Source organism: Ruegeria sp. CJ9, assembly GCF_056536625.1.
The window spans coordinates 1-57671 of the sequence record NZ_JBQFPY010000011.1 but is presented as its reverse complement, the minus strand read 5'-3'; the positions used below and the strand labels follow the sequence as shown (position 1 = coordinate 57671).

The window sequence follows — 57671 nt, the reverse complement described above, 5'->3', positions numbered from 1 at the left end:
AACAGCGCAGCGCGGGCGCCCGCCTTGTCCACCTGATACTCGCGCGCAAGAAAGTCGGCAACATAGGCTTTCTTGGTCTCGGGCCAACCGGCATAGGTGTTGTAAAACAGTTCTTTGTGGCAGATGAACATTTGGCGCGGGTCCAGCGGGGCCAGCTCAGCCAGCAGCATGTTCACCAGATCACGGTTCGGCGTATCGGTGGCCCGCAACGTGTAGAAATAGGCCGGATGGTCCGAGGTGATGCGCGGCCACGGACCACCATCCTTCGCCCAGCGCAGTAATTGGCCCAAACCGTGATAAGCCTCGGGCAGGCGGTCTGCGTGATTACGGGCCAGCCGCCGCATGTCGCCACGATCCAGCCCCGTCAGGTCAACGCCCGCATCCGCCGCCGCGTCGACGGTCAGGAAATCCATCTTTTGCTGCAGGATCGCGGTAGCATCCACGCCCCGCGCTTTGACGATTGGTTCGACCAAGTCGTTATAGTCAAGAAACTTGGCGATCTGATTTCGCTGCGACGGCTCGAACGTGTATTTGATCTTCAGATCCTCGGGCTTTTTGCCCATACAGATCGCCGCCGGGTGGTCCAGATCAGGAAACAGATAGAGCCCGCCGAAATGCGCCGTCCAGAAGTTGCGTTGCTCAAACGCGGTGTGGCGCAGGCGAACGGGGTTGCGGGTGACATCACCGGTTTCCTTGGCGGTTTCAATCATCCTGGCGATCAGAACGTCATCGAACCATGCATCCTCTTCGGTTTTGAACTGTTCGACCATGCCCGCCAGCTGCTGCGCCTTGCGCAGGGTGCCGCCTGCAGTGTCGGCCTCGATCTCGATCTTTTTGATGTTCAGTAGGTCACGCGGCGAGGTGAGCTTGATGACCGAGTTCACCATCTCCCCGGCCACCGCATCGGTGGCGGTCAGGGCGAACAGCTGCGCCTCGTTCATCTCGATAAATTCGCGCAGAATATCGCGCGAGGTTGAGAATTTGACATTCAGCAGCGGCGCGCGTTTCTGTTCGGTCGTCAGCAGGATGAACTGCCGGTTGACGCCGTTGGGGTTGAGGTAGAGCTCATCCTCCAGCTCAATCCCCACCTCGGGCGAATAGCCCGAGATATCGACATGGAAATCCGTCAGCGCCGTGGTCCTGCCCGCCAGATGCTGCAGCGCGCGGTTATACCGCTCGACCAGAGCCGGGCTGGAAATGTGGACGAGGTTGCCGAACATCAGGCCTTTTTTGATGAGGCGGATCATTGCTCGTCCTCATTTCCGTCCAATACAAGCGAAATCACTTCCTTCAGCAGCAGTGCCGAGTGCTCTACTTTTAAGTCACTACGATACATTTTTCCTGCAAGTGAGATTTTATCGTAGTTTTCAAGAAGGCCATCGAAGTACCAAACTACTTCAAGCAACTGTGTTTTTTGGCTGCCAAAGCCGTTGTCTATGCTGGTCCTTAAATCTACTCGCCCATCTCTAAAAAACCGTACTGCCTTTTCAAGGCATGAATTCAGTGCCCAGTAGTACTCAGCTAATTCATTTATTTCTTCACGTGGCACCAAACCAAACTGGGTTAGCGTATGAGGTGGTTTTTTGTGACGCACAAAATAGCTGATCGTTTCTCTGTGAAGAGCGTCAAAACGACGTTTCACCCCCAATAAAACTGCTTCTTGGTTTTTATCCTCTTGTTGACTAGAGATCAGTTTAAATTGATCAATTTGAGCATCTGCCATTTTTTGCGTGGCAATGCGTTGCTCTTCCAATTCTTGCCTTTGCTCCGATAATTCCTGCGACTGTAACCAAACAGTAGTAATCAACCAAACAAAGGCCAATGCCCCGGCAAACCCAGCAAGAGTGTCTCCAACTTCGTTAGGAGGAGAGTTTAAGAAACTTGCCCACTTTCCGTTTTGGCAGGTTTGGCCAACCCAAAAATTTGGCTGGCAAACTGGCTGAAGAAACACAAACGAGCCCAGCGCAACCACTAATATAGTTGCGATAACTCCCCACATGACTGGGTTAGCGCTTCGCCAGAAACGTTCGGTTGTCTTACTATTCACCCCTTCTCCTCCAGATACCGCCGCTTGGCCTCTTCCATCCGGCCCATCTCACGCACCGCGTTCTCGATGGCGACCTCGTCGCTCTTGTCGGCATAGCGGAATTCGCTGTCGGCGTAGCGGTTGATCTCTTGTATCACCATCTCGACCGTGATCGGCTGGCGTAGGTCCTCAATCATCGCCTTCTTGGTGTCGTAGTCGCGGAACAGGAACAGGTCGGGGTTTTCCATCCATTCGTCGGGCAGTTCGAAATCCATCGCGCGGACCTTGACCGCATCGGTGATGTTCTTGATCGCGCGACCGGTGAAACGCTCATCCGCCTGCTGGATCGCCTTGAGGTAGGTGCCCAGCTTGGCGATCGTGTCCATCTGGCCGATATCGCTGGACACCCGGTCATAGACCTGCAGCAAGGCGGCCTCATGCGGGCGAGAGTGGCTTTCGAAACTGGCGGCGACGGCCTTTTTGATCTCCTGCGCGGCATAGGCTTCGTGTTCGCCCAGCGGGATGTCGTGGTTGCGGCCCATCAGCAGGTGCAGGATGTCGATGTAATCCTCGCGCGTCTGCGGCCCGTCCACCAGAAACCGCGCGCCCGCACGCTGGCGCAGGGCGTCGTCTACATTCTCGGGGTAGTTCGAGAACATGCCGAAAGTGCAGTTACCGCGTACAACGGTGTTGGCGCCGGCAAAGCTCTCCATCAATACGGCGGTAATTTCCAGTTGCCCAGCTGACGACTGCCGGTCACCGCGCTTGCCCGCCAGTTGGTCGATATCGTCGATGGTGCCAAACCCAATGACTGAGGGGTCGATGATCGTGTTGATAAACGCCTTGGCGTTCTGACCGGATTTGCCCTGATAGCTGTCGATATTGTCGGTGCTCAGGTTCTGATAGCGGAACGGATAGCCTGCGTTCTGACAGTAGTCATTGATCAGCCCGGCCATCATCTGGATCAGAGTGGTCTTGCCGGTGCCCGGTTTGCCGTCGCCCATGAAAGTAAAGATGAACCCACCCAGTTCGGCAAACGGGTTCAGGCGGCGGTCGAAGTCATAGGCCATCACCATCTTGGCCAGCTTCATCGCCTGATACTTGGCGATGTGGTTGCCAACCACTTCGTTCGGTTTCTTGAACGTCATGGTCAGGGTGGTGGATTTGGCCTTCGAGGCGGGTTCAAACCCTCGGATCGTCAGATCATCGGCCTCGATATGCCAGACGGCGTTGTGGAAGGGGGCCAGATGACCAGCAGATTGCGCGCGCAGGGCGGCTTTTTCCATTAGCTGTTCGGCATAGGCGCTGGTGGCCGCGATCAGATAGGCATCGTCAGGGGCATGTTTGGCCAGCATCTGGTCCAGTTCCCACAATGCGCCATGCAAGGCGAGTTGACCGTTGTCGGTCAAGACCTCTTCGATCTCACCAATATCAGCAGTGGTTTCGCCAAGATGCGAGGACATCAGATAGGCTAAGGCATTGCCGAAAGTATGCGAGGTGATCAGCGCCTCAGCTGTCAGCAATTCCGAAAACTCGGTCTTGCGCGCGGCGGGCAAATCGCCCGCAAGGTTCGCGCGTTTCAGGTCTGCCAGCGGTGTCTGTTCGGCATAGGCTTCAGCCACCGCCAGCGCAATGGCAACCGCACGGCGGATTGCCTGCTGCGTAGTGGCCTGCGGCGGCGAGACCAGCGCATCGCCATCATCCGAAGCTTCGATCCGTTCAACCAGATGCACCCCGTCGGCCCGCACAGTACGCCTTGTCACTAGACCAGGGGTCGTGGACCGAAACCGCCGCCCCGTGGACACACCCGGTGAACGCTCGACCGTCGCATCAACCGCCTTCGCAATCCGCGGCGCGTGTTCAAACCCATTCAGCAAGGCGGTCGCCGCCGGATAATGTTTGCGTATATCCGCTTCACGCAATTCCATCTGATCAGACGTCAAATTCATCTCAACACCGCCCTTGCTTCATCTTTTCAAAAATACTCTCGCCGAAGGCGAAATCCTCAATATCTCAACACCTGCCCGGTCTTGCTAACGACGAACTTGCGCACGTCGGCAAATCCCGGCGGGTTGCGCTCGGCCAGCACCTGGAACGGGCGCTGGGGCAGGATGATGGATCGCTGCGTGCTTGTGGCACCGGTCTCGGCCCCCTGCCCGCCGAACGGGTCCAAAGCGAACACCTCACGTTCGACGGTGGAAAACCACCCGGCGCGTTCTTCGATCACGTCTTCGCTCTCCAATTCTTCAGTGGTCCAGGCCAGCGCCCAGTCCTGACCTTCGGGCGCCTGCGCGTCTTCCAGCACCTGCCGCAGTGGCCCGGATTGCTCCGTATAGGCCGAGGAATACATCGGGCCCACGTGGATGCGGCGCAGGTGTTTGGGGTGCAGGTCATCAAAATCCTGATCGAAGCCCTTGGCGATGGTCACCAGCTTTAACCCGCCCAGAGATTGTGCCATCAGATGCGCCTGAACTTCGGGCCAGCGACGCTGATCCTTCGGCAGGGCGGTTTTGCCACTGTCCTCCAACTGCATTAGATAGATAACCGGCAGGTTGATCTGGCTGTCATAGACCGCCCAGTGGATCATGAACTTGCGCCGCTCGCCTTCATTCCCGATCCAGTGGCATTCAGGATCGTTGCGGGACCAGAACAGCTGACCTTTCAGCAATTCCTCGTAATAGAGCCTTTGGGACAGTGCGAATTGCAGCTTGGTGGGGATTTCCTGTTCGCTGATGATGGTGCGCACCATGTCGGTTTTCAGGTCGTCCTCTGAGGGCATATTTGCCAGATGTACTTGCGCCTGCTGCGCGTCGTTGGCCATGGTCAGCAACTCCGCCGCCACGGGAAACCCGCTGTCGCGCTTGTCCATCGCAAGGCTGCCAAAAAAACGCCCCGTATCGCGCCCGACCAGCAGGTACTTCATGCTGAGCGCACGGAACGTGTAGAGCAGCCCCGAGAGGTAGCGCGACACGATCCGCACCTCTTGCTTGCTGATCGCGCCCTCGGCCTCCATCGTCGCAGCCACACGAAGGAGATGGACGGTGATTACCTCAAATTTGCGGAAATAGCGGCGCGAGGCGAAGGTGTCGGTCAGGCCGACATGGTCTTGGGTGGGGTTAGTCATTATCCACGCGCTCTTTTCTTTGTCGGCGGCCGAACAACTTCTGATCAAGCTGTTCAAGTTTGATCAGACCGTTGGCAAACAGAACGCAAAAGCAGAATGTCATCAATAGAACACCCGCTATCAATATAAGTTTAGCTATCAAAGAATCCGGGGTCCAATCAGCTGTCAGAAGAAGCAAAGTTAGGAACCCACCAAAGACAACAAAGAGAATCCCTATCCTGAACCTGTAGCGTATTCCTTTTGGCTTGCCTTTGGAACGGAACGTCACTGAAGCGCCTCACCCCCCATACAAGTTCTTATCATGCTTCTCGACAATCGACGCGAACCGACGGGCAAAGCGTTCATCCGCCTTGGCCTTTTTCTCCAGCACGTCGCGGGCAAAGACCATGTGGTCCTCATGCGCCTCAAGCATGTCGGCCATCTTCTGGTTGGTCGCGGTGCCGATGGCGGCCATGGCGGTTTGCGCCTCTTGGTCGGTCTGCACGCCGATCTCGTTGATGCGGTGGGCCACGTCCTGCTGCTGCGCGGTTTTCAGCGATTTGGTCAGGGCGTCATACAGCACCACGCGCTGTTGCGTGTCTGTTTGCAGCTTGTTGATCAGCACCATCTGCGTCGCCGCCTGGTTCTGCAGGGAATCGACCCAGGTCTTGCCCTTTTCGATATAGCGCTCAAGCGTCTGGGACTTGGCCAGCTTGACCTGCTCTTCCTGAACCTTGGCGTTGTATTGCTTGTTCATCTCAGCCAGTTCGGTTTCCAGCTGGGTCCGCGCGGCGGCGTCCTGTTCGACGCTGATCTTGTTTTCCAGCGTGATGATGGCCGGGTCCATGCCCTGAATTTCAGCGCGCAAGGCTTCCAGTTCGGCCACGGTCGCCTCGCGGTCGTCCAGAGTGACGGTCAGGTTGTCCTCAACCTTTACCCGCTGCTCCTCCAACACCGACAACTGCCCTTCCAGCAGCTTGACGATCACGTCGGATTTGGCGATCAGGTCCTGCAGCTTGTCGTCGATATTGGCGGTGCGCATGCGCTCCTGCCGCATCGACTCGGATTTGGCTTTGGCAAAGATGCCGACAAACGATTCCCACCCGGTTTTCGATCGCATCTCGTCGAAATCCTTGGAAAACGCGTTGGTCACATCGTCCAGACCCATGATCAGCTCGGCGATATTGGCGTTCATCACCTCAGTATGGGCGTGCACATCCTCAAGCGTGGCATTTTCGATGTCGATATCCGCCTCGGTGGTGCCGATCTTGGCGCGGGCGGCCTCAATCCGCGATGTCAGCCCTTCGATCTGTGATTGGCTTTCACGGACTTTCGCCTGAGTCTCTTCGATCAAGGCATCAAATTGATGGTTCGACATCTCTGCTATCCCTTTTTTCTTTATTTACCCAATAAGATAGGGAATGTTACGGGTGTTTACATCCCCTTGGGTCCAAATTTCCTCCAGACTTTTACAAACTCAGCCTGAAAAAGATAGGCGTGATGCACGGCCTTGAACTGAAGGTTATTTGATCAAATCTGGATTGACCCGCTGGCGATAGTGGACATAGACATTCCCGACCCCACCTGATTGGGTGCGTTGAACCAATTTTCTGCCGGAGGCTGACCCATGCTGGACGCGACAACCGATCTGAAATCCCTTCTGAAAAACCCTGACCTGCTGGTGACCAAAGCCTATATTGGCGGTCAGTGGGTGGATGGCGACAATGGCACCCTTGCGGTGACCAACCCGGCCCGCGGGGATGTGGTGGCCGAGGTTGCCGATGTCAGCCGGGCGCAGGTGGCAGGCGCCATCGCTCAGGCCGAGGCTGCGCAAAAAGAATGGGCCAAGCTGACCGGCAAAGAACGCGCTGCAATCCTGCGCCGCTGGTTCGACCTGATGATGGAAAACGCCGAGGATCTGGGCAAGATCCTGACCGCCGAACAGGGCAAGCCGCTGGCTGAAGCCGTGGGTGAAATTGCCTATGGTGCCTCGTTCATCGAATTCTTCGGCGAAGAGGCCAAGCGTGTGTATGGCGAGACCATCCCCGGCCATCAGCGCGACAAGCGGATCACCGTGCTGAAACAGCCCATCGGTGTGGCGGCTTCGATCACTCCGTGGAATTTCCCTAACGCAATGATCACACGCAAGGCGGCCCCGGCGCTGGCCGCAGGTTGCGCCTTTGTGGCCCGTCCGGCGACGGAAACGCCGTTGTCAGCGCTGGTGCTGGCGCTGCTGGCGGAACAGGCGGGCGTACCTGCCGGCGTGTTCAACGTTGTGCCCTCGTCTCAGGCCAGCGAGATCGGCAAAGAGTTCTGCGAAAACCCCGGCGTGCGCAAGCTGACCTTTACAGGCTCGACCGAGGTGGGGCGCATCCTGCTGCGTCAGGCCGCCGATCAGGTCATGAAATGTTCGATGGAGCTGGGCGGCAATGCACCTTTCATTGTATTCGACGACGCCGATCTGGATGCGGCCGTCGAAGGCGCGATGATGTGCAAGTTCCGCAACAACGGCCAGACCTGTGTCTGCGCCAACCGCATCTATGTGCAGGCCGGTGTATACGACGAATTCGCGGCCAAGCTGAAAGCCGCAACCGAGGCCCTGCACGTCGGCGACGGCCTGAACCAGGGTATCACCACCGGCCCGCTGATCAGTGACGAGGCCGTCGCCAAGGTGCGCGAACACATCGCCGATGCCACGGAAAAAGGCGGCGTTATCCTGACCGGCGGCCTGCCGCATGATCTGGGCGGTACCTTCTTTCAGCCCACCATCGTCACCGGCGTGACGCAGGACATGAAGGTCGCGCAAGAGGAGACCTTTGGCCCGCTGGCCCCTCTGTTCAAGTTCGAGGACGAGGATGATGTCATCGCCATGGCCAATGACACGATCTTTGGTCTGGCTTCCTATTTCTATGCCAAGGACCTGAGCCGCGTCTACAAAGTGGCCGAGGCGCTGGAATACGGCATCGTGGGCGTGAACACCGGCATCATCTCAACCGAGCTGGGCCCGTTCGGCGGCGTCAAACAATCCGGCCTGGGTCGCGAAGGCAGCCATCACGGCATGGAAGACTATCTTGAGATGAAATACATCTGCATGTCGGTCTGATCCGTCGATATCCCATATTTGGATGCGCTTGCCACAAAAAAAGCGCATCCAAAGCATCACCATACTTCAGTGGGCGGTGCCGCCCGCGCCTCAGCAATACTCTGTTCTGGTCGATTGGGTCGGTGACCGAAGGAACCAACTTTCGACCCCTGCTTGGGGTCGGTTCCGCGAAATTATTTGTGGGACTTTTCTATTAATGTCTGTTTTGAGCCCTTATATACCTCGCTTCATTAAATAGATTTGAGAATTTCAGGAGGGTTCGAAGTTACGACATCAATCGTATGGTCAAGCGTGTTGATCTGATAGTGTATCAAATCTCCGGGAAATTCTGATGTCGCCCAAGTACTTCGTTCCACAAACTCCAAGTAAAATGATTTCGAGAAAACTCGAAGCCAACCCCCGACCGAAATTTCTTGATCGCCTTGTTGAGCAAGCATTTCAGCAGTCACCGAATACGCAACGAAGTCATAAAAGCTTAAGCGCAACTCATCGCTTTCGGGCTTGATTTTAAGGGGATATACGCCGTCAATTCCGCCAACGCTTTCTGGTTCAGAGGCCTTTGTTGCGGCAGCTATGTCCACGACCAACAAGCTTTGATTGATGGTCTGAATCCGCTTGGTTTGCCAATTCTCGCTGCCGTTAGCCCAAACAACAGTCGGATGATCGTTAGTCTTCCAAAGGTCAGTCATTAAGTATCTCAACTACAGCGACTAAGAGACAGCCTATTTCACCCTAGTTGGCGGGAACCGAAACTAGCAACAGCAGTTTTGTCCGCATAGCGGCCACTAGCGAGCTTACAAACAACGCCCCGCGTCTGGAGGAACGCGGGGCGCATGGTGCGGCGGCCCAGAGAGGAGGAGACCGCCGCGGCGTGTGGGTCTACCGCCTTAGTTCACGGCTTTGGCGTCGACCACATCCTTTTCAATGGCATTGGCCGATGCGATCTCGATTCGGCGCGGTTTCAGGGCCTCGGGCACCTCGCGCTTCAGGTCGATGTTCAGCATGCCGTTTTCGTGGTTCGCGCCAGTAACACGCACGTGGTCGGCCAGTGCAAAGCGGCGCTCGAACGCGCGGGTGGCGATGCCACGGTGCAGATAGCTGCGCTCTTGGTCTTCGGCGGCTTTCTTACCGGCGACGATCAGCGCGTTTTCCTTCACTTCGACCGACAGGTCATTTTCCGAAAAACCGGCGACAGCGACCGAAATGCGATAGGTGTCGGCATCGGTTTTTTCGATGTTGTAAGGCGGATAGCTGGGCTGAGCCACGTCATTGGTCAGAACGCGGTCCATCATGTCTGCGATCTGGTCGAAACCAATGGTTGCGCGGTGCAGCGGTGCAAAATCAAAAGTACGCATGTGTCATATCCTCATATCTGAGCGATCTACGATTTGCCCTCCGTTCGGACGGGCGATTGAGTATGCCAGGCCCCGTTCACGGCGACCCGGTACAATTCACATGGGGAGCATTTCGAACGAGTTCAAGACCCGTCGGATGAGATGAATTTGGCACCGGAACTGGACTTGTCCGACCCCACCTGCAACCGGCGGATCTTGGCCTTGGGCTGGGGTGCATCTCGGCGCAGGTCAGCTTTCAAATCAGAAACGATCCCAGACAGTTCCATGCCATACCCGACCTTGCGCCGACCATCAAAACCACCCGCGGATACAACCGACAGAATCTGCCAGCGCGGTCCCTTTTTTGCCAGAATGGCCGACCCCGAAGACCCAAAGGTTACGTCACAGTCAAAGCTGATCAGCCCGCGACCGCGTTGAAGGATGCTGCACGAACGCTGGCGAGTAATCGCCTCGGATCGGCCTTGCCCGTAGGATGCAACGCTGATCTCGTTGTCGTTGATCCGCCCCTCGTACAACGCAAACGGATCGGCGACGCCGTGCGGGACCGGGGCATCCAGACGCATCAGCGCCACATCGATGCGAACTCGCGGTGCCGAGACCGGCGCATTGGCCACAAAATCCGGATGGGTGGCGATCTGGATGACTTTGCGGTCGGCTAGAGAGTTACCGTTGCTCAATCCAGCACGAAACGTCACTTCTCCGGGTTTATAGGGCCGGCCGGTGGCCTTATCCAACGCACAATGAGCCGCCGTCAGAACCAGATCCCGTGCAATCAGCGTGCCGGTGCAAAAGCCCTTATTGCCGATATCCAGGCGGCCCACCGCCTCCCAGCCATAAAGGTCGTCACGATCCGTCAGCTTGCGTTTTGCGGTTTGCGCATGGGATGCGGTCGACAAGACAGACAAGCATAACAATGTGCCCAGCAGAATTCGTATCATGGCTTGATGAACCTCGCGCCAATGTTTCTTTTGGATGTACCCTCAGGGGGCGCAGCCAGAAACCCGCGCCCAGCCGACAGTTCAGCTTGCAACAGGCGCAGCGACCCTTCGACCGGGGTACCGACGGCAACGCGCTGGCCGTTCAACTCGGCCTTGGCAGCCACCACGGACACGATGCGCGGGCGGTCACCCTCAAAGGAAAAAACCGGCGCGCCCGAAGAGCCGAACTCGACATCGCAGGACATCACCAGAACTTCTGACCGGCGGGTCATGACCGAGCAGACCTCTTGCAGCGCCGGGGCTTCGGCCCTGTCCTGCCCGTACGAGACAACGCCCACCTCTTCCCCACGACGGGGGCGATCGCCGGTTTCGAACGGGATCACAGTGGTGTTGCGAATGGGTTGCCACAGCTCGATCAGTGCAATGTCATTGCGCAACCGTGCCGTCGAAGTTTCGTTGTCATAGCGATAGTCCGGATGCACCACCGCCTGCCGCGCCGCACGATAGGCGGACGCGCGGCCCAGACGCCACGCGGCCAAAAACTCGACCCCGGACAGATCGATCCGCTGACCGGTTGTTTTGTCGTACAGGCAATGCGCGGCGGTCAGCACCAAAGTAGGTGAGATCAGCGTACCCGTGCAAAACCCCGATCCGTTTATATCCAGACGGCCAACGGCCATCCACGCCCGCCCGGCATCGGTGGTATCCAGGCTTTTTAGCCCACTATCCTGCGCCGCGGCCGCTATCGGCATCAATGCCAGCGCTAAAGCCCTGATCCAGTTTTGCAAGCGGTTCTCCGGCGTTGCTGTTGGATCACCTTCCTACGGTCGTGGTGGGGCAAAAATAGGGCAGCCGTGCCGGGTTTGGTTTCGTCCGAAAACTGATGCGCCGCTGCATCAACCGGGCTTATCTGAGGATCGGAATCTTTGCCCCATCACCCGGTTGCAAGGCCCGTGGTTTGGGGCCACCGGTGGCCCAGTCCAACAATTCAACCGTGTGCAAAACCGGAATATCTGTGCCCGAGCCGATTTGCATCATGCAACCAATATTGCCAGCCGCGATCATGTCCGGTCTCTTCGCCTCAAGCGTTTTCACTTTGCGCTGCTTCAACTGGCCCGAGATTTCCGGCTGCATCAGGTTATACGTACCAGCGCTGCCACAGCACAAATGGCTGTCAGCAGGCTCTAATACGGTGAATCCAGCCTTTTTCAACAAAGTCTTGGGATGAGTTTTGATCTGTTGCCCATGCTGCAGAGAACATGCCGCGTGATAGGCAACAGTCAAGTTCTGGTTCGTACCTTCGGGAAGGTCCAGAAGCATCAGCAATTCGCTGACATCCATCGCGATATCCGCCACCCGCGCGGCGCCTTCCGCCAGCGGATCGTTTCGGAACATGTGCCCGTAATCCTTGACCGTCGTGCCGCAACCCGAGGTGTTGATAACAATGGCGTCCAACCCACCGCCATCCATCTCGGCCGTCCAGGCCTTTATATTGGCTTGGGCCGCTTTGTGACTGTCGCCGGTCTTGCCCATGTGATGGGTCAGCGCGCCACAGCACCCGGCTCCTTTGGCAACCACAACCTCACACCCCAACCGGGTCAGCAGGCGAATGGTTGCGTCGTTGATATCGGTGTTCAGCGCCTTTTGCGCACAGCCCGTCATCAAAGCCACGCGTTTCTTGCGCGGTCCCTTGGACACAAAGCTTTGCGGGTCGTCATTTCGGCTGACCGGAGGGATATGCTTGGGCGCCATATCTAACATCGCCCGCAGCCGCGCATCCGGCATGAGGAAACGAAGCGGGCGACCCAGTTTCGCCCCTAGTAGCGCCCAGCGGAATCGTGTCGGGTAGGGCAGAATTTGCGCCAGTATCCAGCGCAGCGCACGATCACTGAAGGGGCGATTGTAATTCTGTTCGATATAGTCCCGCGCGTGATCAACCAGATGCATGTAATGCACGCCGGACGGACAAGTTGTCATACAGGCCAGGCAGGACAGACAACGATCGATGTGTCGTACCGTTTTTTCATCCGGCACACGCTCATTCTCAAGCATGTCCTTGATCAGATAGATACGTCCGCGCGGGCTGTCGAGTTCGTCGCCCAGTACCTGATAGGTGGGGCAGGTGGCAGTACAGAACCCGCAATGAACACAGCTGCGCAGAATTTCATTCGCGCGCTGGGTCGCCGGGTCCTTTAGCTGTTCTTCGGTAAATGTCGTCTGCATCAATTTATCCCATCAGGCCCGGATTGAAGAGGCCGCATGGATCAAAACGCTGTCTTAATCCCTGTGTTAGAGCCTTAACTTCGACAGGTTCAGGCTGAAATTGACCCAAAGTTTCTATTGTATCTGCTCCAGCCCGTACCAGTGTTGCGTGGCCGTCAAATGCACCCAAACGTGCGCGCAGATCGGTTCCTTGTGAGACCCGCGCCCAGATCAAACCCCCGCCCCAATCGAACAAAAGCTGGTCCGCCGCCAGACTCCTCGAAACTTCGGGCGCGTCGCTTGGCTTGACCGAAATCCGCCAGACGTCGCCGTCTAGACCCTGAAACGGCTTAACATCACGCAGACCTTGCCACAGGTCCGCAGAATCCGGGATTTCTGTGACCTCACCAAATCTGGTCAATACTGATCTCAGCTGGCCAAAGCGATAGGACACCGAATCGGAAAACCCCTCGATCCGCAAATAGGTGCGCCCATCTTGAGGGTCATACGCGGCCCCGTTGACCTCAAATGGAGATTTCAGCGCTGCGGACATGGCTTGCACTGCGTCTTCAGCATCCGCGACCTGTACAGCCAAGGTCGCGGTGGATTCGGGCTTTGGCAGCACTTTCAGCGACACTTCGGTTAATATCCCCAACGTGCCCCAGGACCCTGCCATCAGTTTGACCACATCGTATCCGGTGACGTTTTTCATCACCCGGCCACCGTTCTTGATCACCTGCCCATTGCCATCGACATACCGCACACCCAGCAGGAAATCCCGGCAGGCCCCGGCTTGAATACGCCGTGGGCCCGAGATATTGGCCGCCACGACACCGCCGATGGTGGGCTCTCCGCCCGTGCCCAGCAGACCACGATGATCCATAGGCTCAAACGGCAATTGCTGGCCTTCTGCTTCCAGAGCGGCCTCAATTTCGGCCAAGGGTGTACCGGCCTGCGCCACAAGGGTCAGAGCGCCGGGTTCATACAGGTTTATGCCGCTTAAGCCCACGGTGTGAATGGTTGCGTTTGGCCCGCCAATACCACGGGTGCCACCACCGGCAATACGCACCGGATGGCTCAGTCCGGCCACCATCTCGGCCAGTTCGGTTTCCGTCTTGGGTTTCATCGCATATCTTTTGTGTTAGAGCCTATTATTCCGCAGCCAGACGCACATCGCGCCGGGATGCTGACGCGTCCAGAGGGAACACTTTGGCGGGGTTCAGCAACCATTTCGGATCAAACACATCCTTGATCGACATCTGTGCTTCCAGGTCTTGCGGCGCGTATTGATGTGTCATCAAATCCCTCTTTTCCACGCCTACCCCGTGTTCACCCGTCAGGCAGCCGCCTACATCGACGCATAGCCGCAGAATGTCGGCGCCAAACGCCTCGCATTTCTCAAGATCACCGGGTTTGTTGGCGTCGAACAGGATCAGAGGGTGCATGTTACCATCACCCGCATGAAACACATTACCGACGGGCAGGCCGTAGTCTTGGCTCATCTCGCCGATCCGGCGCAACACTTCGGGCAGGGACGAGACCGGGATCGTACCGTCCAGACACATATAGTCGTTCATCTGCCCCATGGCCCCAAAGGCCGATTTCCGGCCCAGCCAAATCTTGGCGCTTTCCTCAGACGATTGGCTTTCGCGAATTTCCACCGGGTTATGGCGTTTGGCAATCTCGACGATCTTCGACAGCTGATAGTCGATCTCAGCCTCGGACCCTTCGACCTCGATGATCAGCAGCGCCGTGCAATCGGGATAGCCTGCTTTGGCAAAATTCTCACAAGCCCTGATGCACAGCGTGTCCATAAACTCGATCGCGACGGGCAGAATGCCCGATTTAATAATATCCGAGACACAATGCCCGGCGACTTCGTTGTCGTCGAAACCAATCAAAACCGGCCGGGCGCCCTCGGGTTTGCGCAGTATGCGAAGCGTTGCTTCGGTCACGACACCCAATTGCCCTTCCGAGCCGCAAATCACCCCCAGCAGGTCCAATCCACCTGCATCCAGATGCGCGCCGCCGATTTCAACCACACTGCCGTCCATCAAAACCATGGTCACGCCCAGCAAGTTGTTGGTCGTCACTCCGTATTTCAGGCAATGCGCCCCGCCGGAATTCATCGCTACATTGCCCGCGATGGCGCAGGCCAGTTGTGACGAAGGATCGGGGGCGTAAAAGAAATCCTCTTCCTCAACGGCCCCGGTCACGCTCAGATTGGTGCGGCCGGTCTGAACGCGGATATAGCGATTGTCATAATCGGTCTCCAACACCTCGTTCATGCGGGCGATGCCCAGAATGACGCAATCCGCCGTCGGCAATGCCCCGCCCGCCAGAGACGTGCCCGAACCGCGCGGCACAACCGGCACGCCTTCGGCATGGCAGATGCGCAGCACGTCCGAGACCTGTTGCGTGGTCGCCGGCAGCACCGCCAGCATCGGAGGACATTTATACGCCGTCAGCGCATCGCATTCATACGCGAGGGTTTCAGCAGCATCATGGATCACGGCATCTTGGGGCAAAACCTCCAGCAATTGCTGCAAAACGGCGTCCCTGCGGCGCAGAATATCTGGGTTTGGCGTTGGCATGTCCATGGCGAGCCCTCCGGTTTGGTAAATTAATATTACCAATTTCTACATCTGGCAAGTTCTCTTGGCCGCGCGTAGTGTCGCGACCATGACCTGGATTGAACGCGCCCTGGTGTTTTCACCACTCGACTATGCGGCCATTTTGCTGCTGTTTTGTGCCTGGCAGTGGATCGGCTGGCGGATCGACAACCCTTCACCGCGCAAAAACTCCGTCACGATGATGATGGATGATTTTCGCCGCAACTGGATGCACGAGATGGTAACGCGCCAACCGCGCATGTTTGATGCGCAGATGGTTGGCACCATGCGGCAGGGCAGCACGTTTTTCGCCTCGACCACGATGATTGCCATTGGCGGCGGGCTGGCCTTGCTGGGCAATACCGAACGTCTGGCCGGGGTGGCGCAGGATCTGGCCATAGGCAGCGCCCCGGCGCTGGTCTGGGAGATCAAGATTTTGATTGTACTGGCATTTCTGTCCAACGCGTTTCTGAAATATGTCTGGGCGCACCGCCTGTTCGGCTATTGCGGGGTGCTGATGGCCGCCGTGCCCAATGACCCCGAAGACCCGCAGGCCTACCCCCGCGCCGCGCAAGCCGCCGAGATCTGCGTCACCGCCGCACGCAGCTTTAACCGTGCCCTTCGGGCGACCTATTTTGCGCTGGCCTCGGTGACATGGATATTGGGGCCGGTTGCCCTGATCATCGGCACCACCGTCACCTTTGGCGTGTTATACCGGCGGGAATTTGCCTCGCATTCACGATCGATCCTGATGGACCTGCCACCCAACACAGGTTCGTGATGACGCGGGTGCGTCGCACACCCTATTGTCAGCGCATGCGATACCTGATTCTCAGCGCCTTTCTGGCCAGCCCTGCCCTTGCCGATCCGTCGGTGATCGAGAATGTCTCAGCCCGTCAGAGCGGCGATATATGGCGATTCGACGTGACGATCCGCCATCCCGATACCGGCTGGGATCACTACGCCGATGGCTGGCGCGTGCTGGATATGGACGGCAACGAGCTGGGCATGCGCGTGTTGCACCATCCACATGAGAATGAGCAGCCCTTTACCCGGTCGCTAAGCGGTGTGGCCATTCCCGAAGGTGCCACACAGGTTCAGATTCAGGCACGCTGCAATGTTGATGGTTGGAACGAAGACACTACGGTCGTTGATCTGAACTGAGGCTCAGAACACGCCCAGGGTCAGACCCGCAGCCAAAGCAGCACCGATCTCGCGACATTGGTCCAGTTGGTCGTCTGGAACAGTCTTTTCCGCCAAAATCGCCTCGGGCGTTTGCGCATGGGTGCAGATGATCAGTGGCGGTTGCACCTCTTTCAACCGCCAGCCAGTTGCGATCCGGGCGATTTGGCGCGCGGCGTTCTCGCCATCGGACCCAGCGCACACCATCTGGGCATAGGGACGGCCTTCGATCTTGCCCAGTACGGGATAATAGCTGCGGTCGAAAAACTCTTTCATCAAACCCGAAATCGCGGCCAGATTCTCGGGCGCGCAGAACAGGTAACCATCGGCGCGAAGGAGATCGTCCGGTCCGGCCTGGTCGGCGGGTTTCAGGATGGTTTCGGCCTCATCCTGCGCGGCCTCAGCCGCGGCTTCGGCCATTTGCCGGGCGCCGCCGGTGCGTGAATGGTAGACGATCAATAGCTGCGCCATGTCAGACCCGGTGGTAAGGGCCGCCCGACAGGATGGTTGCAGCCCGGTACAGTTGCTCGGCCAGCATCACACGGACCAGCATATGGGGCCAGACCATTGACCCGAATGAGATGGAAAAATCGGCCTCGTCCCGCAGATTAGGGTCTATTCCGTCCGCCCCGCCAATGATCAGCGCCAAATCCTGACGCCCGGCATCGCGCCATCCGCCCAGTTTCTTGGCAAAATCCGGCGAGGACATCACCCGCCCGCGTTCGTCCAGGGTGCAGATCACAGCCCCCTTGGGCAGTGCCTTGCGCAGCAGCGCACCTTCGGCCCCCATGCCTGCGTTTTTCTTGTCCTCAACCTCGATCACACGTGCAGGACCAAGGCCTAGTGCGCGGCCGGTCCGGTCAAATCGGGTCAGGTAATCGTCAAGCAGGGTCTTCTCCGGTCCGGCACGCAATCGCCCGACCGCACAAATGCTTATACGCATATTTCTCTCGCCGCCGGCCTGTTAATGCAGACCGGGATGGCGCCTCAGTTCGCCGAGGCGCTGCCGCCCTGGGGCAGCCACATCTTTTCCAGCTGATAGAATTCACGCACTTCGGGGCGGAAGATATGGACGATCACGTCGCCCGTATCGATCAACACCCAGTCGCCGGCATCCTTGCCTTCGACCTTCGAGGTGAATCCGAATTCCTGCTTGATTCGATCCGTCAACTTTTCTGCCATGGCCGAGACCTGACGGGTCGACCGACCCGAGGCAATCACCATGTGATCCGCAACCGAGGACTTGCCTTGCAGGTTGATCTGCACGACATCTTCGGCCTTGTCATCGGAAAGTGAGGAAAGGATACGTTCAAGCAGCTTGTCGCTGATTGACTGAGAGTGAGCCATTACATTGGCCCGGTCATCGGCGGGCAAACCCGCCTGGGTATGTAGAGACAGAACATAGTCCTCCTTTGCTGCGCGCCGTAAAACCCCGGCGCCGGGGTACTAATAAGGTAACAAGGGGAATGCAACATTTCAATGAAACGCCGCTATGCGGGGCGCACAGGGGATCACTCTTTGGCGACCTGTTGCGTGGCTGCGCCGGACAACAACCGAACCTCGCGCTGTGGGAAAGGGATGGAAATACCATTGGATTTAAACGCATCCCACAGGGCCAGATAGACATTGCCGCGGATATTGGTCAGGCCCTTGGTCGGGTCACTAATCCAGAACCGCAGGACGTAATCCACGCTGCTGTCACCAAACCCGGTGATGTGGCAGACCGGCTCGTGCTTACCGCCACTTAACACGCGCGTCACGGATTTGACCGCACCGATGGCCGTTGCACGGACATTATGCGGGTCGTCGTCATAGCTGGTGCCGAACTCCAGGTCCAATCGCACGAATTTGTCGGAATGCGACCAGTTCACCACCTGATTGGTGATCAGATCCTCGTTCGGAATCAGGTATTCCCGCCCGTCCCTCGTCACGACCGATACATAACGCGCGCCCAGCGCATTGATCCAGCCGAACGTGTCGCCCAAAGAGATCACGTCGCCCGGCTTGATTGACCGGTCCATCAGGATGATGATCCCGGATATCAGGTTGGACACCACCTTTTGCAGTCCGAACCCGATCCCCACACCAATCGCACCGGACAGCAGCGCAATACCGGTCAGGTCAAACCCAAGCGTGCGGATGGCTGCCAGAAAGACAGCGCCATACAGCAGCACCTGAATGCCCTTGGCCAACAACACCTGCATGGATGGGGTGATGTCGTCATTGTTCATCAGCCCCCGCTCAGCCGCGCGGGTGCCAATACGGGCCAGCGTCAGCAAAATACCGATCAGCAGAACCGCCTTGATGATCCCCAGCGCCGAGATGTGCAGATCGCCGATGGAAATCGCTACGCCGTCCAGAAAATCGGCCACGTCATCGGTCAGATTCAGCGCAATCAGTGTTGCATAGACCCACATGGCCCATTTGAATATCCGCCGTAGGGTCCGGTTGCGCACCAGCCGCGCCACCAGGGCAATGGCCAGCCATGCCAAGGCCAAAGTCGCAAACACACCGATAATGTAACTGCGCGACGGCCAGGTGACTTGCTGCATCAACAGATACAACGCCCAGGACATCACCACGAAATAAACCAGCGTCAGGCGCTGCATTAACTGTACCAATGTACGCAGCCGCCATTTTGGCCAGCCCGAGCGGGACCGGGCCCAGGCCTCCCACCGGCCTTGCGTTGCCAATTTCAAAAGGAGGGCCAACCCCCAAAGAACAACAATGATGACCAACTGGTGCTGTCGCCAACCGGGGGTGACAATCAGTTCGACAAGGTTTTCGAATTGCACGGAAAAGCCCGCGACCATGTTTTCATAAAGGTCCGACAGCGAGCTGGGGATCAGGTCCTGATTCATGGTTCCAGCTTGGACAGCGTTGCACAATGATGCAAGTCTGACACCGGATTGAACCTTGATTGACAGCAAAGCCCGATATATCTGGTGCGCATGAGACTCAATCTGGCCCCTGCACCGACGTTGCAAGACCGCACGCGCCTGCGTGAACGGTTCTTTGGGGCCGCCCGCACGGTTCTGGCCCGCCTATAAGGCGCGTCCAGCCACTCGCCAGCTATTTCTCATTTAAATACGGGAGAGGACCAATGTCCCCCAAAACACTCTATGACAAAATCTGGGATGCCCATGTCGCGCACGAAGCCGATGATGGCACCTGCCTGCTGTATATCGACCGCCACCTGGTCCACGAAGTGACCAGCCCGCAGGCGTTCGAAGGCCTGCGCATGGCGGGCCGCAAGGTGCGCGCCCCGGAAAAAACCATCGCCGTGCCGGATCATAACGTTCCGACTACACCGGACCGCGTGAACGGGATCGAAAACCCGGAATCGCGCATTCAGGTCGAAGCGTTGGACAAGAACGCCAAGGATTTCGGCATTCACTATTACCCAGTGCATGACGTCCGTCAGGGCATCGTGCATATCGTCGGCCCGGAACAGGGCTGGACCCTGCCCGGCATGACCGTTGTCTGCGGCGACAGCCACACTGCCACCCATGGCGCGTTTGGCGCGCTGGCCCACGGTATCGGCACGTCTGAGGTCGAGCATGTTCTGGCCACACAGACTCTGATCCAGAAGAAATCCAAGAACATGAAGGTCGAGATCACCGGCAAATTGCAGCCAGGCGTGACCGCCAAGGACATCACTCTGGCCGTGATTGGTGAGACCGGTACGGCTGGCGGCACCGGCTATGTCATCGAGTATTGTGGCGAAGCGATCCGTGATCTGTCGATGGAAGGTCGCATGACTGTCTGCAACATGGCCATCGAAGGTGGCGCCCGGGCGGGCCTGATTGCGCCGGACGAGACGACGTTTGAATATGTCAAAGGTCGCCCGCACGCACCTAAAGGTGCGCAGTGGGAAGCTGCGATGGACTGGTGGAAGACGCTCTACACTGATGAAGGCGCGCATTTCGACAAAATCGTAACCCTGCGCGGAGAGGACATTGCGCCGGTTGTTACATGGGGCACCAGCCCCGAAGACGTGTTGCCGATCACCGCGACCGTGCCGAACCCCGAGGATTTCGAAGGCGGCAAGGTCGAGGCGGCCCGCCGCTCGATCGAATATATGGGCCTGGAAGCCGGCCAAAAGCTGAGCGATGTGGAAATTGACACCGTCTTTATCGGGTCCTGCACCAATGGCCGGATCGAAGACCTGCGCGCTGCCGCCGAAATTCTGAAGGGCAAAAAGATCAAAGATGGTCTGCGGGCCATGATCGTTCCCGGCTCGGGCCTGGTGCGCGCGCAGGCCGAAGAAGAGGGTCTGGCGGATATCTTCAAAGCTGCAGGCTTTGAATGGCGTCTGGCCGGGTGTTCGATGTGTCTGGCGATGAACCCGGACCAGCTGGCACCGGGGGAACGCTGTGCCGCGACCTCGAACCGCAACTTCGAAGGTCGTCAGGGCCGGGGCGGACGCACCCACCTGCTGAGCCCGGCAATGGCTGCCGCAGCGGCAATCACAGGACGGCTGACAGACGTCCGTGAGTTGATGTAAGGTCCCCTCATATCTAGATATTTGAGGGATTGAACACATGAGTGACTGGATCAAATGGTTCCTGCTGGGGCTGCTGTCGATAGCATTTGGCGTCTTTGCGCTGGGCAATGCGATTGCAGCTTCAGTTGCGGTGACGGTGGTGACCGGGGTGTTGCTGCTGATTGCAGGCGCGTTGCAGGTTGTCGGCGGGTTCACCGTCGAAGGCACCGGCAACAAGATCCTGTCTCTCATCATGGGTGTGGTGATGCTGTTTCTGGGCTGGTCTTTCCTGGATCACCCGCTGCAGGGGACCTTGACCTTGGCGACGGTGATGCTGGTTCTGTTTATGGCAGGCGGCATCGCGCGGGTCATTCTGTCGTTCCAAATGAAAGGAACGCAGTTTTTCTGGCCCACGATGATCTCGGGCATCTTGTCGATCGTCCTCGCCGCTATCATCTGGACGTATGTGGGCAAGGAACCCCAGGCTCTGCTGAGCATTCTGGGGATCTTCCTGGGCATTGAGATGCTGTTCAACGGGTTCGGATTGGTCTTCATGGCGCTCTTCATCAAGAACGCACCCAAAGACGAAACAATAGAAGCGAAACAGGCTTAAACGCGGGGCACGGGCGCAGCCTTCTCCCGCAGGAGTGTGAACATGGAAAAGTTTGACAAAGTCCACGGGGTGGCTGCCCCAATGCCACTGATCAATATCGACACCGATATGATCATTCCGAAAGTGCATCTGAAAACCATTAAACGGTCCGGCCTTGGCGTCGTGCTGTTTGATGAGATGCGCTATCACGATGACGGGCAGGAGAACGAAGAATTCGTCCTGAACCAACCCGCCTATCGTGAAACCGAGATTCTGGTGGCAGGCGACAATTTCGGCTGCGGCTCGTCCCGCGAGCACGCGCCCTGGGCAATCAAGGATTTCGGCATCAAGGTGGTGATCTCGACCAGCTTTGCCGACATCTTCTACAACAACTGCTTCAAGAACGGCATTCTGCCGATCGTGGTCGAAGAAGAACATCACGCGCTGCTGATGGAAGATGCCCATAAGGGTCAGAACGCCCGCATGACCGTGCATCTGGAAGATCAGCAGATCACAACATCGGATGGCGTCGTGATCGAGTTTGACGTCGACCCACACCGCAAACACTGCCTGCTGAACGGTTTGGACGATATTGGCCTCACGATGGAAAAAGACCATCACATCGACAAATTCGAGGATCACGCAGGCCAGGCCCGCCCCTGGGTGTGATTCTGTGGATGAATCTGTGGACACTCAACCTAATGGGGTCGCTTCGGCGGCCCCATTCGCATTCTTGGGGTTAAAAGCTCGAAAACCACAAGATGTAGGTATCAAATTGAGATACACGTCGGATTTGCGTCGAAAATGATGCAATCCCGCACCAGTTGCGCCATCATTTTGCCCGAAAGTACGTGTTTTCTGCACCCTGGCTTGAGCGAAATGTCGCTTATCGTCAATGTTGGCGAGACAGAGGCATCCGTCAAATAATTACGCGGCGGGCACAAGTTGGAACGTAAGTCGGCACAGAATCGGCTACTCCGGTTTGGAAAGGGTTCGGATAGTGATTGCGCGCACAACTGGGGCGGCAATTCGGGGAATAATGGTTGCACTGATGGTGCTAACCCCCGCGTTGTACTTGCCCGTATCGTCAACGAATGGCACCGAGATTGTCGTCTTTCTCGCCATTCTCGCATTCTTTCTGACGTTTGCTGAATATAACTCGGCCTTTCCCAGCTTTATCGAATTCCGCGACGCACCACCTGTGAACCGCCTGCGTTTTGTCGGGTTGATGTCGATGATCACTTTCCTGACGCTGATCTGCAAAAACGCCTATGCGCCCAGCGATCTGACCGGGCTTTTCTATGCGTTGGGGCTGGGCATCGCCAATGTTGTCGATTTCCCTTATTCGCCGGTTCGGCTGGTTGTGCTGGTGCTGCCCGCCGATGCCAACGCGCCGCTGATCGAATTGGTGCGTATCTCAGCCAGTGTGGCTTATGTTGCCGCGCTAGTGACCATTGCCAGCTTTGCCTATGCGGTGAAGATGCGCGGCTGGCCTACCGGCAACGGTGCGTTCAACGTCTGGACCAACCTGCCTCTGTTTGACCCGACCAAGGGCGGGGACGTCGTCACCCGCCTGCAACGGGACGGGCGCCTGAATATCTCGATCGGGGTGCTGCTGCCATTCCTGATTCCAGCGCTGATCAAATTGCTGACTGACTATGCCAACCCGATCTCGCTGAGCAATCCTCAGACCATGATCTGGACCATGAGCGCCTGGGCCTTCCTGCCCGCCTCAATGATCATGCGCGGCATGGCGACATTGCGCATCGCCAATCTGATCGTTGAAAAGCGCCGCGCCTATTCCACGGCTGAGTCCACACAGGCCGCATGATCCGCATTCTTCTTCTGTTGCTGTTGCCGGTAATGGCACAGGCAGAAACGCTGCGCATTGCCACCTTCAACACTGAACTTAACCGCGACGGGCCTGGTCTGTTGCTGCGCGATATCCGGCGCGGCGATCCACAGGTACAGGCGGTGGTCGACGTTCTGGTCGCCGCCCGACCAGATATCGTCAGCTTGCAAGGCATCGACTGGGATATGGACGGGCAGGCTTTGACTGCTTTGGTCGATCTGTTGCGGACCGCTGGACTGGACTATCCCCATCACTTCGCCGCCCAGCCCAATGCAGGGCTTGAGACCGCTTTGGATCTGAACGGAGACGGGCGCACCCATGGCCCGGCAGACGCGCAGGGCTGGGGTCGTTTCACCGGTCAGGGTGGGCTTGCGGTGCTGTCACGGCACCCTATCCGCACCGACACTGTGCAGCAGTTTACGGGTCTGCTGTGGCGCGATCTGCCGGGCGCGCAACTGCCGGTGACAGAAGACGGCCCCTTCCCATCGGAACAGGCCCAGCGCATTCAGCGCCTGTCTGCCGTGGCCCATTGGATCGTACCTGTGGACACACCGACCGGTGCGCTGGATCTGATGACATTTCACGCCGCCCCACCTGTGTTTGACGGCCCCGAGGACCGCAACGGGTTGCGCAACCGCGACGAAATCCGCCTTTGGTCCGCAGTTCTGGACGGAAAATTGGGGCATAGGCCCCAAGGCCCCTTCGTGATCGTCGGAGATGCCAACCTGGACCCGACACGCGGCGATGGGCGGAAAGAGGCAATACAGGCGCTGCTGGCCGATCCGCGCTTGCAGGACCCACACACAGATCAACCATTGGAGTCCCAGACTACTGTAGTCTGGAAGGCGGTGGGTGAAATGCGGGTGGATTACGTGCTGCCCTCGGCCGACCTGCAAGTTACCGCAGCGGGGGTGTTCTGGCCCAAACCGGGCACGCCTCTGCGCATCGCCGCCGAACAGGCCAGCAGACACCGGTTGGTCTGGGTCGACATTGCTGCGCCCAAGCAGCTTTCGCACTGATCCATTCATTTCACTTCTGTTATTGCCGCCAGGATCGGAACGTGTATTCATTTCTGAATGGACAAATCTCTTACTCATGCCGACTGGTCTTTGATCCAAAGCTTTCTGGCCGTGGCTCAGACCGGCTCGCTTTCGGCAGCAGCGCGACAGCTGGACCGAAGCCAACCTACGCTGGGCCGCCAAATACACGCGCTTGAGGATGAGCTGGGCGTGTCCTTGTTCGACCGGCATGCCCGCGGCCTAAAGCTCAGCGATGTTGGCGCGCAACTGCTGCCGATGGCGCAACAGATGCATTCGGCGATGACGTCATTCAGCCTGACGGCGGCGGGTCAGGCACAGCAACTGGAGGGGACGGTGCGCATCACCGCTTCGGTCTTCGCGTCGCATCACTTGCTGCCACCAATTCTGGCACAGATCAGGGCGCAGGAGCCGGCCATTCAACTGGAACTGGTGGCAACGGACACGATCGAAAACCTACTGTATCGCGAGGCCGACATTGCCGTGCGCATGTATCGCCCGGAACAGATGGACCTGATCTCGCGCTATCTTGGGGATGTGCATCTGTGTTTTTGCGCGGCCCGCACTTATCTGGATCGCGCCGGGCGGCCAACACGCCCCGAAGAACTGTTCGACCACGATCTGGTAGGCTTTGACGCCAATGAACAGATCATCACTAAGATGCGCGCGCGAGGGTGGCCCGCCAGCAGGGACAGCTTCGCCACTCGCTGTGACCTGCAAAGCGCCTATTGGCAACTGGTCCGTGCGGGATGCGGAATCGGCTTTACCCAGATCGAAGTGGCAAAGGCTGATCCGGATGTCGAAATAATACCGCTGGATGTTGATGTTCAGACATTGCCAGTCTGGCTGGCCGCACCGCAGGCCATGCGTCAGACCCCGCGCATTCGCAGGGTCTGGGATTTGCTGGCGGACGGGTTGAAGGCCAGCCTTTAAAGCGCGCCGGTATAGGTGCCGCGCGGCGGGTAGTTGTTGCCCAGAGTGAATTTCAGACCGCCAACAATGTCGGACATGGCAGGTCGGGCAAAGGGCGTGGTCTGTTGCCACGCATAATAAAGCATTCGATTCGGGGCGATGAAGAAATGACCTGGTTCGGCGAACAGGTCAGGTTCGGCGCTGCCTTCGCGCGCGGTTGAGATGCTCAGCCCCCAATCATCCCGCGCCGCAGCCATTGGCAGGCTGTGCCCCACACGCAGCCGCGAAACACCGGCTTTCTCGGCCGTTTCCGCGGCGCGCTCGGCCGTGTCTGTGGTGATCATGATCACTTCGATACCAAGCTCGGCAAATTCATCCAACGCCGCTTCGACCTCGGCCATCTGCTTGATACAGATCGGACAGTGCAGGCCGCGATACTGAATCACCAACGTGCCATTTTCGCCCTTGCCCGTATCCAAATCGAAACGTCCATGGCTTATGGTTTCAATTTTCAGCTCAGGAACGGGGTTTCCCGGTATCAACATGTGTTTTCCTCGTGAATTGGCCGGATCGTCTCATTGACCCGATGCGGCGCAGACGCTAGGGCCTTTGCGACGAAACGCAAGGAGATCCTTCATGTCCAACCCCTCGCTCCTCATCCTGCCCGGAGACGGAATTGGCCCCGAAGTCATGGCCGAAGTGCGCAGAGTAATCGATTGGTTCGGCGAAAAGCGCGGCCTTCACTTTGACGTGAGCGAGGATCTGGTGGGCGGTGCGGCCTATGACGCGCACGGCAAGCCACTGTCGGACGAGACCATGGCCAAGGCGCAGGAAGTTGACGCCGTTCTGCTGGGTGCTGTTGGTGGTCCGAAATACGACGATCTGGATTTCAGCCTCAAGCCCGAACGCGGGTTGCTGCGTCTGCGCAAGGAAATGGACCTGTATTCTAACCTGCGCCCTGCACAGTGCTTTGACGCGCTGGCCGATTTCTCGTCGCTGAAAAAAGACATCGTCGCCGGTCTTGATATCATGATCGTGCGCGAGCTGACCTCGGGCGTCTATTTCGGCGAACCCCGCGGAATCTTCGAAGAAGGCAATGAGCGCGTTGGCATCAACACCCAGCGCTATACCGAATCCGAAATCGAACGCGCCGCGCGCTCGGCCTTTGAACTGGCGATGCGCCGGAACAAAAAGGTCTGCTCGATGGAGAAGGCCAACGTGATGGAATCGGGCATCCTGTGGCGCGAGGTCGTGGACCGTGTGGCCAAGGAATACCCCGAGGTCGAGCTGTCGCACATGTATGCCGACAACGGCGCTATGCAGCTGGTGCGCGCACCCAAACAATTTGACGTGATCCTGACCGACAACCTGTTCGGCGATATCCTGTCGGATTGTGCCGCGATGCTGACTGGCTCGCTGGGCATGCTGCCGTCGGCGTCCTTGGGCGCACCGATGGCCAATGGCCGCCCTAAGGCGATGTACGAACCGGTTCACGGCTCGGCCCCCGATATCACGGGTCAGGGCAAAGCCAACCCGATCGCCTGTATCCTCAGCTTCGCCATGGCGCTGCGCTATAGCTTTGATCAGGGTGAAGAGGCGGATCGACTGGAGGCCGCGATCGAGAAGGTTCTGGCAGACGGTGTCCGCACCGGTGACTTGCTGGCCGATGAGGGCGTTCAACCAGTCTCGACCACCGAAATGGGTGACGCGATTCTGGCGGCGCTGGACAGCTGCCTCTGATCCGCTTTCACATCAGACAAATAAAAGGCGGTGCCACGCGCACCGCCTTTTTTATTGGTGCATCAGTTGCCGAAGATATTGTTCAGCAGATTGTTGATGGCATTTTCAAACCCACCCTGCCTGCGGCGTTGTCGCTGCGGCTGTGCCACCTGTTTAGGTGGATCCGGGGCCAGCATCGGCAGCGGTGTGGGTGTCATACCTTCGGTCACGCGCAGCATGGTTTCTTTCCAGATCTCTGCGGGCAGCCCACCCCCGGTCACGCCGGACAGGGGTGTGTTGTCGTCATAACCCATCCAGACACCGGCCACGTAATCCGCTGTAAATCCGATAAACCACGCATCCCGCGCCGCCTGCGTCGTGCCTGTCTTACCGGCCACCTGCCAGCCCGGCAGTTGCGCCCGTGCGCCGGTCCCCTCGGACACCACACGCTGCATCATCCAGGTCAGCTGCTTGGCGGCCTTGTCGTTGATCACCCGCTCACCAATGCCCGAGCTGGTCACCATCACCGGCGTATCATCCTCCAGCAGCTTCAACTCTGACAGGCCATAGGGTTCCACGGCCGAGCCGCCATTGAGGATACCGGCATAGGCACCGGTCATCTCGATCAGCGTGCTTTCCGACGCGCCCAGCGCCAAGGCCGGCCCCTGCGCCAGATCGCTGTCGATACCGAACTCACTGGCGACCGTGCGGACATTGTCCAGACCGGCAACTTCGGCCACTTTCACTGCCGGGATGTTAAGTGAATTCTTCAGTGCATCTGCCAGCGTGACCCGACCATAGAACTTGTGGGTATAGTTCTTGGGACACCACTGACCGGACCCTGGAATGTTGACGCAATAGGGCTCATCCACAACCGTATCCAGCGGTGAATAGCCCAGCTCCAAAGCAGTGGCATAGACAAACGGCTTGAAGGACGATCCGGTCTGGCGCAATGCCTGCGTGGCACGATTGAACGCACCCGAGACCCGCGTTTGGCGCCCGCCGACCATGGCGCGTACGGCGCCGTCTGCCGACATCACCACAATTGCGGCCTGCGCCTTGGACCCTTCGCGAACTTTCTCCTGAAAGATGTATTTCAGCGCTTCTTCTGCCGATTTCTGCAAGCGCTGGTCCAGGGTCGTCTTGATCACCACATCATCCGTAGTGTCGGCGCCAAAATAGCTGGGCAGTTCGGTGATGACCCAATCGGCGAAATACCCACCTGCCCGTGCCGCTGCGGCCTCGGACAATTGCGCCGGGTTGCTGCGGGCACTGCTGGCTTGCGCGGTTGTCAGATAGCCCTGCGCCTCCATCAGCCCCAGCACCAAACGCCCCCGATCCTGCGAGCGTTGCAAGTTGTTCGTGGGCGCATAACGCGTGGGGGCCACCAGCAGACCGGCCAGCATCGCCGCCTGCGCCGGGTTCACCTCGGCTGCAGAGATACCGAAATAGCGCTGACTTGCGGCCTCGAACCCGCGGGCACCGGCACCAAGGAACGCGCGGTTGAGATAGATGGTCAGAATCTCATCCTTGGAATACTTGACCTCCATCGCAATCGCATAGACCGCTTCCTTGGCCTTGCGCCACAGCGACCCCTGACGGCAATCGGATTCATACGCAGCCTCGGACTCCCATTCGCTGGGCACATACGGCACGCCCAAGCAGAGCAGCTTGGCGGTCTGCTGCGTGATGGTTGATCCGCCATGGCCTGACAGCGGCCCGCGCCCTTCGCTCAAGTTGATGCGCACAGCACTGGCCACACCTCGGGGGCTGACGCCGAAATGGCGATAGAACCGCTTATCCTCGGTGGCGACGACAGCGTTTTTGAGGTGCGGTGAAACAGTGCCCGCCGTGATCACCCCGCCGAACTGATCCCCGCGCCAGGCAAAGACCTTGCCGTTGCGGTCCAACAGCGTGACCGACCCCCGCGCCCGACCGTCCAGCAGTTCATTCACATCTGGCAGCGTGGTGTAGACAACTCCAACAGCCAGCGCCAACAGCATCGCAACCACCGCGCCGACGCGCCAGGTTATGCCCCAGATCAACCGCCAGACCCACCGGAAGAAACGGCGGGAAATACCCCCACCACCGCCACCGGATTTCCGGCGCGCTTTCTTACGCGTGGTCTTGCGCGTCGTCGTTTTGCGCGCGGCCGCCTTCTTGCCCGCGGGTTTCGCGGTGCGCTTGGTCGCCGCGGGCTTGCGCCCTTTCGACGGGTACCTTTTATCCGCGACAAGCGGTGCCTTTCGGCGCCTGGACTCAGTCATGCTCAAACTCTGCCCGGTTATCGTTTTGAGGCACAATACAATGCCACGCCGGTGAAGTAGAGGTCTGAAATTCCGGCAATCACCCTCTATAGCGTGCCTATTTATTACTCAATTGTCACTTTTTGTGCAAAAATTGTGCACTTCCCCACGCATTCACACGGCGTCGTCCCTCCTTACCCGTTCCTTACTGCGGTCAGGCACGCTCTTTTTTCTGCAGGTGCAAACAGACCGGACCGTAGAGGGGACCAACGTGAAACTGATTATTGCGACAATCAAGCCGTTCAAGCTTGAAGAGGTGCGCGAGGCACTGACCGACGCAGGCCTGCAAGGCATGATGGTGACCGAGATCAAGGGCTTTGGCTCTCAATCTGGTCACACAGAAATCTATCGCGGCGCTGAATACGCAGTGAATTTCGTGCCCAAAATCAAGTTGGAGATTGTGGTGCCTGCCACGATGGCCGACCAGATCGTCGAAACCATCACCAAAACCGCCCGAACCGGCAAGATCGGCGACGGCAAGATTTTCGTCCTCGATGTTGAGCAGGCCCTGCGCGTGCGGACCGGGGAAATGAACGAAGAGGCGCTTTAAGTGCCCTCCATTCCAAAAATTCGAGGACTGACTATGAACCTGATGAAATCTCTCATCCCTGCCGCCGCGATTGTCGCGCTGCCGCAGATGGGTCTGGCGCAAGAGGCTGCCGTCGAAGGCGAGGCCGCGCTGCACACCCAGTATATCTTTACCACTCTGCTGTTCCTGATGGGCGGCTTCCTCGTTTTCTTCATGGCTGCTGGCTTTGCCATGCTGGAAGGCGGGCTGGTGCGTTCCAAGAACGTGGCCATGCAGATGATCAAGAATGTGGCGTTATTTTCGATTGCCGCGATCATGTACTGGCTGATCGGCTTCAACCTGATGTATCCGGGCGATGGCTGGTCCATCTCCGGCTGGCTGGGTCCGTTCTTCTCAACCACCGTGCTTGATCCCGTTGGCGTCGGCGCCGATGCAGCGGCTCTGGATTATGCCTCAATCGGTTCGGATTTCTTCTTCCAACTGGTCTTCGTTGCCGCAACCGCGTCGATCGTCTCGGGTGCCGTGGCCGAACGTATCAAGCTGTGGCCCTTCCTGGCCTTCGTTGTGGTGCTAACCGGTATCATGTACCCGATCACAGGCTCGTGGCAGTGGGGCGGCGGCTGGTTGTCCGAAGCCGGATTCTCGGACTTCGCTGGCTCGACCGTGGTGCATTCGGTCGGTGGCTGGGCGGCTCTGGCCGGGGCCATCATCCTGGGTCCGCGCATCGGCAAGTACAACAAAGACGGCAAGGTCCACCCGATCCCGGGCTCGAACCTGGCGCTGGCAACCTTGGGAACGTTCATCCTGTGGCTGGGCTGGTTCGGCTTCAACGGTGGTTCGCAACTGGCGATGGGCACCGTTGGGGACGTATCCGACGTGTCGCGCATCTTTGCCAACACCAACATGGCCGCTGCTTCGGGTGCTGTCGCAGCGCTGATCATGACCCAGCTTCTGTACAAAAAGCCGGACCTGACCATGGTGCTGAACGGCGCACTGGCCGGTTTGGTGTCGATCACGGCCGAGCCTCTGGCCCCGACCCTGTTCGGCGCCCTGTGGATCGGTGCCGTGGGCGGTATCATCGTGGTCTTCGCGGTTCCGATGCTGGACAAGTTCAAGATCGACGACGTGGTCGGTGCCATCCCGGTTCACCTGTTCTGCGGTATCTGGGGCACCATCGCCGTCATCTTCTACGGTGAGGCCAACCTGATCACGCAGCTGACAGGCATCATTGCCTACGGTGTCTTCACCTTTGTCGGAGCCCTGATCCTGTGGATGATCCTGAAAGCCACCGTCGGCATCCGCGTAAGCGAAGAGGACGAGATCAACGGCCTCGACATGGCAGAACTGGGTATGGAAGCGTATCCCGAGTTCTCTAAAGGCTAAGGGTTAAACGCTCGCGAAACAAAAAACCCGGGCGTTAGCGCCCGGGTTTTCTTTGACTAAAGCTGGCGAATTTCAAACCCCGACGTCGACAATCGCCTTGGCCAGAATTGGCACCGTCGTTGCATTCAGACCGGCGATGTTCAGACGGCTGTCGCCGACCATGTAGATACCGTGATCGTCGCGCAGTTTCTCGACCAGTTCCGGAGCCGCACCCAGGCGCGAGAACATACCGCGGTGCTGAGCAATGAAACCAAAGCGGTCCGAGCCGCTCAGCCGCTGCAACTCATCCGACAGTTGCTGGCGCAGGCCCAGCATGGACAGGCGAACATCTTCGAGCTCGGCAGCCCAATCGGCGCGCAGGGCGTCGTCATTCAAGATGGTGGTCACCACGCGTGCACCGTGATCGGGCGGGAAGGAATAGTTCTGGCGGTTCAGGAAGGCCAGCGTAGCCTGATTCAAGTCTGTCTGCGCCGCATCATCACTGATCGCCATCAACAGGCCGGTACGTTCGCGGTAGATGCCGAAATTCTTCGAGCACGACGCCGCGATCAGGCAGCGCTTGACCGACGAGGCTACCAGACGGGCCGCCTGCGCGTCCGCCTCCAGACCGTCGCCAAAGCCCTGATAGGCAATGTCGATCATCGCTACCAGACCACGTTCGTTGATCAGGTTCACGACCTCTTGCCACTGCACCATGTTCAGGTTGGCGCCGGTCGGGTTGTGGCAGCAGCCATGCAACAGCACCACGTCACCCGCCTTGGCCGTCTTGAGATCCTCGATCATGCCATCGAAATCGACGCCTCGGGTATCGCCGTCGAAATAGCGATAGGGGACCATCTCCATTCCCAGATAGTTCAGAATCGACAGGTGGTTCGGCCATGTCGGGTTCGACACGAAAACGCGCGCCGATGGGTTGGCCATGCGGATCAATTCGAACGCCTGACGGCAGGCTCCGGTGCCGCCCGGGGTGGCCACGGCAGCGATGTTACCGCGTGGCACAGACGTGCCCAGGATCAGGCCGATCATCGCATCCGCATAAGCCGGGTCACCGGCCAGACCGGTATAGGCTTTGCTTTCCTGCTCTTCCAGAATGCGCTTTTCGGCGGCCTTCACCGCGCGCATCACCGGGGTCACGCCTTCGGCATTCTTGTAGACGCCGACGCCCAGATCGATTTTTTGATCGCGTGGGTCTTCGCGGTACATCTGCACCAACGCCAGAATTTTGTCGGCAGGTTGCGGCTTGAGGTTCTCGAACATCAGTTCTCTCCGGTTGCGACGGGCAGGGTCGGGAAGGCACCCCATTCAGCCCAGGAGCCGTCATAAAGCGAATGATCTTTCTTGCCCAAGCGTTCCAACGCCAGGCTGAGGATGGCGGCGGTCACGCCCGACCCGCAGGATGTGATCGCGGGCTTTGACAGGTCCACACCTGCGGCTTCGAACACAGCGCGGCAATCGTCGGGCGATTTCATCGTGCCGTTCTTGTTCAGCAACAGGTCAAAAGGCACGTTGCGCGACCCCGGAATATGCCCCGACCGCAAACCTTCGCGCGGCTCAGCCGCAGTCCCAGCAAAGCGGGCGGCGGACCGGGCATCGATAATCTCATGATCGGCGAGTTTGGCGGCGGCAGAAACCTGCGTCACATCCCGTACCAAATGGTTTTGCACTCGTACGGTCATGTGGCGATCCCGAATGATCGGTGGCAGGTCTTCGATTTCTCGGCCCTCGGCCTGCCATTTCGGCAAGCCGCCATCTAAAACAGCGATGTTTTCCTGACCCATCAGCCGAAACAGCCACCAGACCCGCGCCGCAGACATCAACCCGGCACCGTCATAGACCACGACTTGATGTCCATCCCCCACACCCATCGCCCGCAAGCGCGACATGAATTTTTCGACCGGTGGTGCCATATGCGGCAAGTCCGAACGCTGATCGGAAATATCATCGATATCGAAGAACCGCGCGCCGGGAATATGGGCGGCGTCATATTCCGCCTTAGCATCCCGCCCCTGTTGCGGCAGATACCACGATCCGTCCAGAATCCGTAAATCAGGATCCTTGATATGGGCGGCAAGCCATTCGGTGGAAACGAGTGTTTTCGGATCGTCCTGCATCAAAGCCTCCCCTAAGCGAGCTTGAGTTTTCCCTATACGCGCACGCATTCGGGTTCAAGACTGGATGGGGCCTAGCCCGCCTAACGCGCGCGCCTGAGACGGAAAAACTGAACGATCCCGATCATACTGATCAGAATCCAGAAGGATTCGATCAACATCGACGCCAGATTGAAATTCTGAAGCAGCGAATAGACGATCAGGGTCGACCCGGCGAGGTTCAGCACCGGAAATGCCAGATCGTCCGAATTCATCATCCGCATCTGAGTGGCGAAATACGCAGCCACCACGACCAAAGCACCCATTGAGCCAATCGCGTCCGCCAGTGTTAGAGTTTCCAGAAAAGCGCCCATATCTTGCCTTTTACTATGTGGGGTCAGGTTCAGCCGATCGCGGGCAGCGCATCCAATTGTGCATAATGGTGCATGTTCAAAAAAACAGCCCCTTGATCACCGGCGCGATAGCCATGCGGCAGGTCCGCCGCAAATCGCAGGCCCTGTCCCGCCTCAAGCGCCACCCACTTCCCATCACGCAAAATCTCAAGCGCGCCGTTCAGGACAAAGACCTCTTCCGTCACGCCAGTCGCGTGGGCGGCGGATTCGTGGCTTTGGTTCGGCGCAAGTTCCACATGAAATGTCTCGGCCCGCAGGGCGGGGTCAAAGGGAAAGACGATCTTAACTTCGATGCTGCCTGGAAAGGTCACCGTGCGAAACACGTCAGGCGTTGTCGTATCGCGCAGTGCCGCCGTGCCGATCAATGCACTGAGGGGCAGTTGAAACCCTTTGGCAATCTTCCACAGCGTCGCGATGGTCGGGCTGGATTCGCCACGCTCGATCTGGCCCAGCATGGCTTTGCTAACGCCGGTCATCTCAGCCACCTTCGACAGACTCAGCCCCGAGGCCGCCCGCACATCCCGCAGTTTCAGTGTAATATCATCCGGTGCCATCTGATCGTCTTTCGAATCCTCTTGTGCGTTATAGCGCACATGTGGTACGTGCGCTATAACGCACACATCCCGCATATCGCAACCGGGGCAAAAGGGAAACAGCATCATGCCAATGTACCGATCCAGAACCTCCACCCATGGCCGCAACATGGCCGGTGCCCGCGGCCTGTGGCGCGCAACTGGTATGCAGGATGACGATTTCGGCAAACCGATCATCGCCATCGTCAACTCGTTCACCCAGTTCGTTCCCGGCCACGTTCACCTGAAGGACTTGGGCCAGATGGTCGCGCGTGAGGTTGAGGCCGCAGGCGGCGTCGCCAAGGAGTTCAACACCATTGCGGTGGATGACGGCATCGCCATGGGCCATGACGGAATGCTGTATTCGCTGCCCTCGCGCGAAGTGATCGCGGATTCGGTCGAATATATGGTCAACGCGCACTGCGCCGATGCGATGGTCTGCATCTCGAACTGTGACAAGATCACCCCCGGCATGCTGATGGCCGCTATGCGCCTGAACATCCCGGCCATCTTCGTCTCGGGCGGTCCGATGGAAGCGGGCAAGATCGACATCGCTGATCTGGACGTCAAAAAGATCGACCTCGTCGACGCGATGGTTGCCGCCGCTGATGACAAATACACTGACGAACAGGTGCAGCATATCGAAGAAAATGCCTGCCCCACCTGCGGGTCATGCTCGGGCATGTTCACCGCCAACTCGATGAACTGCCTGGCCGAAGCGCTGGGTCTGGCGCTGCCGGGCAATGGCTCGACCCTGGCCACCCACGCTGATCGAAAAGATCTGTTCCTTGAAGCCGGTCGCCGCATCGTCGAGATCACAAAACGCCATTATGATCTGAACGAAAAAGGCTTCCTGCCGCGCGAAATCGCAACCTTTGAGGCGTTTGAAAACGCCATGAGCCTCGACATTGCCATGGGCGGATCGACCAACACGGTACTTCACCTGCTGGCCATCGCGCATGAAGGCGAGGTGCATTTCACCATGTCCGACATGGACCGCCTTAGCCGCAAAGTCCCCTGCCTGTGCAAGGTGGCACCAAACACTGAAAACGTACACATGGAAGACGTTCACCGCGCCGGGGGTATCTTCTCGATCCTGGGCGAGCTTGGCCGAGCGGGGCTGCTGCACGAAGATTGCGCCACCGTGCATTCCGCCACGATGGGTGAGGCAATCGCGAATTGGGACATCAAGGTCGCCAACAACCCCAAGGCGCAAGAGCTGTTCAAGGCCGCCCCGGGGGGCGTGCGCACCACCCAAGCCTTCAGCCAATCGAACCGGTACAAGGAACTGGATATCGACCGCGAAGGCGGTGTAATCCGGTCGAAAGAGCATGCCTTCAGCCAGGATGGCGGTCTGGCGGTTCTGTTTGGCAATATCGCTCGGGACGGCTGTATCGTGAAAACTGCAGGCGTTGATCCCGCCAGCCTGACCTTCACCGGATCGGCCTATGTCTGCGAAAGTCAGGATCAGGCGGTCAATGACATTCTGACCGGCAAAGTCGAAGCGGGCGACGTCGTGGTGATCCGCTATGAAGGCCCGCGCGGCGGTCCGGGGATGCAGGAAATGCTGTATCCGACCTCGTATCTGAAATCCAAAGGTCTGGGCAAAGCCTGCGCCCTGCTGACTGATGGTCGGTTCTCGGGCGGTACATCGGGCCTTTCGATTGGCCACGTTTCACCCGAAGCCGCCGAGGGCGGTGAGATCGGACTGGTGCGCCCGGGCGACAAGATCGAGATCGACATCCCCAACCGCAGCATCCATCTGGCCGTGTCTGACGAGGAACTTTCAGCACGGCGCGAAGAGCAGGACGAAAAGGGCTGGGTGCCAGCCGAGCCGCGCAAGCGTAAGGTGTCGACCGCACTGAAGGCCTATGCCAAGCTGACAACCAGCGCGGCGAAAGGAGCCGTGCGTCAGGTCTGAACCGGGTTGCGGTATGTAGATTATAGGCCTCGCTGTATTGCACAGCGGGGCCTTTTCATTTTTGAATGCCAACTTGATCAAAAGGAGCTCTGATGACGATTTGGCGTCCGTATCAAGGCATTCGGGTCAAGGCGATCGGCTTGCTATGGAGAGGTCCCAGTCTCTTGGTCGCCGACGTCCATGACGACAGTGGCAATCTGAAAGGTGTCCGTCCGCTTGGCGGTACAGTTGAGTTCGGCGAAACTTGGCAGGACGCGCTGAAACGCGAATTTCACGAAGAGCTTGGCGTTGACATTCAGATTTCCGGCGCGCCTTTGGTTTTGGAGAACATTTATCGCCACGAAGGCCAACTGGGGCATGAGATAATTTTCGCCACAGAAGTGACTCTATCAAATCCATCTGCCCTACCAAAACATGCGATCACCTTTGCCGAGGACAATGGACTCATGTGCAGAGCCAGTTGGCGCGACCTCAGTGAACTCGATACGGATTGCGGACCAAATTTGTACCCGATCGGTCTGAAACGCGAACTGATCGCTACCTGAATCATCTCAGACAGCCTCCCGCGCCCGACCCGCACCATCGGCTACGCCGATGCTACGTTCGGCCTTGGGCCCGGCGCCGCGCAGTGCGCAGCGCCGGGCCCAACTAGAGGAGATGTCTCGTCAGAGACATTGACGACAGGCGGAAGTGCCTGCCTTATGGCAAGTCAATCGCCTAGTTTGGCGTGAACTTCGTCCAGATCAATCTCACCGATCGGCATCTTATTCGCCGGGTTCTCAAAATCGTATCGGAACAGTTCGAAATCCTGTTTGTAGATTTCGTAGACCAAATGCATGGACAGGTCGTCGAAATAATCCTCGACCGGATGCGCACGTTTGGGGCCATGCCCTTCGGATTCGTTGAACCGTGGAATATCTGAAAGGCTGATCGCGTGAGGTGTGTCCAGATTGTCCAACACCCCCTGCATTCCGTCATTGAATTTCTCGGTCCAGAAAATGCGGTCGTAGCGTCCACCATTTACGATGAAAGTCGAGACATGCCCTGACACGGCCGACCAGTGAATGTCCGGATCCATCGGTCGGCGCCAGCGGATCGTATCCCGCGCAAACAGCAAAAAGCGGCGAAAACTGGCGATCTGGTCGAACTCACCCTTGCCATCATCGCCGCCCACTTCGATTCCGTAATTATAGATCAGCGTCGGGACCAGATTACCCCGATACCGGCTGCCATTGCGCTGAATACCGCAAATCTTGTCGAAGAAGGAGCTGAGTATCCGGGTGTACGGATTGCGCACACAGGTAAAAGAGTATGAGGCGTGTTTACGAATATTGCCGGAAATCCGGGCCTGGCTGTCGGCAAAGGCCCATTTGTGCATACCGTCCTTGGCGTCATGAATATCGCCGTCGAAAAACCGACCGTGGTCCGAGTAGTACATAATCTGCCCGATGGTCGAGCACGCACATTTCGGCACAACACGGTACACCATACTTTCACTCTCGGTCATCCATGTACCGGGAAAACCCATCTGCAATGCCTCCTCAGCGGGTCAAAATAACCACACGCGCCCGCCTAGGCTCATAAAGAACCAAAAATATTCTGTTTATTCAATCGCTCATCCTCAGTATCAGAGAGCAAACAGGCAGAAACGGACGTTACAGACGCAATATGGCAAAAATTGCCTATATTCTATTGTGCCACAAGGACCCTGACGCAATCATCGCGCAGGCCGAGCAACTGACAGCCGCAGGCGACTGCATGGCCATCCATTTTGACGCGCGCGCCAGCGCGGTGGCCTATGACCGTATTCGCAGCGCGTTGAAAGATAATCCAAATGTGGCTTTTGCCGCCAAGCGCATCAAATGCGGCTGGGGCGAGTGGTCTTTGGTGCAGGCGACCCTGAATGCCGTGCAGGCTGCGGTGGATGCGTTTCCACGGGTCACCCATTTCTACATGCTGTCTGGCGATTGCATGGCGATCAAAACCGCCGAGTACATCCATTGGTTTCTGGACGAAAACGACAAGGACTTTGTGGAAAGCCACGATTTCTTTGCCAGCAACTGGATCAAAACCGGTATGAAGGAAGACCGGCTAATTTACCGTCATTTCTTCAACGAACGCACCCAGAGCAAACGGTTCTATGCCGCATACAACCTACAAAAACGCTTTGACCTGACGCGCGATATCCCCGCAGACATCCAAGTTATGATCGGCAGTCAGTGGTGGTGCCTGCGCCGCCGCACGGTCGAGATGATCCTTGAGCTCCTGCAACAGCGCCCGGATGTGGTCCGCTTTTTCTCGACCACCTGGATCCCGGATGAGACATTTTTCCAGACCCTAGTCCGCCATCTGATCCCCAAGGAAGAGATTGAGAACCGCACCCCCACTTTCCTAATGTTCTCGGATTACGGGATGCCGGTGACCTTTTACAACGATCACTACGACATGCTGCTGGGGCAGGATTACATGTTTGCCCGCAAGATCAGCCCCGAGGCGCATGAGTTGAAAGAGAGGCTGGGCCAGCTCTATGCCAGCGAAGGGGTCGAGTTCCAAATCTCGGATGAAGGGCGGAACCTCTATGGGTTTCTAACCGGGCGCGGGCGCGTTGGCCGCCGCTTTGGGCAGCGCTTTTGGGAGGCCGGGAATACCTTGGGTCCCGAACGCGAACTATATCTAATTGCGTGCAAAAAATGGCACGTGGCCAAGCGTCTGGTCGATCAGATCACGTCCGAGACTGACATTCCTTGTGTCGAATACCTGTTCAATGAAGAAGACACCCTGCTGCCTAATCTTGGCGGTATCGAGACGACGCTAACCAAGCGCTCCCGCCACCGGCGCGCGGTCGTGCGGATGTTGTTCGATCATTTCCAGACCGACAAGCTAGTACTGTGTGTGGACCCGGCAAATCTGGATATCATTCAGGATTTCTGCTCGGACCAGGTCAGGACCCGGGTTCTTGAGATCGAATGCGACTATTCTGACGATTACCTGATCGGCCATGCGCGGCGGGTCGGTCTGGCCGGAGAAAACAGCCCATCGGAAACCGTGGCGCGCCTTGTGCCGGCCTTGCGCAATTCGCTGGCCTATGAATCCGAGTTGATCCGGGGTGCGGGGTTCGAAGGATACTTGCGTATCCGCGAGGCCAATACGCGGGCTAAAAACGAAGAGGTAATGGCTGAATTTCTGAATGTCCCAGAAGACAAGGCGCAGGCCGTGATGAGACTGGATTATCTGTTTGCAGACTGATCCGGCGGCACCTGCCGATGCCGCCGGAAGGGTCAATCAGATGTCGAACTTGACGCCTTGGGCCAGCGGCAGTTCGGCTGAGTAGTTCACCGTATTGGTCTGACGCCGCATATAGGCCTTCCAGGCGTCCGAGCCGCTTTCGCGCCCGCCACCGGTTTCCTTCTCGCCGCCAAATGCGCCACCGATCTCGGCACCCGAAGGTCCGATATTTACGTTGGCAATTCCGCAATCCGACCCGGCTGCGGTCAAAAACTGCTCGGCCTCACGCATGTTCAGGGTGAACACGCACGACGACAGACCTTGCGGTACGTCATTCTGAATCTCGATCGCATCGTCAAAATCGTCATAACCCATGACATAGAGGATCGGAGCAAAGGTTTCGGTCTTCACCACATCGCTTTGGCCGGGCATTTCGACGATGGCGGGTGCCATATAGACCCCGGCAGGCACGCCTTCGGTCACACGGTTGCCGCCGAATACGGTGCCGCCTTCGGCTTCTGCAGCTTTCAGGGCTGCGGTCATGGCCGCACCCGAGGCTTCGTCGATCAGCGGGCCAATCAAGGTGCCTTCAGCCAGCGGGTTGCCAATGGGCAAACCAGCGTAGGCCTTTTTCAAACGGCTCACCAATTCTTCACGGATCGAGTTATGCACAATCAGACGGCGCAGTGTGGTACAACGCTGACCTGCGGTGCCCACAGCCGAAAAGACAATCGCCCGCACTGCCATTTCCAAGTCAGCCGACGGACCGACAATCATTGCGTTGTTGCCGCCCAGTTCCAGAATGCACTTGCCAAACCGCTGCGCCACGATGGGGGCCACTGCGCGGCCCATACGGGTTGAACCCGTGGCCGAGATCACCGGCACATCCTCGCTGGCCACCAGCGTCTCGCCCAGCGCGGCGCCGCCGATCAGGGTTTGCAACAAGCCTTCGGGCGCGTCGCCGAACCGGGCCAGTGCACGTTCAAAGATTTTCTGACAGGCCATTGCCGTCAGCGGGGACTTCTCGGACGGCTTCCAGATCACCGGATCGCCACACACCAGCGCAAGCGCTGCGTTCCACGACCAGACTGCGACGGGGAAGTTGAAGGCCGAGATTACGCCCACCGGACCCGCCGGGTGCCATGTCTCCATCATCCGGTGGCCGGGCCGTTCCGAGGCAATGGTCAGACCGTATAGCTGGCGCGACAGGCCAACGGCAAAATCGCAGATGTCGATCATCTCCTGCACTTCGCCCAGACCTTCCGAGGTGATCTTGCCAGCCTCCCAGCTGACCAGCGCGCCCAGATCGCCCTTGGCGGCGCGCAATTCCTCGCCCAGCAGACGGATCAACTCTCCCCGGCGCGGCGCGGGCACGGTGCGCCATGCCTTGAAGGCCATTTTCGAACGGGCAAGGATGGCCTCCATGTCGGAAGCTGGGGTCTCATGCACCTCGGCCAGCAGGCTACCGTCAATCGGCGAGGTCACCTTGAGCGTGCCGCCGGTCAGTTCGGCCTCGGTCAGGTCCAGATTTGCCAGGGTGGTTTGCGCAGTCATCACGATGTCTTTCATATCTCAGGCCGCCTTGTTCTGTTCAGTTACGTCGCCGGCGCGATAGAGTCGGCCAAATTCAGTGTTGAGGAAATCGGACAGGTTCACCTGTTCCTGCCGGATAAATCCTTTTGCGGGCAGTCCCCCGGTGCGCATCAGGTCGACCACGCCCAGAACGCCTGCGGCGGTGGTGACCTGAATGGCGCTCCAGACCTGTCCATTGAGGGTGCGGGCAAAGCTTTTGTTGATCAGGGATTTCTCGCGCAGCGCACCGTCAATCAGGCCCTTGGCAGTGCAATAGACCAGCACCACATCCTGATCGGTGCGCGGCAGCGCGGTCTCGAAGATGTCCTTCAGCAGGTCGCGGCGGCGCTCCAATCCCAGATCCTTGAGCAGCAGCTTCAGGATATCGCAATGGCCGGGATAGCGGATCGAGCGATAGGATACCGCCCGCGCCTTACCCTCAAGCGTTTCGGGCAGCGTGCCCAATCCGCCGGAGGTGTTGAAGCATTCGTATTCCACCCCGTCATGGCCCAGCACTTCGTAATCTTCCAGCGGCGCGGTTTTCACGCGCTCGCCATTCACGATGGCATCGCAGGGGTTGCAGTACTCGTTGATCAGCCCGTCGGTCGACCAGGTCAGATTGTATTTCATTGCGTTGGTCGGATAGAGCGGCAAAGCCCCAACCCGCATGTGCAGGCTGTCCAGCTCATCAAATTCGGCCGCCAGCGACGCGCCAGCAATGCCAACGAAGCCCGGAGCCAGACCGCATTGCGGCATGAAGGCGGTATCGCTGTCTTCGGCCAATTCGCGCACCGCATTGGTGGCTGCAACGTCTTCGGTCAGGTCAAAGTAGTGTGCCCCGGCGGTCTTGGCCGCCTTGGCAATCTTCGGCGTCAAAAAGAACGGAGCAGCTGAGATTACGGCATCAAACCCAGACAGTCCTTGGGTCAGTTGTGCCTCATCCCCCACATCGATCTGCCGGGTCGCAATCCCCTGTTTATTAAGCACCGATAACGCCGCCAGATCGCGGTCGGCAACGGTGACCGAGTAATTCGACGATGCTTGCAGCAGGCTGGCGATCATCTGACCGATCTTACCTGCCCCTATGACACAAATGTTCCAGCTCAAAACGCGCCTCCTCTTTCGTTTAAGAAAAGTATGAGGGGTGGGCTGTTCGATCCGCAGGGGTATTCTTGACGAAAACGCGGAAAGTTACGTCATTACGACGGTAATTTCGACATAATGTCAAAGCCATGACTGACAGGAAGCGGGCGGCAAAAGCTACAATCCGAACTCGTATAGTCAAATCAACAACATCGGTGATTTTTGTGTCCAAATGCGATACGGTACGCGCAATTGGGCCCATTTGTTCGCGCTGAACGTGCGCATTCTGTTGGCCCGGCCAGTGCAGATTAACCGTCGGGCCGGTCCTTTATTTCTGTTTGACCATAAGACGCCTGACACATGCCACAAGACGCAGCACTGGTTCTTTGACGACATTCACGGCTTTAGTTCAGGGGGGAACAGACGTGCCTAAAGACCCGATTGAAAACACTATTTCCTATCATCCAACCGAATCCGAATGGGCGCTGATACAAGAAGTTCTGCCCGCAGATGATCCAACCGTAATCCAACTGCATTTCGAGTGTTTCGAGGTGGCTGAGGATACGATCCTGCCATCGCAGGGCATGTATGTGGTGCTGGGGGGCGAGGTGCATTTGCGACAGGACGAGACGGTTCTGGCAAAGGCCGATGCGGGCGACTATTTCTACGAGGAACATCTTGAGATCTTTGATATTCCCGTCAGCCTCGAAGCCTTGGCCACGCCCGGCACCAAGTTGGCTTATTTGTCCAGCAATCACTGGCTGGAAATTCCGACGGACATCCGCGAAGCCTGCTATGACACCCTGTTCGGTGATCTGGTCAGCGTGCATTTGCAGAACTTTCAGCAACCCATCAATTGCTGCAGCGTTACGGCAGCGGCGCTGAGCATGTCGGCGCTGGGGTTCAGTTGCGAGGTCAACGATATCTTTCGCGAATGTGCCCTGCCTACCTCCTTCGTGGTCAATGATGGTATTTCACTGGGTGAGCTTTACGACGTCGCCTGCACCTTCATCCACACGCAGGGCCTGCGCGACAAGGTGCAGGTTCAGGCCTATTTCATGGACGAGGCCACGACCTCGGTCGAAATTTTGCTGAAGGCGATCGACGAATCCAACCGGCTGGGTGGGGACAACGACATCCTGGTGGCAAATTTTCAGGTCGGTGTCGCCCATGGCAAACCGACCATGCCGGGGGGCCACTTTGCCATCATCGCCAAGTGCAATCCCAGCACCGGGCTGGTGCATATGATGGACGTCCACCCCGAGAAATACGGCAAGCTGTGGGTCACCACCATCGACCGGCTGTGGGCCGGAATGTCGGATCGCGACGGAACCTCGATGCGATCACGGGGCATCCTGCGATTCTCAGCGCGTGAGGCTGTTAAGACCAACCTGCAGACCCTGCAGCAGGACTGCAACTATGTGGACAGCACGTTGTATCTGGCCAAAGACCCCAAGAAACGCCGCAATCTGTTCCGGCGGGCCAGCCCGAATATGAACTCGTTGGGGGTGCTGGCCGAAAGCCTGGCGATCCTTGGGGATGAGCAGGTCGATGAAGACAAGCTGCTGATTGCCACGCAAACCGATTACACCGAAGCCTTGAGCCGTGTCTCCACCGCAAAGGAAATGCACAGCCTTGCGCAGCGGTACCTGAGCCAATCGCCCGATGTGCATCTGGGCAGCACGTTCCACAGTTATGCCTTGCGACCTAACCCCGAGGAGATAACACCCGAAAAATGGTTCCAAGATCATTTGCGCTTGCTCAACAGCGATGATGATCGGCACCTGATGATCAACATCGACTTTAACCGCGTGCTGGGGTTTGAAGTCATCCGTCCGCCCGAGAACGTCTATCGTGAAACGGCCTTGCTTGAGGAATTCTGGTGCCTCTGCATCGCCTATGACGAGGATACCGATCTGGTGACCGTGGTGGATATGAGCCCCGCGACCTCGCAGGTGTGGCAGGCCCCGCGCGGGCATATCTTCCGCGGCCTGCGTGATTTGAAAAACCCAGCGATGCTGGTGATCGAGGAACACGACCCCCCAGAAGACCCCACCGACGTGGCCCGCATTGTCGCGACCAACCCGCTTGTGCTGTTTTACGCCGATGAGGACCCGTGGTCCTATATGCTGCGTAGTATCCTGTCCAATATCGGCATCACCAGCATCAAGCTGATCGACATTGAAGGCCACGGGGCCAATGTGATGAAGATCCGGCGGCAACTGAATGTGCTGACCGGTAAGGAAAAACCGCCTTACCTGTTTTTCCAGAGCGAATGCCTGGGCAGGCGGTCGGACATTGTCGATATGATCCTGAAAGGTCGGTTGCAGGAACGGGTACACAAAGCCGGTCTACCGGTTCTGCTGCGCCATGAATCCCCCAGCCTGGACAAGAACATCTTTGGTTATCCCAAGGGCGGGTTGACCGATGCGCCGACCGAAAAGCGCAACGTATTGCTGTGCGCCTGCGGATCATCGGCAGCCGACAAGGTGCCGGAACTGGTGGAACGGATCACAAAAGCCGGGCACAACGTGAAACTGATCCCCTCGGTCTCGGCCGAGAGGTTCTTTCGCGATTTCGGCGCCGAACGGATCGAGCGATGCATCACCCATAACGACTATTACCGCGACGATGACGAGTGGAACTTTCGCTATATCGAGTTTGGAATGCCCCTGCGCGCCTCGCATCTGGCGCTGTGTGACTGGGCCGATTGCGTAATCGTGGCGCCGGTGACCTGCAACACAATGGGCAAGATCGCCAACGGAATTGCCGACAACCTGCTGACCTCGGTCTTTGTGGCGTGGCAATACCGGAACAAACCGGTGATCCTCTGCCCCGCTTGCAACACCAATATGTGGAACAACGTCACCACCCAGAACAATGTCGAAAAACTGCGCGATCTGGGTATTGATCTGGTCGGGCCGCGCAAGGGGCGGCTGTCCAACGGCATGATGGGCATCGGTATGATGGCGACTCCGGATCAGATCATGGAGGTTCTGGACGAGGCCTTCGAGGAACTGGCCGATCAAGAACACAACATCTGCAAATGGGCGCAAGAGGCCGCCGCCTCGGATGAATTCGCGCAATGGGGCCGTGTATTTCAGGCCATCGACAACGGTATGGCTGGAATTGATATCGTTGATGACAGCAACGGCGACACCCTGTTGCACTACGCGGCAGGCGGCGAAGGCGAGATGAACGAGAGCGGGATGGATCTGGGCAAGCCCGACCTTGAGGCGGCACAGGCGCTGATCGACCGTGGCATCAACGTCAACGCCAGCAATGACCACGGCTTTACCAGCCTGCATGTGGCGGTAATGAACAACTCGGTCGAGATGGTGAAAATCCTGCTGGCAGCTGATGGGATCGACGCCAGTTCGTGCATCCAGTTCCTGCAGAGTCCCAAAAACGCCAGAGACGCCAAAGTCTCGGACGAAATCCAGGCGATGCTGGACGATTGGGCCAATACTCACACTCTGACTGAGCTTGAGGATGAGGACGAAGACGATCTGATAGAAGACCGTGAAAAGACCCATCTCTACTTCACCTACGGATCGTTGAAGAAAGGCTTTCCCAATCACGATGCCCATGCCGAGGTGCTGGATGATTTTGTGGGCGAGGCGATCACCCGGCAACGCATGCCCCTGATCGTGCCGCACGAGCCGTTCTGCGACAATCCGAACTGCGGCTTCCTGCACCGTATGGCCACGCTGGTCGACCAGAAAGGGCGCGGCAAGGCGGTGCGGGGCGAGGTCTATCGCGTCTCATCCACCGGGATGAAAGAGTTGGACAAGCTTGAAGGCTATCACGGCCCCAACTCGCCTGAGAATGTCTATGTCCGCAAACGGATCAACGTGTTGATCAACGGCGTCAAAAAACCCGCCTATACCTATGTGATCGCGCATCCCACCAAGTATCTGGATGAATGGGAACAAGGCACATCCGGGATCGTGGCGGAATACACGCTGGATATGGCCACCGGTACGCCAAAACCGGGGTTTCAACCGACAGCCTAATTGTGGGTTTCGATCACGGCCTCAACCTCGGGTCCGGCCTTGAGGCTGAGGTTGTAGCCCGTGATCGCCACCATGCACAGAAGGACAAAAGGCCAGAAAGCGGCCTTTGGGTACAGGTTGTCCTTGTAATGGATAAGCCGCAGGGACGGCACAGCCTCGGATGCAAACAAGTAGGTGTTCACGGAGACCGCCAGCAACAGAAAATACATCAGGAAAAAGAACGACTCCATGTAGATCACCGGCGATCCGGCAAAGCCTTCACGCAGCTGTACATGGGCCAGCAGGATCACGAAAAACAAGACCGAGCATGTGCCGATCACGCTGGAGGTACTGAAATCATGCCGTTCGACCAATTCGGGGCGGCGGGTCACCGTCATTACCGCACCGAACAGCAGCATCGTCACCACGATCAACGGGATCATGTGGACAATGAAAGCGTTCCCGAAATTGCGCTTGATGACGAAGTTATAGTGCAGTTCCGGCAGATTGGTCTGGAACTCGTTTTCGCCAATTCCCAGCGTTGTATCCAGATCGGACAAGCGATAGTCGAAATAGGTGTTCTCACGCTCCCACGTGCCCATGACGATGCGAGGATCTATGCCAAAAATATCATCCGGCCCGGTGGCGGGATAGGACGAAAAGTCAGGAATTAGAGCCACATTTACATCAAACTCACCGGGCCAAAACCGGACCCAGACGGTTTTATGGTCGAACGGATAGCTGGTGTAGTCAAAGCTCTGCCGCAGGGTCTGTTCAAAATACCAGCCAATCAGGGTCACGCCGTCCTGATCCATCCTATAGGCCTCTTCGATTACGCCATTCGCGGCATCGACGGCCTCGGGCAGGATGAACCCGATCTCTTTTTCGGTTGGCTTGATCGCGTCATGTACGCCGTCTTCGAAATGTTGCCAGACGTAGCCGCTCACGCGCACGTCGCTGGCGCCGGTAAAGCTGAAGGATTTGATGAAGATGCCGGTTTTGACCCGATAGTCGGGCAAATTGTCCAGCTTTTGCAGATACTCATCGACTGAGGCCTCATCTGGCAATTGCGTCGGGTCGCCCTCAAAATGGTTCAGCGCGACCAAAAGTTTGAACAGCACGACGGCCAGAGCAAGCGTCAGGGCACCGGAAATCAGCCAAACCTTCTTTTCGATGCTCATTCAGCCCCTCGCCCGCTCAATTCAACCGCCCGACCAGAGATTGCGTGATGCCCATCTCGGAAAAGCGCGCGCCCAGCGCTTCGAAATCTTCATGTGCTGACATGGGAATGCCCCAGCCCCCGCACGCGGCCAGAACCCTGGTGTGCTGTATCGACAGGTCGACCATTGGCAGGGGTTCCTCGGCGGTGAATTTTGCCAATGCGTCCGCATATTCAGTCGCCCGGTCCCATTCCTGCCGTGCCAGCATGACGGCGCTGGCATCGGGATAAAAATGCAGGTGGCTGTGGCCAACGCAACCCTCGGCAATGATCTGGGCGCCCAGTTTCAGGTGCTGATCCTGTTTATTAGGGTCTGTTTCCGCCATGGCCAGCGCCGACAACGCCTTGGGCCCCACGAAATTCCGACCATGTTCGAGCGCAATATCGACAGCCCGCTGACCGGTTTCCCGAGCATCGTCCATCTGCCCGGCGTAAACCTGTGTGCGGGCCAGATGCTCCAATGCCTGCGCCTCAAGCCGCTTTGCGCCTACGCGGCTGGCAATTTCGGCCGAAACTGCGAAGGTCTCCAGCGCCCGATCCAGCTCACCCAAAAACGTATGCGCAACGCCTAGGCAGGTCTGGGCCACGCATTCCGGCACAAAGGCAAAATACTTCTGGGACACCTCGATGGCCTCTTGTGCATCCAGCTTGCCCTGCGCCACATCGCCGGTATAGCTGCGCGCCACGCTGAGGTTGTGCAGGTTCGCTGCCAGATCACGCACTAACCCCTTTTCTCGTGCCCGTTCCACCGCCTGCGTATAGAACCCCGTGGCGGTCTGCATGGTCGCGTTCATGAAATTCGCATCGCCGAAACCGCTGAGCGCACCGACCTCAAGCCGCGCCGATTCCAGCTTTCTGGCCAGTGTTAGAGCCTTTTCATTGCTTTGCAGGGCGTCCTCGACCCGACCCAGAGGAAAATACACATTGCCACGGACATAGTTGATCTGGGCAATATCGCGTTCCGATCCACACCGCTCTGCAGCTATCTCGGCCGTACCCAGGCTTTGCAATGCGTCTTTGTACAAACTGGCCTGCCGTGCGGCCTGCGCCAACCCGATATGGGCGCGGGCGGTCTGTTCATCCGTTTCAGCCAGATCGGCCGCTTCTTTGAATTCGCGCAAGGCGTCATCCGACAGGCCCTGCAAACGGTGGGTTTCACCGCGCGCGCAAAACAGATCGAACCGTACCCCGGATGGCGCGGGCAATTCCAAGGCCCGTTCGATCAGCGGGCTGGCATCATCAAACTGGAACGCCTGAATCAATTTCTCGGCAGCTTCCAGATACGCTTGTGCCGCATTGGTGGCACCTGCCCGATCCAGATGTTGCGCCCGCAGGGTGGCATCGCGATCCTCGAACCATTTCGCGGCCTGACGATGCAGCCGCGCGCGTTCGGATTTCACCAGCGTCGCATAAGACCCGTCGCGGATCAGCGCGTGGGCAAACATCAGATCGGTTCCCGCCTCACGGATCAGGGCGGACCGGATCAGGGTCGAAGTGTCCAGATGCCCTTCACCCAAGACATAGTTCAGCACCTCGGGCGAGAACCTCTGACCCAACACCGAGGCCGCCTGAATCGCGGCCCGACTGCGCCGGTCCAGCGCATCCAGCCGCGACTGCACGATTCCCTGAATGCTGCCCGGCACGGATTCGCGTTTCAGCACATCGATATTGCGCAAGAGCTGTTCCAGAAACAGCGGGTTGCCCCCGGCGCGCTTTACGCAGGCATCCAGCAGTTCGGGGTCCACGCCGGTGAACTCCTGAACCAGCTGTCGGGCCTGCTCATCCGCCATCGGCGCCAGTTCCAGCTTCGAGATCAGCGCGCCTTCGGTGCCCATTTGCCATTCACGGTTGATCGGATCGCCCTCGACCCGGCTGGTCATCAACAGTACACAAGGCAAATCGCGCGTGGTCGCGGCAATATGGGCGCAGGCGGTCAGAATTTCGGGGGCGGCCCAGTGGATATCCTCGATCTGGATGAGCATCGGCGCGTCACGACTGCGTGCCGCGATCAGCTCGTCGATCACTTGCCGCCTTCCGCGTTGGCGGGTGGTGTTATCCATCACAGCATAAACTTCGGCCAGGCCAGGGTCCTGCTCCAGTTCCAAAAGCGCGTTCAGATGTGCCACGTTAGACGGCGACACCCAGCCCTTGGTCACCGCATCCTGCGCCATTGCAGCACCGGTGGCAGCGTCATCCGTCGGTTGCAGCCCCAGAATGCTGCGGGCAACGGACTGGATGGCCGAATGCCCCTCACGCGCGCCGAAATCCATGACCACGCCGTTGTGGATCGAGTATCCGAGCTCCGCAGCCATTTCGGCAACCTGTTCGGACAGATGAGTCTTGCCGATGCCCGGCTCGCCCAGAACGATATGCACCTCACCTTTGCCGTGCTGCTGGCAGCGATCGAACGTGGCCGAGAACAGCGACATCTCGCGCTCGCGACCGACAAATCGGTGCCGGCGTGACCGGATGTTGCGCGCCATTCGATCCAGCCGCCACAGTTCGACCGGTTCGCTCAGCCCCTTGATCGGCTTTTCACCCAGCGACTCGCCGACAAAAAGCGGCCCTAACGCGCGCTGAATGTCATGGGACACCAAAGTATCACCCGGCGTCGCCATATCGGTGATGCGCGACGCCAGATTAACGCCGTCGCCCGTCACCGTGTATTCTGTATGCGCCTGACTGCCGGTTGTGCTGGCGATCACCTGACCCGACGCGATGCCGATGTGACACGACAGAGGCGGGTTCAAAGCGGGCAGCACTGCATGGATTTCCAGCGCCGCCCGCGCGGCCCGCTCGGTATCGTTGGTGTGCGATATCGGCGCTCCAAACACCGCCATCACCGCGTCCCCGATATGCTTGTCGATCCGACCACCGAATTTTTCGACCACATGATCCACCTTGGCAAAAAACGCGTTCAGCAGTTCATGCATGTCCTCGGCGTCCAACTCGCTGGTCAGGCGGGTAAAGCCGGTTAGGTCGGCGAACATGACTGTGACTTGCCGCCTGGCGGGCTCCAGCGGGGTTTCGGGCTCATAGGGTTGAACGGTTTCGACAGTCTCAAGCTCAGCAATCGCGCGCAGCAGCCTGCGGCGGTCTCCGACAGCGGTCACTCCGATTTCGATCAGGTCTTCGCCCGTCAGATCGGGCAAAATTGCGAAATCAATTTTGTTATCCAAAAAGGCTTGCGCATAGTCAGATAGTCCAAGTGCGCTTAGCCAGTCCCTAAGGTCCTGAGACATGTCGCCCCTCTGAAGCCCCCAACTTCAGTCACAGACCTAGCACAGCAGACCCGTCTGAGTCTGCAATGGTTAACGAATTTAATGTTTATGTACGCCCATATGCACGAAACAGGAGCATCTGACCGCAGAGATTCAGGATGAGCTTATCGAGATTTGCCGCGTTCAAACCTGTAACACCGTGTGGCCTTGTCAGATTTCAGCTTATGAATGGCACGCGTGCCTCATCCAGAGATGTCTGCCCGCTGGGCAAGGTCAGATCATGGATCACCGGATTCGACCGGGCGATAACCCGGCCTTTGCGCACCACGGTCAGACGATGGGCGCGCAGGCGGATCGCCTCGATCTTGTCGCTGGCCTGCAGCAGAACGAAATTCGCGTCGCAACCCTTGGCCACGCCGTACCCCTGCAACCCCATGATCCGGGCCGAGTTTTCGGTCACCGCATCAAAACACCATGCCATATCAGCCCGGCTGGACAGCTGGCCCACATGCAGCCCCATAAAGGCCACGTCCAACATGTCGGCCTTACCCAGCGAATACCACGGGTCCATCATGCAATCCGATCCGAACCCCACGGTGATCCCCGCATCGCGTAATTCGCGCACGCGGGTCTGGCCGCGGCGTTTGGGATACGTGTCGTGGCGGCCCTGAAGCATAATGTTGATCAACGGGTTTGGGATTGCATGTACCCCGGCTTCGACCATCAGAGGGATCAGTTTCGATACATAGTAGTTGTCCATCGAATGCATTGAGGTCAGATGCGACCCCGCCACCCGTCCGTTTAGACCCAATCGTTGGGTTTCATAGGCCAACGTCTCGATATGGCGGCTTTGCGGGTCATCGCTTTCGTCACAATGTATGTCGACCATCAAGCCACGTTGGGCCGCGATTTCGCAAAGCTGACGTACAGAGTCGGCCCCGTCCGCCATGGTGCGTTCGAAATGCGGAATACCGCCCACCACATCCACACCCATATCTAGCGCGCGGATCGTGTTCTGCATCGCGGTAGGGTCGCGCAGAACACCGTCCTGCGGAAAGGCAACCAGTTGCAGATCCAGGTGGTCCTTCACCTGCTCGCGCACTTGCAGCAGGGCTTCAACACCCTTCAGCTCATCATCGCAGGTATCCACATGGCTGCGGATCGCGCCAATCCCCTTGGCCACGGCCAGCTCGCAATACCGCATTGCACGCGCAACGATGTCCTCGACCGTTTGGATCGGCTTCAGCTCTCCCCACAGCGCGATACCTTCCAGCAATGTGCCCGAGACATTCATGCGCGGATTACCCAGCGATAGAGTCGCATCCATATGAAAATGCGGGTCAACAAAAGGGGGAGAAACCAATTGGCCACCCGCATCGATTACTTCGCCAGCTTCGGCTGTGATCCCGGATTCAATCGCGGCGATCTTGCCATCCGCGCAGGCAATATCAATGCCAGTCTGGCCATCGGTCAGGGTGGCATTCTTGACGATCAGATCGAACATGACGTTTCCTATCGTTGGCCCTTGAACCAGGGGGTGAGCAATGCACGCGGATAATCCGCCGACCGCGCCGCAACCACAAGGGCGATGATCGAGAGGATATAAGGGGCCATCAGGAATACCTGACCTGGCACCAGCGCGCCGATCTCGGTTTGCAGCCGCACCTGCAACGCATCAAAGGCCCCGAACAACAACGCGCCCAACAGCGCCTTTCCAGGCCGCCAACTGGCAAAGATTACCAGCGCGATGCAAACCCAGCCGCGCCCGTTGACCATGCCGAAGAAGAAGGCATCAAAGGCGCTCATCGTGAGGAAAGCCCCGCCCAAAGCCATCAAGGCCGAGCCCGCGACAATGGCCCCGATCCGCAGCCCGTAAACCGATAGGCCCTGTGCATCGACACTGTCCGGGTTGTCTCCAACCGCCTGAATGGCCACGCCCAGGGCGGTGCGGTTCATCACATACCAGACCACCGCCACCATGAGCAGAGCCAGCCATGTCAGTGCGGTTTGCTGGAACAAAACAGTCCCTAAAAAGGGTAGATCTGACAGTACGGGCAAATCCAGCGGTTGAAATGGCTCGATCCGCGGCGGTGACGACACGTTCGGCAATGCGGTGCGATAGGTGTAATAACTGACGGAGGTTGCAAACAGAGTGATCCCCAGCCCCGAGACATGTTGCGACAGACCCAGAGGCACCGTTAGGATCGCGTGCAATAGGCCAAAAAAGGCCCCGGCCAGCGCCGCGACCAGCACGCCGCCCCACAGCCCCGCGCCCAACCAGACGGCCATCCAGCCGCACATCGCTCCGACGACAAATATCCCCTCGATCCCGAGGTTCAGCACGCCCGCCCGTTCGCAAATCAACGCACCCAGCACGCCAAAGATCAGCGGCGTAGCGATGCGCAAGGACGCGGCCCAGAAGCTTTCGGAGAGCATGATATTAAGGATATCCATCATGACGTGCCCCCTGACGTGCTGGCCCGAACGATCCGGTAGCGGGCAAAGAACCCACCAACCAACACGCAAAGCAACGAAACCGACACCACCAGATCGGCCAGAAAAGACGACACGCCCATTGCGCGGCTCATACTGTCAGCCCCTACGAACACGGATGCGATGAACAACGCGGCGATCACCACGCCCACAGGTGACAGCCCCGCCAACATGGCGACCACGATGCCGGTATAGCCAAAGCCCGGCGACAGGTCCGAGGTCAGATACCCCTTGAGTCCGGCGACCTCGCTGACCCCGGCCAGCCCCGCAAGGCCACCAGACAAGATGGCCACGCCAAACAGCGAGCGGTTTACGTTGATCCCGGCATGGCGCGCAGCAGCAGCGTTTTCCCCCACCGCCCGCAAACGGAATCCCCAAACCGATCGGGCCAGCATGAATTGCGCCAATCCGGCCAGTATCAGAGCCACAATCAACCCTGAATGCACCCGCATCCGCTCGATCAAAGGCGGCAACATACCCTGATCCAGGATAGGGGCGGATTGCGGCCATCCCAGGCTCATTGGGTCCTGTAGGGCCCCTTCCAGCATCATCTGCACAAAGATCAGAATGATGAAATTCAACAGCAACGTAGTCACCACCTCATCCGCGCCAAAACGGATTTTCAGATAGGTCGGGGCAACCATCCCCGCCGCGCCCGCTGCAGCACCCAGCACGACGATCAGCGGTAATAACAAGATACCATGGACATCCAGCACCCCCGACCCAACCGCCACAGCCGCCATCGCACCCAGATACAGCTGCCCTTCGGCCCCGATATTCCACAGCTTGGCGCGGAACGCCAAAGCGGCGGCCAGACCGGTAAAGATCAGTGGCGTGGCGCGCGTCAGCACCTCGGAAAATGCGAAAACAGAACCAAATACGCCGCGAAACATCTCTTGATACGCCAGAATAGGGTTCGCCCCCGCGGCCAGCAATGGAATGGCGGCAAACCCCAGTGCAATTATGGCGGACAGGATTGGAACACCCAGGGTAAAGGCCCGCGACTGAGTCTGGCGCGGTTCTATGCGGATCATGCCGGTTCTCCTGCCATCATCAGCCCGATCTGTTCGCGGTCGCGGCCGGGGGCCTCGTGCAATTCGCCATCGCGGATCACCACGATGCGGTCGGCCAAACCCAGAATTTCATCAAGATCTTCTGAGATCAGAACTACTCCGGCTCCGCGCGCGCGCGCCTCAAGCAGGCGGCGTCCGACCTCGGCAGCAGCCCCCATGTCCAGACCACGCGTCGGTTGATTGGCCAGGATCAAACGCGGTGCCCGATCAAATACCCGCGCCAGAATAAGCTTTTGTATATTGCCACCCGACAGCAACCGCGCCGGGGCTTCGACACCCGGCCCACGCACGTCATAAGCCTTTGCAAGGCGCGCGGCGTTCTCTTCGATCGCCTCACGTCGCAGCAGGCCGCGCGATTGCACGTCGCTGTCACCCAATCGCTCGATCACCATGTTTTCAGCCACGCTCATCGCGCCAACGATGCCTTCGTGGTGGCGATCTTCGGGGATACGACCCACGCCCGCCCGTATCATCGCCGCGGGGTTGAGCGTGCCGATTTCAACTCCATCCACCTTTATTAGACCCTGTTCTGGCTGAACGAGACCAGAGATCACATTGGCCAACCCGCTTTGTCCGTTGCCCGAAACCCCAGCGATCCCGAGGATTTCATGCGCATGTACAGTTAGATCTACAGAACTGAGCGTATCGCGCTTGGACCGGCCAGGGACTGACACGCCGGACAGGCTGAGTACCGGAACGCCCGGCGCCATGGTGCCCCCGGCAAGTTCCGGCTTATCCGCCCCGACCATCATTCGGGCGATAGATTTCTCATCCGCTTCGGATGTAGCCATCTCACCAACTTTGCGCCCGTGGCGCAGCACCGCGATCCGATCAGAAAAGGCCAGAACCTCGCGCAGCTTGTGGCTGATGAAAATGACCGACAGCCCCTCATCCGTCATCATACGGATGTTTTCGAACAATGTGTCGGCCTCTTGCGGGGTCAGCACGGCGGTGGGTTCGTCCAGTACCAAAATTCGCGCCTGCCGATACAGGGCTTTCAGGATTTCAACCCGCTGCCGTTCACCCACAGACAGACGTCCCACGGGCGTATCCAGCGGCGCGGTCAGGCCACTTCGATCAATAATAGCCTGAATCTTTTCCCGGGCTTCCTGCCGATTGCGGCTTAGTGCAAGCAGGGGTTCCGAGCCCAACGTGATATTATCCAGGGCCGAGATATTCTCGGCCAGCGTGAAATGCTGATGCACCATGCCCACGCCTGCGGCCAGCGCCACCTGCGGGTGACCCAATGGCAAGGGCTGCAGAACACCCGCCTCGTCAGCAACGTCGATAGACCCTGAATCGGGCAAATAATGCCCGAATAACATATTCATCAGCGTGGTCTTGCCCGCGCCGTTCTCGCCCAGCAATGCCAGAACCTCGCCCTTGTCCAGGATCAGGCTGACATCGTCATTGGCGACGACGGGACCAAAGCGTTTGCTCAGCCCGTTGAGTTTCAGAACCGTGGAGTCTGTCATTGGAAACACGGGCCAGTTGCTGAACCGGCCCGAGCAGTATCAGTTATCCGAGACCGGGCGGTCATCGTTGACATTCACCCGGAACAGACCATCAAGAATCTCGGCCTGACGGGCATTCACCGCCTCAAGAACCTCGGCGGGTACCAGTTCCTCATCCAGAACCATTGACCCGCCGCCATAACCCATAAAGCTGTACTGGCCGTAATCCGCAGCCTCGAACGAGCCGCCCGCAACATTGGCGATGGCCTTGTCGATGGTCGGCTCCATATGCCACAGGGCTGAGGCCATGATCGTGCCGGGGTAGTCGCCCGACGTGTCGATGACGTTGCCTACGGCCTTTACACCACGCTCAACCGCCGCATCCGAGACACCAAAGCGTTCCGCGTACATGATATCCGCCCCCGCATCCATCATCGCGATGGCGCTTTCCTTGGCCTTGGGCGGATCATACCAGCTGTCGATGAAGGTCACGAGGAAGGTGACATCCGGGTTCACTTCGCGCGCGCCATCCATGAAGGCGTTCATCAGGCGGTTCACCTCGGGGATGGCATATCCACCGACCATGCCGATCACGTTCGATTCCGTGGCAGCCCCTGCCACCATGCCAGTCAGGTAAGACGGTTCGTGAATCCAGTTGTCGAAGACCGAGAAATTGGGCGCCACCGGCCCAAAGGAAGACCCCATCAAAAAGGCGGTGTCGGGATAATCCTTAGCCACCTTGCGCGCGGCGCGTTCCAGGCCAAACACCTCGCCCACAACCAGCTGTGCGCCCTGTTCGGCATATTCGCGCATCACACGTTCATAATCTGTGTTCGCCACATTTTCCGAGAACACGTATTCGATGTCACCACGCTCGGCTGCGGTGTTTAGGGCCTTGTGTATGCGGCTGATCCATTGCTGTTCCACCGGCAAGGTATAAATCGCCGCGACCTTGACGGTTTCCGCCGCCGCCAGACCGGCGGAGAATAGGGTTGAGGCAGCCGCCACAGCGGCCAGCAGTACTCTTCTTGAAAATATTGTTTTTGTCATAACACTCTCCTGTCTGGCAGGATGGCAGCATTTTTTTACTGTTCAGTCAATTTTTTCATCCATGTCCCATGGGAACATGACTGTATCTCAGACAGTTTCGGTCGTGTTTCTAAGGTTGGGGTATGGTCAAGCGCTTAGGCCCAAAGCTCATGTTTTGCCGCCATAGGGCAAAGCGGCACGACACACGTTTTACGTGTGTCTGGCATAAAAGTTTGTAAGCAGGTGTCTAAAGGATAATTCCGGTGTCACGACACATTACACCAATCTAAAAACTAAAGACTGCCGCAGTGGTTTTCCCGGTGACAGCGCGCCGTATTGGCGCACTACTATTCGTTTGTTTGAACAGCGGATCAGTTGGTGCCCACTGTGCTTGTGGTGCTGTTTGACGACCCGCCGCCACCGCCGCCCGAAGCAGCCACACCTACTGCGGCCGCAGCCACGCCAAGTGCGGGCGCGACAAGAGGTACAAAACCAGTCACGCCTTCAGCCGCAGCTGCAGCCGCCGCATCGTCCAATGGGGCTACACGAGTAGGATCGACAGGCTCCGGGGTCGTCCCGTCGGTCGCGTCCTGCCCAAAGGCGCTTGTGGTTGAAAGGGCCAGAACCAACACGGTCGCTCTGATCATCATGAATCTCCTAAAACAAGTCTTGGCCGGACGCTATCACACCCGTTCGGAGGTGAGAATGTCATTGCTGAAAAAAATTCTATAAACGTGCAGATAAAATTTGCTTTTTCAGAGGCTTGCCACAGATCTGCGCCCGCAGACCCCCTAGGCGCATTTCCTTAAATTCAAGGGTGGCCTGCAACGCTAGCTGGCCCGGCCACACTGCCGTTAACTCTTCAATTGCAGAATTGCCACAAGGTGTTTTGTGGATATTTTTTTTGGCGGATTGTTTCGGGACGTTTGTTTTGAAAGTTGTTAGTGAGGCGCCGATCGAAAAAGCGATAGATTGAC

Annotated in this window: 51 protein-coding genes (1 of these 51 running past the window's edge); 17 read left to right on the top strand and 34 right to left on the bottom strand. The window is 58.1% G+C overall.

Annotation, left to right across the window (positions count from 1 at the left end; genetic code table 11):
* From ACR0AJ_RS18725 to ACR0AJ_RS18705, 5 genes are all read right to left on the bottom strand, one after another.
* On the bottom strand, nt 1–1247 hold the 5' portion of the coding sequence (locus ACR0AJ_RS18725; RefSeq protein ID WP_480741593.1) for a DUF6638 family protein. Its footprint begins 91 nt before the window's first position; the window shows 1247 of its 1338 coding nt (coding positions 1–1247); it begins with the start codon at nt 1245–1247; the stop codon falls past the left edge of the window.
* A complete protein-coding gene (locus ACR0AJ_RS18720) occupies nt 1244–2047 on the bottom strand; it encodes a hypothetical protein (protein ID WP_480741590.1) in 804 nt (267 codons plus the stop codon). The genes ACR0AJ_RS18725 and ACR0AJ_RS18720 overlap by 4 nt, the downstream gene beginning before the upstream one ends.
* Complete coding sequence (locus tag ACR0AJ_RS18715; RefSeq protein ID WP_480741588.1) at nt 2044–3975, bottom strand: AAA family ATPase; 1932 nt, start codon at nt 3973–3975, stop codon at nt 2044–2046. Before ACR0AJ_RS18715 ends, ACR0AJ_RS18720 begins: the two co-directional genes overlap by 4 nt.
* 56 nt (nt 3976–4031) lie before the next feature.
* On the bottom strand, nt 4032–5150 hold the full coding sequence (locus ACR0AJ_RS18710; RefSeq protein WP_170552300.1) for a hypothetical protein: 1119 nt from the start codon (nt 5148–5150) through the stop codon (nt 4032–4034).
* A gap of 277 nt (nt 5151–5427) precedes the next feature.
* On the bottom strand, nt 5428–6507 hold the full coding sequence (locus tag ACR0AJ_RS18705) for a coiled-coil domain-containing protein (RefSeq protein ID WP_170552297.1): 1080 nt from the start codon (nt 6505–6507) through the stop codon (nt 5428–5430).
* A gap of 249 nt (nt 6508–6756) precedes the next feature.
* Between ACR0AJ_RS18705 and ACR0AJ_RS18700 the strand changes: the two genes are divergently transcribed.
* A complete protein-coding gene (locus ACR0AJ_RS18700) occupies nt 6757–8232 on the top strand; it encodes an NAD-dependent succinate-semialdehyde dehydrogenase (protein ID WP_170361865.1) in 1476 nt (491 codons plus the stop codon).
* A gap of 230 nt (nt 8233–8462) precedes the next feature.
* On the opposite strand, the gene ACR0AJ_RS18695 is transcribed toward ACR0AJ_RS18700, so the two are convergent.
* The 7 genes from ACR0AJ_RS18695 to ACR0AJ_RS18665 all read right to left on the bottom strand — a co-directional run bounded on the left by ACR0AJ_RS18695 (nt 8463) and on the right by ACR0AJ_RS18665 (nt 15327).
* Nucleotides 8463–8921, bottom strand: coding sequence for a hypothetical protein (locus ACR0AJ_RS18695; RefSeq protein WP_480741585.1), 459 nt, complete (start codon nt 8919–8921; stop codon nt 8463–8465).
* Between the two features lie 198 nt (nt 8922–9119).
* Nucleotides 9120–9587 carry an Hsp20 family protein gene (locus ACR0AJ_RS18690; RefSeq protein ID WP_170351869.1) on the bottom strand — a complete coding sequence of 156 codons (468 nt, stop codon included), beginning with the start codon at nt 9585–9587 and terminating at the stop codon, nt 9120–9122.
* A gap of 122 nt (nt 9588–9709) precedes the next feature.
* Nucleotides 9710–10525 carry a trypsin-like serine peptidase gene (locus ACR0AJ_RS18685; protein WP_170351868.1) on the bottom strand — a complete coding sequence of 272 codons (816 nt, stop codon included), beginning with the start codon at nt 10523–10525 and terminating at the stop codon, nt 9710–9712.
* On the bottom strand, nt 10522–11313 hold the full coding sequence (locus ACR0AJ_RS18680; protein WP_254428605.1) for a trypsin-like serine peptidase: 792 nt from the start codon (nt 11311–11313) through the stop codon (nt 10522–10524). The genes ACR0AJ_RS18685 and ACR0AJ_RS18680 overlap by 4 nt, the downstream gene beginning before the upstream one ends.
* A gap of 118 nt (nt 11314–11431) precedes the next feature.
* Complete coding sequence (glcF, locus tag ACR0AJ_RS18675; RefSeq protein WP_170351867.1) at nt 11432–12748, bottom strand: glycolate oxidase subunit GlcF; 1317 nt, start codon at nt 12746–12748, stop codon at nt 11432–11434.
* Between the two features lie 4 nt (nt 12749–12752).
* Nucleotides 12753–13853: an FAD-binding protein gene (locus tag ACR0AJ_RS18670; protein WP_480741582.1), complete on the bottom strand. Its 1101-nt coding sequence runs from the start codon at nt 13851–13853 to the stop codon at nt 12753–12755.
* A gap of 25 nt (nt 13854–13878) precedes the next feature.
* A complete protein-coding gene (locus tag ACR0AJ_RS18665) occupies nt 13879–15327 on the bottom strand; it encodes an FAD-linked oxidase C-terminal domain-containing protein (RefSeq protein WP_480741580.1) in 1449 nt (482 codons plus the stop codon).
* An 82-nt stretch (nt 15328–15409) separates the two neighbouring features.
* Here ACR0AJ_RS18665 and ACR0AJ_RS18660 point away from each other — a divergent pair, with 82 nt between their 5' ends.
* Entirely contained in the window at nt 15410–16120 is a 711-nt protein-coding gene (locus ACR0AJ_RS18660; RefSeq protein WP_170379329.1) for a DUF599 domain-containing protein, read from the top strand.
* Between the two features lie 35 nt (nt 16121–16155).
* The gene (locus ACR0AJ_RS18655; protein WP_480741625.1) at nt 16156–16503 is read left to right on the top strand and encodes a hypothetical protein; all 348 of its coding nucleotides are present in this window, start codon (nt 16156–16158) and stop codon (nt 16501–16503) included.
* 3 nt (nt 16504–16506) lie between these two features.
* On the opposite strand, the gene ACR0AJ_RS18650 is transcribed toward ACR0AJ_RS18655, so the two are convergent.
* The 4 genes from ACR0AJ_RS18650 to ACR0AJ_RS18635 all read right to left on the bottom strand — a co-directional run bounded on the left by ACR0AJ_RS18650 (nt 16507) and on the right by ACR0AJ_RS18635 (nt 19382).
* On the bottom strand, nt 16507–16992 hold the full coding sequence (locus tag ACR0AJ_RS18650) for a flavodoxin family protein (RefSeq protein WP_170351862.1): 486 nt from the start codon (nt 16990–16992) through the stop codon (nt 16507–16509).
* 1 nt (nt 16993) lies between these two features.
* Nucleotides 16994–17464: a 23S rRNA (pseudouridine(1915)-N(3))-methyltransferase RlmH gene (rlmH, locus tag ACR0AJ_RS18645; RefSeq protein WP_480741578.1), complete on the bottom strand. Its 471-nt coding sequence runs from the start codon at nt 17462–17464 to the stop codon at nt 16994–16996.
* Between the two features lie 44 nt (nt 17465–17508).
* Complete coding sequence (gene rsfS, locus ACR0AJ_RS18640) at nt 17509–17868, bottom strand: ribosome silencing factor (RefSeq protein WP_058276550.1); 360 nt, start codon at nt 17866–17868, stop codon at nt 17509–17511.
* Nucleotides 17869–18032: 164 nt separating this feature from the next.
* The gene (locus tag ACR0AJ_RS18635) at nt 18033–19382 is read right to left on the bottom strand and encodes a mechanosensitive ion channel family protein (RefSeq protein WP_480663474.1); all 1350 of its coding nucleotides are present in this window, start codon (nt 19380–19382) and stop codon (nt 18033–18035) included.
* A 90-nt stretch (nt 19383–19472) separates the two neighbouring features.
* On the opposite strand from ACR0AJ_RS18635, the gene ACR0AJ_RS18630 reads away from it, so the two are divergent.
* From ACR0AJ_RS18630 to ACR0AJ_RS18600, 7 genes are all read left to right on the top strand, one after another.
* Nucleotides 19473–19571, top strand: a complete 99-nt coding sequence (locus ACR0AJ_RS18630; RefSeq protein ID WP_170351859.1) for an isopropylmalate isomerase — start codon at nt 19473–19475, stop codon at nt 19569–19571.
* Between the two features lie 53 nt (nt 19572–19624).
* Nucleotides 19625–21028, top strand: a complete 1404-nt coding sequence (gene leuC / locus ACR0AJ_RS18625; RefSeq protein ID WP_170518428.1) for a 3-isopropylmalate dehydratase large subunit — start codon at nt 19625–19627, stop codon at nt 21026–21028.
* Nucleotides 21029–21065: 37 nt separating this feature from the next.
* Nucleotides 21066–21620, top strand: coding sequence for an HdeD family acid-resistance protein (locus tag ACR0AJ_RS18620; protein ID WP_170351857.1), 555 nt, complete (start codon nt 21066–21068; stop codon nt 21618–21620).
* Nucleotides 21621–21662: 42 nt separating this feature from the next.
* A complete protein-coding gene (gene leuD / locus ACR0AJ_RS18615) occupies nt 21663–22268 on the top strand; it encodes a 3-isopropylmalate dehydratase small subunit (protein WP_170351856.1) in 606 nt (201 codons plus the stop codon).
* Nucleotides 22269–22599: 331 nt separating this feature from the next.
* Nucleotides 22600–23430: a hypothetical protein gene (locus ACR0AJ_RS18610; RefSeq protein ID WP_170361854.1), complete on the top strand. Its 831-nt coding sequence runs from the start codon at nt 22600–22602 to the stop codon at nt 23428–23430.
* Complete coding sequence (locus ACR0AJ_RS18605; protein ID WP_480649146.1) at nt 23427–24470, top strand: endonuclease/exonuclease/phosphatase family protein; 1044 nt, start codon at nt 23427–23429, stop codon at nt 24468–24470. Before ACR0AJ_RS18610 ends, ACR0AJ_RS18605 begins: the two co-directional genes overlap by 4 nt.
* Nucleotides 24471–24527: 57 nt before the next feature.
* Nucleotides 24528–25421, top strand: coding sequence for a LysR family transcriptional regulator (locus ACR0AJ_RS18600; RefSeq protein WP_170351853.1), 894 nt, complete (start codon nt 24528–24530; stop codon nt 25419–25421).
* On the opposite strand, the gene ACR0AJ_RS18595 is transcribed toward ACR0AJ_RS18600, so the two are convergent.
* The gene (locus ACR0AJ_RS18595) at nt 25418–25945 is read right to left on the bottom strand and encodes a redoxin domain-containing protein (RefSeq protein WP_480638552.1); all 528 of its coding nucleotides are present in this window, start codon (nt 25943–25945) and stop codon (nt 25418–25420) included. The two genes, ACR0AJ_RS18600 and ACR0AJ_RS18595, sit on opposite strands and share 4 nt — an antisense overlap.
* Before the next feature lie 91 nt (nt 25946–26036).
* Between ACR0AJ_RS18595 and leuB the strand changes: the two genes are divergently transcribed.
* Nucleotides 26037–27140 carry a 3-isopropylmalate dehydrogenase gene (leuB, locus tag ACR0AJ_RS18590; protein ID WP_480741575.1) on the top strand — a complete coding sequence of 368 codons (1104 nt, stop codon included), beginning with the start codon at nt 26037–26039 and terminating at the stop codon, nt 27138–27140.
* Between the two features lie 62 nt (nt 27141–27202).
* Here the strand turns inward: leuB and ACR0AJ_RS18585 are convergent, their stop codons facing one another.
* Nucleotides 27203–29386, bottom strand: coding sequence for a transglycosylase domain-containing protein (locus tag ACR0AJ_RS18585; RefSeq protein ID WP_480741573.1), 2184 nt, complete (start codon nt 29384–29386; stop codon nt 27203–27205).
* A 250-nt stretch (nt 29387–29636) separates the two neighbouring features.
* Between ACR0AJ_RS18585 and ACR0AJ_RS18580 the strand changes: the two genes are divergently transcribed.
* Together ACR0AJ_RS18580 and ACR0AJ_RS18575 are read left to right on the top strand one after the other, a co-directional pair.
* The gene (locus ACR0AJ_RS18580; protein WP_170351849.1) at nt 29637–29975 is read left to right on the top strand and encodes a P-II family nitrogen regulator; all 339 of its coding nucleotides are present in this window, start codon (nt 29637–29639) and stop codon (nt 29973–29975) included.
* 33 nt (nt 29976–30008) lie between these two features.
* The gene (locus ACR0AJ_RS18575) at nt 30009–31337 is read left to right on the top strand and encodes an ammonium transporter (RefSeq protein WP_480741571.1); all 1329 of its coding nucleotides are present in this window, start codon (nt 30009–30011) and stop codon (nt 31335–31337) included.
* Between the two features lie 72 nt (nt 31338–31409).
* On the opposite strand, the gene ACR0AJ_RS18570 is transcribed toward ACR0AJ_RS18575, so the two are convergent.
* From ACR0AJ_RS18570 to ACR0AJ_RS18555, 4 genes are all read right to left on the bottom strand, one after another.
* Entirely contained in the window at nt 31410–32594 is a 1185-nt protein-coding gene (locus tag ACR0AJ_RS18570; RefSeq protein WP_480741569.1) for an amino acid aminotransferase, read from the bottom strand.
* Nucleotides 32594–33448 carry a 3-mercaptopyruvate sulfurtransferase gene (gene sseA, locus ACR0AJ_RS18565; protein ID WP_170552268.1) on the bottom strand — a complete coding sequence of 285 codons (855 nt, stop codon included), beginning with the start codon at nt 33446–33448 and terminating at the stop codon, nt 32594–32596. The genes ACR0AJ_RS18570 and sseA overlap by 1 nt, the downstream gene beginning before the upstream one ends.
* A gap of 80 nt (nt 33449–33528) precedes the next feature.
* On the bottom strand, nt 33529–33798 hold the full coding sequence (locus tag ACR0AJ_RS18560) for a CBU_0592 family membrane protein (RefSeq protein WP_480741567.1): 270 nt from the start codon (nt 33796–33798) through the stop codon (nt 33529–33531).
* A 29-nt stretch (nt 33799–33827) separates the two neighbouring features.
* On the bottom strand, nt 33828–34391 hold the full coding sequence (locus ACR0AJ_RS18555; protein WP_170351940.1) for a helix-turn-helix domain-containing protein: 564 nt from the start codon (nt 34389–34391) through the stop codon (nt 33828–33830).
* A gap of 106 nt (nt 34392–34497) precedes the next feature.
* On the opposite strand from ACR0AJ_RS18555, the gene ilvD reads away from it, so the two are divergent.
* Complete coding sequence (gene ilvD / locus ACR0AJ_RS18550; protein ID WP_170379356.1) at nt 34498–36330, top strand: dihydroxy-acid dehydratase; 1833 nt, start codon at nt 34498–34500, stop codon at nt 36328–36330.
* 92 nt (nt 36331–36422) lie between these two features.
* Nucleotides 36423–36875 carry an NUDIX hydrolase gene (locus ACR0AJ_RS18545; RefSeq protein WP_170351843.1) on the top strand — a complete coding sequence of 151 codons (453 nt, stop codon included), beginning with the start codon at nt 36423–36425 and terminating at the stop codon, nt 36873–36875.
* A 164-nt stretch (nt 36876–37039) separates the two neighbouring features.
* Here the strand turns inward: ACR0AJ_RS18545 and ACR0AJ_RS18540 are convergent, their stop codons facing one another.
* Complete coding sequence (locus tag ACR0AJ_RS18540) at nt 37040–37858, bottom strand: sulfotransferase family protein (RefSeq protein ID WP_170351842.1); 819 nt, start codon at nt 37856–37858, stop codon at nt 37040–37042.
* Nucleotides 37859–37998: 140 nt separating this feature from the next.
* Between ACR0AJ_RS18540 and ACR0AJ_RS18535 the strand changes: the two genes are divergently transcribed.
* Nucleotides 37999–39576: a DUF5928 domain-containing protein gene (locus tag ACR0AJ_RS18535; protein ID WP_170351841.1), complete on the top strand. Its 1578-nt coding sequence runs from the start codon at nt 37999–38001 to the stop codon at nt 39574–39576.
* Between the two features lie 36 nt (nt 39577–39612).
* Here ACR0AJ_RS18535 and amaB read toward each other — a convergent pair whose 3' ends face one another.
* Together amaB and ACR0AJ_RS18525 are read right to left on the bottom strand one after the other, a co-directional pair.
* Nucleotides 39613–41124: an L-piperidine-6-carboxylate dehydrogenase gene (gene amaB / locus ACR0AJ_RS18530; RefSeq protein ID WP_480638544.1), complete on the bottom strand. Its 1512-nt coding sequence runs from the start codon at nt 41122–41124 to the stop codon at nt 39613–39615.
* 3 nt (nt 41125–41127) lie between these two features.
* Entirely contained in the window at nt 41128–42234 is a 1107-nt protein-coding gene (locus ACR0AJ_RS18525; protein WP_170361843.1) for a saccharopine dehydrogenase family protein, read from the bottom strand.
* Between the two features lie 401 nt (nt 42235–42635).
* Here ACR0AJ_RS18525 and ACR0AJ_RS18520 point away from each other — a divergent pair, with 401 nt between their 5' ends.
* Entirely contained in the window at nt 42636–46226 is a 3591-nt protein-coding gene (locus ACR0AJ_RS18520; RefSeq protein ID WP_480649132.1) for a flavoprotein, read from the top strand.
* Here the strand turns inward: ACR0AJ_RS18520 and ACR0AJ_RS18515 are convergent.
* From ACR0AJ_RS18515 to ACR0AJ_RS18475, 9 genes are all read right to left on the bottom strand, one after another.
* On the bottom strand, nt 46223–47386 hold the full coding sequence (locus ACR0AJ_RS18515; RefSeq protein WP_480649130.1) for a hypothetical protein: 1164 nt from the start codon (nt 47384–47386) through the stop codon (nt 46223–46225). The genes ACR0AJ_RS18520 and ACR0AJ_RS18515 overlap by 4 nt on opposite strands.
* A 16-nt stretch (nt 47387–47402) precedes the next feature.
* The gene (locus tag ACR0AJ_RS18510) at nt 47403–50666 is read right to left on the bottom strand and encodes an adenylate/guanylate cyclase domain-containing protein (protein ID WP_480741565.1); all 3264 of its coding nucleotides are present in this window, start codon (nt 50664–50666) and stop codon (nt 47403–47405) included.
* A gap of 196 nt (nt 50667–50862) precedes the next feature.
* The gene (locus ACR0AJ_RS18505) at nt 50863–52149 is read right to left on the bottom strand and encodes an amidohydrolase family protein (protein ID WP_170351835.1); all 1287 of its coding nucleotides are present in this window, start codon (nt 52147–52149) and stop codon (nt 50863–50865) included.
* Nucleotides 52150–52157: 8 nt separating this feature from the next.
* Nucleotides 52158–53099 carry an ABC transporter permease gene (locus ACR0AJ_RS18500; RefSeq protein ID WP_480741623.1) on the bottom strand — a complete coding sequence of 314 codons (942 nt, stop codon included), beginning with the start codon at nt 53097–53099 and terminating at the stop codon, nt 52158–52160.
* Nucleotides 53099–54172 carry an ABC transporter permease gene (locus ACR0AJ_RS18495; RefSeq protein WP_170351834.1) on the bottom strand — a complete coding sequence of 358 codons (1074 nt, stop codon included), beginning with the start codon at nt 54170–54172 and terminating at the stop codon, nt 53099–53101. The genes ACR0AJ_RS18500 and ACR0AJ_RS18495 overlap by 1 nt, the downstream gene beginning before the upstream one ends.
* Entirely contained in the window at nt 54169–55686 is a 1518-nt protein-coding gene (locus tag ACR0AJ_RS18490; RefSeq protein WP_480741563.1) for an ABC transporter ATP-binding protein, read from the bottom strand. The genes ACR0AJ_RS18495 and ACR0AJ_RS18490 overlap by 4 nt, the downstream gene beginning before the upstream one ends.
* Nucleotides 55687–55725: 39 nt before the next feature.
* Entirely contained in the window at nt 55726–56715 is a 990-nt protein-coding gene (locus ACR0AJ_RS18485; RefSeq protein ID WP_170379376.1) for a BMP family protein, read from the bottom strand.
* Between the two features lie 350 nt (nt 56716–57065).
* Complete coding sequence (locus tag ACR0AJ_RS18480) at nt 57066–57341, bottom strand: hypothetical protein (protein ID WP_480663455.1); 276 nt, start codon at nt 57339–57341, stop codon at nt 57066–57068.
* Between the two features lie 79 nt (nt 57342–57420).
* Nucleotides 57421–57671 (bottom strand): hypothetical protein (locus ACR0AJ_RS18475; RefSeq protein WP_480741561.1); only part of this gene is annotated, 251 nt, incomplete at its 5' end.

What these genes read in the sequence shown, in the direction of transcription:
- ACR0AJ_RS18715 (WP_480741588.1), bottom strand. Translation starts at nt 3,975, where the DNA reads ATGAATTTGACGTCTGATCAGATGGAATTGCGTGAAGCGGATATACGC.
- ACR0AJ_RS18710 (WP_170552300.1), bottom strand. Translation starts at nt 5,150, where the DNA reads ATGACTAACCCCACCCAAGACCATGTCGGCCTGACCGACACCTTCGCC.
- ACR0AJ_RS18705 (WP_170552297.1), bottom strand. Translation starts at nt 6,507, where the DNA reads ATGTCGAACCATCAATTTGATGCCTTGATCGAAGAGACTCAGGCGAAA.
- ACR0AJ_RS18700 (WP_170361865.1), top strand. Translation starts at nt 6,757, where the DNA reads ATGCTGGACGCGACAACCGATCTGAAATCCCTTCTGAAAAACCCTGAC.
- ACR0AJ_RS18695 (WP_480741585.1), bottom strand. Translation starts at nt 8,921, where the DNA reads ATGACTGACCTTTGGAAGACTAACGATCATCCGACTGTTGTTTGGGCT.
- ACR0AJ_RS18690 (WP_170351869.1), bottom strand. Translation starts at nt 9,587, where the DNA reads ATGCGTACTTTTGATTTTGCACCGCTGCACCGCGCAACCATTGGTTTC.
- ACR0AJ_RS18685 (WP_170351868.1), bottom strand. Translation starts at nt 10,525, where the DNA reads ATGATACGAATTCTGCTGGGCACATTGTTATGCTTGTCTGTCTTGTCG.
- glcF (WP_170351867.1), bottom strand. Translation starts at nt 12,748, where the DNA reads ATGCAGACGACATTTACCGAAGAACAGCTAAAGGACCCGGCGACCCAG.
- ACR0AJ_RS18670 (WP_480741582.1), bottom strand. Translation starts at nt 13,853, where the DNA reads ATGAAACCCAAGACGGAAACCGAACTGGCCGAGATGGTGGCCGGACTG.
- ACR0AJ_RS18665 (WP_480741580.1), bottom strand. Translation starts at nt 15,327, where the DNA reads ATGGACATGCCAACGCCAAACCCAGATATTCTGCGCCGCAGGGACGCC.
- ACR0AJ_RS18660 (WP_170379329.1), top strand. Translation starts at nt 15,410, where the DNA reads ATGACCTGGATTGAACGCGCCCTGGTGTTTTCACCACTCGACTATGCG.
- ACR0AJ_RS18655 (WP_480741625.1), top strand. Translation starts at nt 16,156, where the DNA reads ATGCGATACCTGATTCTCAGCGCCTTTCTGGCCAGCCCTGCCCTTGCC.
- ACR0AJ_RS18650 (WP_170351862.1), bottom strand. Translation starts at nt 16,992, where the DNA reads ATGGCGCAGCTATTGATCGTCTACCATTCACGCACCGGCGGCGCCCGG.
- rlmH (WP_480741578.1), bottom strand. Translation starts at nt 17,464, where the DNA reads ATGCGTATAAGCATTTGTGCGGTCGGGCGATTGCGTGCCGGACCGGAG.
- rsfS (WP_058276550.1), bottom strand. Translation starts at nt 17,868, where the DNA reads ATGGCTCACTCTCAGTCAATCAGCGACAAGCTGCTTGAACGTATCCTT.
- ACR0AJ_RS18635 (WP_480663474.1), bottom strand. Translation starts at nt 19,382, where the DNA reads ATGAATCAGGACCTGATCCCCAGCTCGCTGTCGGACCTTTATGAAAAC.
- ACR0AJ_RS18630 (WP_170351859.1), top strand. Translation starts at nt 19,473, where the DNA reads ATGAGACTCAATCTGGCCCCTGCACCGACGTTGCAAGACCGCACGCGC.
- leuC (WP_170518428.1), top strand. Translation starts at nt 19,625, where the DNA reads ATGTCCCCCAAAACACTCTATGACAAAATCTGGGATGCCCATGTCGCG.
- ACR0AJ_RS18620 (WP_170351857.1), top strand. Translation starts at nt 21,066, where the DNA reads ATGAGTGACTGGATCAAATGGTTCCTGCTGGGGCTGCTGTCGATAGCA.
- leuD (WP_170351856.1), top strand. Translation starts at nt 21,663, where the DNA reads ATGGAAAAGTTTGACAAAGTCCACGGGGTGGCTGCCCCAATGCCACTG.
- ACR0AJ_RS18605 (WP_480649146.1), top strand. Translation starts at nt 23,427, where the DNA reads ATGATCCGCATTCTTCTTCTGTTGCTGTTGCCGGTAATGGCACAGGCA.
- ACR0AJ_RS18600 (WP_170351853.1), top strand. Translation starts at nt 24,528, where the DNA reads ATGGACAAATCTCTTACTCATGCCGACTGGTCTTTGATCCAAAGCTTT.
- ACR0AJ_RS18595 (WP_480638552.1), bottom strand. Translation starts at nt 25,945, where the DNA reads ATGTTGATACCGGGAAACCCCGTTCCTGAGCTGAAAATTGAAACCATA.
- leuB (WP_480741575.1), top strand. Translation starts at nt 26,037, where the DNA reads ATGTCCAACCCCTCGCTCCTCATCCTGCCCGGAGACGGAATTGGCCCC.
- ACR0AJ_RS18585 (WP_480741573.1), bottom strand. Translation starts at nt 29,386, where the DNA reads ATGACTGAGTCCAGGCGCCGAAAGGCACCGCTTGTCGCGGATAAAAGG.
- ACR0AJ_RS18575 (WP_480741571.1), top strand. Translation starts at nt 30,009, where the DNA reads ATGAACCTGATGAAATCTCTCATCCCTGCCGCCGCGATTGTCGCGCTG.
- ACR0AJ_RS18570 (WP_480741569.1), bottom strand. Translation starts at nt 32,594, where the DNA reads ATGTTCGAGAACCTCAAGCCGCAACCTGCCGACAAAATTCTGGCGTTG.
- sseA (WP_170552268.1), bottom strand. Translation starts at nt 33,448, where the DNA reads ATGCAGGACGATCCGAAAACACTCGTTTCCACCGAATGGCTTGCCGCC.
- ACR0AJ_RS18560 (WP_480741567.1), bottom strand. Translation starts at nt 33,798, where the DNA reads ATGGGCGCTTTTCTGGAAACTCTAACACTGGCGGACGCGATTGGCTCA.
- ACR0AJ_RS18555 (WP_170351940.1), bottom strand. Translation starts at nt 34,391, where the DNA reads ATGGCACCGGATGATATTACACTGAAACTGCGGGATGTGCGGGCGGCC.
- ilvD (WP_170379356.1), top strand. Translation starts at nt 34,498, where the DNA reads ATGCCAATGTACCGATCCAGAACCTCCACCCATGGCCGCAACATGGCC.
- ACR0AJ_RS18545 (WP_170351843.1), top strand. Translation starts at nt 36,423, where the DNA reads ATGACGATTTGGCGTCCGTATCAAGGCATTCGGGTCAAGGCGATCGGC.
- ACR0AJ_RS18540 (WP_170351842.1), bottom strand. Translation starts at nt 37,858, where the DNA reads ATGGGTTTTCCCGGTACATGGATGACCGAGAGTGAAAGTATGGTGTAC.
- ACR0AJ_RS18535 (WP_170351841.1), top strand. Translation starts at nt 37,999, where the DNA reads ATGGCAAAAATTGCCTATATTCTATTGTGCCACAAGGACCCTGACGCA.
- amaB (WP_480638544.1), bottom strand. Translation starts at nt 41,124, where the DNA reads ATGAAAGACATCGTGATGACTGCGCAAACCACCCTGGCAAATCTGGAC.
- ACR0AJ_RS18515 (WP_480649130.1), bottom strand. Translation starts at nt 47,386, where the DNA reads ATGAGCATCGAAAAGAAGGTTTGGCTGATTTCCGGTGCCCTGACGCTT.
- ACR0AJ_RS18510 (WP_480741565.1), bottom strand. Translation starts at nt 50,666, where the DNA reads ATGTCTCAGGACCTTAGGGACTGGCTAAGCGCACTTGGACTATCTGAC.
- ACR0AJ_RS18505 (WP_170351835.1), bottom strand. Translation starts at nt 52,149, where the DNA reads ATGTTCGATCTGATCGTCAAGAATGCCACCCTGACCGATGGCCAGACT.
- ACR0AJ_RS18500 (WP_480741623.1), bottom strand. Translation starts at nt 53,099, where the DNA reads ATGGATATCCTTAATATCATGCTCTCCGAAAGCTTCTGGGCCGCGTCC.
- ACR0AJ_RS18495 (WP_170351834.1), bottom strand. Translation starts at nt 54,172, where the DNA reads ATGATCCGCATAGAACCGCGCCAGACTCAGTCGCGGGCCTTTACCCTG.
- ACR0AJ_RS18490 (WP_480741563.1), bottom strand. Translation starts at nt 55,686, where the DNA reads ATGACAGACTCCACGGTTCTGAAACTCAACGGGCTGAGCAAACGCTTT.
- ACR0AJ_RS18485 (WP_170379376.1), bottom strand. Translation starts at nt 56,715, where the DNA reads ATGACAAAAACAATATTTTCAAGAAGAGTACTGCTGGCCGCTGTGGCG.
- ACR0AJ_RS18480 (WP_480663455.1), bottom strand. Translation starts at nt 57,341, where the DNA reads ATGATCAGAGCGACCGTGTTGGTTCTGGCCCTTTCAACCACAAGCGCC.